Consider the following 55,994-nt stretch of genomic DNA (forward strand, 5'->3'; position numbering starts at 1 on the left):
GCGGACGCTCGTCACCTGGCCGTATCGCCTCTATCTGCTCAAGCGCTACGCGGGAGTGCGGGTGGGTGAGTACATCTTCAACACGGTCATGCTGTTGCTCGCGGTGGCCGCTCCGCTTGGTCTCCTCGCGCTCGCGTCGCTGACACCGTGGCGTGATACGAGCCCGGCGATGTGGACGTTCGCCGTGCCCATGGCGGTCGTGATGGTCGCCGCCTACTACGGCGTCCTGTGGTTGATTTGCGGTCGACAGAATCGCAAAGTCATTCGCCGAACGTTCGCGCGCGCTCGTCGATGATCATGCGCAGCGCCATGCGAGTGTGTCGCTTCTCGTCGAACGGCCCCGTCCGCTCGAGCGGATAGAGTGAGGAGCTGGGCTCTGCGGCCGGTCAGCTGAATGCGGTCGTATTCCCCACGAGACAGCGCGAGCTTGACGGAGAGAGACATCAGATGGCGAGCAGCGACCCCTGGGCGGACAAGAATCTGATCTTCGTCGGTGGGATGCACCGCAGCGGGACGACGATTCTCGCCGACATCCTGAGCAGCGCCGATGATGCCGCCGGGCTCGACGGCTCCGGCGCCCACATGGGCGAGGGGCAGTTCTTGCAGGATGTCTATCCCGTGGACAACTCCTTCGGCGGGGTCACGCGCTGGGCCTTCGACCCGCGAACGCATATGACAGAAGTCGATGCTCAGCCCGACATGGCGCGCCGTCTTTGGGACGCGTGGTCTCCCTGGTGGGGAGATGACGCCCAGTTCCTCGTCGAGAAGTCGCCGCTCAACATCGTGCGTACGCGCTTCCTCGCGGAGGTGTTTCCGCAGGCGAAGTTCGTCATCGTCACGCGCCACCCGATCGCCCAGTCTCTCGCGGTGCACAAGTGGGCGCGCACGGTGCGCGAACGCGCGGGTGACCAGTTCAGTCGTCTGGTCGAGCTGTGGTTGGCCGCGCACCGCACGGCGCAGCGCGACATCGACAGGCTCGACAACGTGCGCGTCGTTCGCTTCGAGCACCTCGTCACTCAGCCTAGAGGCGAGCTCGACCGGCTTTCAGAGTTCCTCGGAGTTCGCCTCGGCGATGAGGCGGTAAGCCGCCTGGATGCAGGCGTGCTCGAACACTATGCGACGATCTGGGACAGGGCGCGACGGGGGAGGGGAATGCGGTACCCAGGGCGCGGCCTCAGGACCCTGCGTCGTCGGGCCATCTCGACGGTCACTTTTCCGTACGAGGCTCGTCTCATCGAGAAGCAGGCGGAAGCTGTCGCGCAGTTCGGGTACGACATCCACGACCTCAGGAGCGCGCGCACTTGGGCTGACGCGACGTCGACGAACGGGACGCGCCAGTGAGGCCTACGGTGAGGATGCTCCGTCCGCCGGCTGGGGCGGTCGCCGAGGGCGGGATTCTTCGTTTCTCCCGACTCATCGCCGAAGGGATGACGGAGACCGAGCTCGTCGATGTCGTGACGTCGGACATGGATATGCCTGTCGACCCGAAGCAGACCGAAAGCGTCGTCATGCAGTACGGCGCCGGGTTGCAGTTCGGGTCGAAGGAGTACGTCGCGGCGGTCAAGGCGTTGCCAGCTTCGGCGACGGTGACCGTCATGCTGCACGATCTCGGGGGTGCGGCCTATCCCGGCCCTCTGCAGACGACTGTCCGCATCGCGCGTGGGGCGATCCGCAGACTCCTTGGCCGGGGCGGATCGGTTGCGACGCCGTGGCACCGGCGACGAGCATGGTGCCTCTTGCAGAAGGTCGCAACGACCTTCGTGGTCTGCTACCCGCATGAGAGGGACCGGCTCTCGCCACGCCTCCAAGAGCGTTGTGTCGTCGTCGACCACCCCACGCCGCCCCGAGCGGCGCTGCCGGATCGCGCCGCGGCTCGTATGGAGCTCGACGTGGCCGACGCCCACGTGGTCACGCTGCTGGGCTTCTTGAGCCCGCGAAAGGGAGTCCGCGAAGCGTTGGACCTCATCGGCGCGCTCGGCGACGATGCCGTCCTGGTGCTCGCGGGAGCGCCGGTGGTGGAGTTCGCAGAAGAACTGGACCGGATGATCGCGTCCACGAGGGGGCGCGTCATCCACACAGGCTGGTTGGAGACCGCAGAGCAGCGCAAGTGGATCGCGGCAACAGACGTGGCGATCGCGCCCTTCCGAGATGCCTCGGCGTCTGGCTCGATGTTGGAGTGGCTCGTGCAGGGCATCCCGGTCGTCACGTCAGCGACGCCCCTCGCCGAGCAGCTGCGTCAGCGGACGGACGGGCTGCTCACAACCTACGACGACGAGGAAGGTCTTCAACGCAGTGTTCGCGCTGCGCTGAGCGGCGCTGACGAGCATCGGAGAGCGAAGCCCCTCGACGTCCCTGCGGCTCGAGTCGGCGAACGCGTCATCGCCGAAGCGGTGCGCAATCGGGGCGACCTGCACGAGCGAATCTTCCTCGTCGGATGCCCGCGATCGGGCACCACGCTTCTGCAGAGCATGCTTGCTGCGCACCCGGGGTTGGTGAGCTTCCCGGAAACCCACGCGTTCCGCAACCGAGCGCGGGCGAACGATGCGGAAGCGGTCAAGGCGTTCTCCGCGGCGCTTTCCGATGAGGTCCGCGCTGTGATCGAACCGGAGCTGGACGCGGTCGACAGCGCTTACGTCCCCCCGCAGACTCTGGTTCATGCGGGGGATCTGACCGTGATGCGCACCGCTGCCGATGGCTGGCTCGAGAAGACTCCGGATCATCTTCTGTTTGCTGAGCAGATCGCGAGCCAGGTTCCCGGAAGCAGGTTCGTCCACATCGTCCGTGATCCGGTCGATGTCGTGAGTTCGCTCCGACGTCTGAGCACTGAGCATCCGACGGACTGGACACGCAAGTTTCAGGATCTCGATGCCGGAATCAACCGCTGGACGCGCAGCGGACGGGCGCACAAGAAGTGGGTCGGCGACCCGGCGCACTTCTTCGTCTCGTACGAGACCCTCGTCGCATCGCCTGAATCCGTCTTGCGTACGCTCTGCTCCTGGTTGGAACTCGAGTACGACCCGGAGATGACGAGCGGGTTCGCGCGGAGCGCCGAGTCGCTCATCGCCGGCCACGAGCCGTGGAAAGCGAAGAACACCCGAGAACTCACCGCTGAGCGGAAGTCGGTCCTCACGGACGCCGAGGAAGAGGCCGTGCGGCAGGCGTGCCACCCGCTGTGGCGTGAGATCCTCGTCGCGACTCCTTCTCTGTCAAAGTGAGCCGGGGACGCTCTCGTCGTCGACGTCGAATGCCGTGGTGAGGTCGTCCAGCGAGTACCCCAGGGCGTTGACGCGATCCTCGAAACGCGCCTTGAGACGACTTCCGTGATGGAGCAGCAGGAGGCTCGCGATGATCTCGCGCGACTTTCGAAGGTCGGGGGCTGCTGACATCGTCTTTCGTCCGGCCCAGCGCGTCTCATAGACGCGCGCTCGGTCCGGATCATAGGCGCGGAACGGAGCGAGATCGAGATCGATTCCGAGCGCGTCCCGGAGCGTCTGCCCGACGGCGAGCGGATCCTTCGTGATGTCTTCGTATCGGATCACGGTTGCGTCTTCGAGCTGCGGGAGATCCCGTTGCAGTGCTTCGTGCGCCCTTAGCCAGTTCTCGATGAGCAGGTCGAACCGCAAGCCGAGCTTCTCTTTCTGGGACGGCGCCCACTTCATCACTGCCAGCGCCTGAGTGATCGGGTGGCGAGTGATGATGACGAAGGAGCTGCGCGGGAAAACGGCCTGGAGGTAGCGCGTCTTCGTGATGTTCAGAGGCGTCTTCTCGACGAGCATCTCTGCTGACAGGTCCCAGTATGGTGACCAGCTGCTCCAGAGCGCCGCCAGGTCGGTTGCCGTGGCATCCGACTCGGTGAGATATGCGTGCTTGTCCAGAGCCCACCGCGTGACGCCGCCCATCTCGTATCCGGGCCTGTACACCGTCTGAAGGAACTGCCCCTCGTCCATGACGACGTTCGTGTTCGTCAGCCCGGAGACGCCCGGTGATCGTGAGATCGCCGAGGCCAACAGCGTGGTGCCGCTGCGGTGCATGCCGCCCACGAAGGTGAAGCGGTGATCGGACCAAGGAAGCTCGCGGTTCATTGCGCTCCACGGAAGGGAAGGCGCGTGCGTGGCTGCACCACGGCACGCGGGAGGGACTCTGGCACTTTATCGCGCCGCTGGCCGCTGTCCGCCTCGGGGGTGATGCGCTCATCCAGTAGAGTGTCAGGGTTGTCCTGGTGCGGAATTCATGCGTCGGGCGCCTCGCACGCACATGCTCTACCCCAGCTGGGAGGTCTGAGGTGGTGACACCCAGCGCGTTCATCGTCGGCGTCAACAAGAGCGGCACGACGGCTGTCTTCAACGCCTTGAGTCGGCAGCCGAACGTCTGCGCGTCGACGACGAAGGAGACGCACTTCTTCGACCCCCTGAAGTACGGGGACGCGCTTCCTGCGCTCGCCGAGTACGAGAAGTTCTTCGAGCCTCGTCTGTCTGACGACGTCGTGATCGAGGCGACTCCTGGGTACTTCTACGGTGGCCGGGTGCTTGCAGAGAAGCTCCGCGAGGTGTCACCCGAGGGCAAGGCCGCGATCATTCTGCGTGAGCCCGGAGCACGCGCGTTCTCCTGGTATCGCTTCGCCCGCACCCGTCTGCTGCTGCCGCAGAACATCACGTTCGACGAGTACCTCGATCGTTGTGAGCCGCTCGGGCTGAGTCCCGAGCAGGACAAGGACCAGGTCGGCTGGCGCGGTCTCAGCGGAGGCGCCTACGCGCATTGGCTGCCCTCGTGGCAGAGTGTCTTCGGCGAGGACCTGCTCGTCATGTACAGCGACGACTTCCGGGCGCGGCCCGAAGAGGCGCTCGTGCGTATCGGCGCCCACTTGGGCATCGACGTCGTCGAGGCCGAGGACCGCCAGAGCAATGTGTCGGTCGACATCAGCAACGCGAAGCTTCAGCGCGTCGCTCTCGCTCTCAACCGCGCCGGCGAGAGAATCTGGCGAAGGCACCCTCGACTCAAGGACCGGCTGCTCGACGTGTACTACCGGCTCAACTCGCGCAAGCAGCAGGAGCGCATGAGCGATGATGCCCGTCGCCGCCTCGATGCGCACTTCGCAGCCTCGCTCGCCGAGTTGCGCGAGATGCTTCCCGATGTTCCCGAGACCTGGGGGCGCGCAGCATGACGCGTCCGCCTGACTTCATCCTCGCCGGCGCTCAGCGCGCAGGGTCGACCGCGCTGGCAGAGGCGCTCGCGGAGCACCCCGATGTCTCGATCACCGACCCCAAGGAGCCGAGCTACTTTGCGACGCTCTTCGGCTCACTGGACTATTCGGGGCCCGGCGACCCGTGGTTCGCATCGCAGAACGTCGCAGACTGGGACGCCTACCTCGAATTGTGCGATTCGGGTGCAGCGGTGTCCGGCGAAGCGTCCGTCATGTACCTCGCCATCCCGGGGACAGCGGCTGCGATCCGCGAGCGCCTGCCGGACGTGAAGATCGTGATGGTGCTGCGCGACCCATTGATCCGGGCGCGCTCAGCTCATGCGTATCTTCGCGTCAAAGGGCGAGAGACAGAGAAGAGCTTTGCCACGGCCCTCGCGCACGAGCACCGCCGCCGCGAGACCGGCTACGGTCCGATGTGGTGGTTCGAAGGCGCGAGCGACTACGCACCGGGGCTCGAAGAATACATCGCGGCATTCGGGCGCGAGCAGGTCTTCGTCACGACGAACGAAGAGCTGAAAGCCGATCCGGCACGAGTGCTCGCTGACGTCAGCGCGTTCCTCGGAGTCTCGGAGTCGAGTGCGCCGGTCGAGTACCTGTCGTCGAACGCGATCAACTCGGGTGGTGTGCCGAAAAGCGAGCTGCTCACACGGATCCTGTATCCCCCGGACAGCGTGCGCCGGTTCATCCGCGGCCTGGCACCCGAGAAGCTGCGTGACATCGTGCGTTCCGCACGGAAGAAGTCGACGACGCAGGCGACTCCCCACGAGGACGAGCTCAGCGCGGAGGTCATCGCGAGGTTCCATGAGAGCGCGCGTCGGACGGGCGATGTGCTCGGGCGTGACATGAGCGATGTGTGGCCGTCGGCGAGGGGCGAAAATGCGGAGTGACGTGACCCTCTTCGTCGCGAGTACCGGTGGGCACCTGAGTGAACTGATCCAGCTTGCCTCCCGCATCGAGGTGGTTCCCGCGAAGCGAGTGTGGGTCACATTCGATACCCCGCAGAGTCGATCGATGCTCGAGGGCGAGAACGTGGAGTTCGTGTCGTTCATGGCACCGCGAGAGTGGGGCGCTCTCGCAAGAAATTTCGGCCCGGCCCTTCGGATTCTACGCAGGCATCGACCAACGCGGGTGTTCAGTACCGGATCCGGCATCGCATTGTCGTTTCTGCCGCTCGCACGGGTGCTCGGTGCGAAACCGACATATATTGAGTCGGCTGCGCGGACTGAGGGCCCAAGTGCGACGGGCAAGATTCTCGCGAAGTTCCCCGGCATCAAGACGTATTGCCAGTACACGCACTGGGCGCGAGGCGCGTGGGAGTTCGGGTACTCAGTATTCGACGACTTCCCTGAGAAGGACGGCGAACCGTCCGACGGAGTCGAGCGCCCGCGTGTGTTCGTGCAGGTCGGCACGCTTGACTATCCGTTCGGGAGGCTTGTCGAACGTGTCGCGTCGCAGCTCCCGCCCGACGCAGAGGTGACGTGGCAGCTCGGCGCGACGCCAGCGCCGGCGGGTCTTCCCGGGCGCCACTTCGACTTCGCTCCGGCCGCCGAGCTGGCAGATGCGATTGAGCGCGCGACCGTCGTGATCTCTCATGCTGGCTGCGGCAGTGCGCTGATGTCTCTCAATCACGGCGTGCGGCCTGTGCTCGTGCCGCGGTGGTCTGCGAACGGTGAGCACGTCGATGACCACCAGGTCGAACTCGCATCAGAGCTCGCGGAACGGGGAGTTGCCACCTACTCCGAGGTCGAGGACATGGACACACGGATACTGAGGGCGGACCACCGGTTCACAAGGCGCCAGGACAGGCACGGGGACGTCACATGACGAGGGTCATTCAGCTTGGAAACTTCGGCGACGACGGCGGCGGCATCTCATCGGTGCTGCGAGAGTTCGAATCGTGGGAATGGCCGACGAGTCGTCACACCTTCGTCGACACGTACGCGACGGATCCACGTCTCTGGGGGGCGCGCAGACTCCTCGCCGCCGCTTCGACGCTCGTCCGACGCAGGAAATCGTTTGACGTCGCGCACATCCATCTGTCGGAAAAGGGATCTTTCGTGCGAGAGGGGCTCCTCGTCCGTCTTGCTCAGGCGCTCGGGCTCCGTGTCGTGGTCACCATGCACGGGGCGACATTCGTCGAGTTCGCCAATCAATACTCCTGGCTGGCTCGTGGCGTGCTGAAGCACGCGAATGCGATCGCGTGTCTGACTGATCCGACAGTCAATGAGCTTCAGGCGCTGGGCGTCACAAACGTCACACTCATCCCGAACGCCGTCTCTGCCGATCAGCTCACCGCCGACGAGACGCCGATGGCCGACAGAATGATCACGGTCTTCGTCGGCGAGGTGTCACGGCGCAAGGGCGTCGATGTGCTCCTCGACGCCTGGAGGAGCGTCTCCGCGACCTATCCCGGCGCACGACTCGAGGTGTACGGCGGTCCGGTCGACGTCGATGTCCCGAGCGGCGGCGCAATCGCGACGCATGGTCGTCGGCCGCGCGACGAGGTGCGTCAGGCAGTCCGATCGGCTCGCCTGCTCGTTCTGCCCAGTCGAGCAGAGGCCTTCCCGATGGCGATTCTCGAGGCGATGGCGGCAGGAATCCCGGTCGTCGCGACCGACGTCGGACAGGTGCGAGACATGATCGACGACGATGAGCTCGTCGTGCCGGCGGAGGACGCGGAGCAGCTCGCCCAGGCGATGGCATCGCTGTACGCTGACGGCGCGCGTGCAGAGGCGGCGGCCGTCCGGAACGAGGCACGGTACGCCCGTCTGTTTTCGCCTCGCGTCGTCGCGGAGAAGTACGAGGTGCTCTACGCGGCGGGAGCGGCGCATGTATGAGGTTCTGAATCGGACCACCGACGAGGGTGCGACATTCGATGTGTCGATCGTCCTCCCTGTCTTCAATGCCGAGGGGGAGGCGCTTGCAGAACGGCTTGCCGCGTTGGTCGACGGTGCAGGCACGAACATCGAGCTGATCGTCGTCGATGACGCATCTCGTGATGACACACGAGCGCAGCTGCTTGCGCAGCTCGACGGTGTGCCGAACACCACAGTTCTCGGTGCGATCGAGAACGGCGGGGTCGCCGCGGCGCGGAACGTGGCTGTGACGCACGCCGCCGGCGAGTACCTGTGGTTCGTCGACTGGGACGATGAGTGGTTCCCGCACACGCTCTCGCGACTACTCGAAGTCGCGCGTGAGGAAGATGCCGACGTGGTGGTCTGCCAGGCCGATGCGATCGAAGCCGGACGCGTGCGTCGCATCGACGGGCTCGAAGAAGCGGTCACGCTGGGTGGTGCGGAGGCGTTCGATCTGCTCTTGCAGGGACGGATCGCCGGGTATCTCTGGTCGAAGCTGATTCGGCGCGAGTTGCTCCGCGCGGATCCGTTCCCGTTGCTGTCGTATCAGTCAGATCTCGGCGGGTTCGCTCCGGCGCTCGCGCGCGCATCGCGGGTCGTGAATCTGCCAGAGGTGCTATATCACCACCTCATCCGTGATGGATCGATCAGCCATTCCTCGACGACTGATGTCACGTGCAAGCTGGAGTGTCGAGACATCCTGACTCGCACTGTCGATGGACTCCCGCCGAGTCAGCGACGGGAGCGATTGCTCCGTCGATTCGTCTTCCGTCGTGTCTATCTCGGGGCAGTCAACATGGCCGTTCGTCTCGCGAAAGTTCCCTCGGACGCCGCCGACGTGATCACCGTGATCCGCGAGGAATACTCTTGGGAAGAGCTGCGGCGTCATTCGAGAATCGATGCGTCCACTGCTTCTCGTTTGGCGCTCGTGAAGGCGATGGGCCCGCGGTTCGCGTCGCTCTCGGGACTAGCGCGAAGGCTCTTGAGACGAACGAGCACGAGCCAGAAGCCGGAACCGCAGAGGCAGCCTGAGAGGGTACGCGTTCTTCACGTCGCACCTCCGTCAGATGAGACGACGTCTTTCGTGGATCTGATCACGGTCGGTGCCGCGACCGATGGCGTCGTGCACCGGACTTTCGCATGGGGCCCGGCCTTGCGCCTTGACTTCGATGTCCTTCATATCCACTGGCCCGAACGCATGATCCGCGGACGCACGGTTCTCCACCGCATCGGAAAACGGTGGGCGACGCGACTTCTTCTCCTTCGTATGAGTCGGGGCAAGTTGCCGATTGTACGCACGCTGCACAACATCGCTCCTCACGAGAGTGGCCCGCGCGGTGAAGACTTGCTCCTTCGAAGGGTCGACGAGGCGACGACGACATTCGTGGCACTGAATCGACGAACTCCGGTTCCCGACTCCCGCGCGGCGACATCGATGGTGATTCCCCACCCGCACTACCGCGGGTTCCACCCCACGGATCCGAATGAGAAACCGATAGCGGGCCGACTTCTCTACTTCGGCCTCATCCGGGACTACAAGGGCATCGACGCACTTATTGACGCCTTTGGCGACCTCAACAGCAACGATGTCTCTCTGCGGATCTTGGGAGCGCCTACTCCTCGCTGGCGGGATGTCATCGAACGAGCCAGCACGTCCGACCCTCGCATCTCGGCGCATCTCGAGTATGTCTCCGATGTCGTCCTCGCCGAGGAAATCCGCCAGGCGCAGGCGGTCGTCTTTCCTTACCGGACGATGCACAATTCGGGCGCGACGTTCGCGGCTCTCTCGCAAGGGCGAGCCGTTCTCGTCCCGAGTAACGACGTCAACGCGGATCTCGCGGCCGAGGTCGGAGAATCCTGGGTCGTGACTTTCGACGGCGAGGTCGTCGCTGACGACCTGCGAACGCTCCTCAGCAACGGCGGGGTGTCACAAGGTCATGAGGCACCTTCGTTGAATGCCCGGGATCCTCATACGGTGTCGCGCAGCTACGTGGACGCTTACCGGGAGGCACTGGCGCGGGTGAGCTGAGTACGGGCATTTTCCGTGGGATCGGCAGAACGGCGATGGGCATCGATGACGCCGGGCGAATACATGAAGCGCTACTTCTTGATGATGCCCCGCAGGTTCCGACCGGATTCAGATCATCCGGGGGCGTATTGCCTGCCTGCCACACCGCGGAACATGGCGAAGAGATCGCACGGACGTATCATCGCCGTCGCGTCAGACAGATGTCTGTAGCGGGAGCCAAGCCTAGAAGGTGTATTTCTACGCCTCGGTCGGTCGTATCGAGCCACACGTCAGATCGGTAACCCTCAGGGGGCGATGTTCGGCAACCGAACGCTGATCGACGGGGATGAGGCCATGGGCGCCGCCTGTTGTCCGGTGGCTGCGGAGCCGCCAGCCCGTCAGACGCGAACGACACCCTCCGCGGAGGTGGGTCAGTCGGTCATCAACCGGTGCGAGCTGGACACCAGGTGCACGTTCCGCACCGTCATACGTCGTACCCCAGCGCGGCGAGATCGATTCCGAGAAGCTCGGAGGTACGGCGATTGCTGTCGGCATAGAAACTGCCGACATGCTCCCGGACGGTCCGAGTCTGGCGGGCGGCAAGGCGGGTATTGAGCGAGACAGGAGTCATACGTCGGAAAGTCGGACCTACGCGCCAGAACACCTGGTTCAGCGAGTGGAAGCCGAGAAGTCCGCGCTCGTTGAGCTCCGTGCGAGTCAGGAGGGAGTTCGCGACGCGCCGAGTTCCCTGTAACGTCATCGGGCGTCTCCGATTTCTCCCCTTTGGGGCATCCGGAAGTGTGCTCAGGTCGGAAGCTCCAGAGAAGCTGGCGACCCGCTGCGCGAATCCGAGTGGGTCCGACTTCATCTGCTCGAAGGGCAGTACAAGGAGGTTCTCCGGGCCGAAGACCTCGCGATAGAACGTGATCAAAGTATCGAAGCGGAGAATACTGAGGCGGAACTCGGGTTTGCGCCCGAGATAAGGCTTGTGTCCACGGAGGAAACGATTGAGCGACTGATGCCCGCCATCAGAGATGTATTGGCTGTACATCGACTCAAGATGGGACGTCTGCTCCCGGATCACGAGGAGGACGCGGGGGGTCGTGAATGTGTGGGCGAGGCGGTGGGCGATTACGGTACGGTCGAAACTCCCTCCCGGAGGGTAGCCCGAAAGACGCTCGTGGGAGAGAACAGGGACCAGCCCTCTTTCGTCGGCGGCAGAGATCTCCGCCGCGAACGCGGTCCGCGCATGCTGCAAGTCGTAGTCGAGGTCGGGGGTGCGAGCAAGGAGGTCGAGTGCCTCCGGCATCCCCATCGTGTGGGCGAGATCGTGATACCCAGCCTCCTCTCGACGGAAGAGTGCTGCTTGCAACCATGTCGTCCCGGTCTTGTGCAGACCAACATGGATTAGCGGAGACGTCATGAATTCCTCAGGGACTGGGGCACCGCGGCGCCGGTGTAGAGGGGGAGTCGGCACGAGCCGGGGTCACACCAAGACTTCACGTTAGCAAGCGAAGGAAGTTCGTTGCATCGGGACCGGTCGGGCTCGTCGAGTGGGCTGAGCATGCAGCGACACGGCGATCACGCGTGTGAGAGATGATCTTGCGAATCACCAAGGCCCCGCCCCGCGGAGGCGTCTGGAGGCGATGCGGCCGGTAGGTACGTGATGCTCGTCAAAGCGATGAGGACGCCGAGCCCTGCCGCAGCGAAGCCATCGAACAATCGGGGGCTGGCAGCCGAGTCGATGAGGACGACGACGAGGAACGCCAACGCCGCGAGGTGCCAGGTCGTCGTCCGACGACGCCAAGCGGTCGGGATCAGACGGAATGCGAGTGCGCCCAAAGCGAGGGCCATACCGGCCGCGCCGATGAATCCGGACTCGCCGATCACCGTCGCCCACGAGAGGTCGGTGGCGAACATCGCGTTGCCATCGATGAAGCCGTACTGCTCGGACAGGCCGTACTGCTCCCAGAGCGGGCTGTAAGCGCTGCGCGATGCTTCGGAAGCGAATGACCCGAATCCACCGCCGAAGAGGAAGCGATCCAGGGAGATCTGCATACTCGCCATAAGTAGGGCGGAGCGAGGGGAGCCATCGGCGCCCATGACGGATGAGAATCGCGACGCGATGAGGTCCCATCCGATCAGCGCGACGATTCCGGCAACAGCTGCGACAGTCGCTGGAGCGATGATGCGAGTGATCCGGCGACCGCCGACGAAGAATCGGACCGCGAGCACAGCGATGATTCCAATCAGCGACTTCACGCGCAGGGTGGCTGCTGCGAGTGCGCCGGCAGCGTACCCGATCGCGCGCGACCATCGACTGACCGGCCCGTTGATAAGCATTGCGACGACGAACATGCAGAAAGTCGCTGATTGGGCGGGGTGGCCGAATATGCCTTTGAGGCTTGAGAATCCGAGCCGAGCGGATGCACGCGAACCGCCGAAGATTTGATGCACGACACCGGGCGCGAAGAACTCGACTATCGAAACTGCGGCGTGCGCGAGGAACACAACCGAGATCGCTGTCGTGAGGGGGCGCACAACGCCGCGGTGCCACCGCAGGCTGACGATGATGAGCACCGTGACGGGGAGCTTGATCGCCAGCCAGGTACCGGTGATCGCGCCGGGCGGGTTCGTCCATGTCACAAGCTGGCTGATCACGCCCGACGCTGCGAAGACGCCGAAGCCGATCCAAGCCAGTCGCGGTATGGCGCGCAACGCGTTCTGCGACCCGCGTAGGCGGACGCCTTGTAGGGACGTGCGGGCACCGCGACGCTTTCGCCTCCACAATCGTACGAGGTACGTCAACGTGAAAGGCAGAGCGAGCGCGAGAACGGCGTCGTCGAGGTACGTAATGAACGCAGTGAACGGCACCTCGAAGAACGCGAGGATTCCGCGGAAGGAGCGGTCGAGAAGAGCCGTCAGCAGGACCACGATCGCGACGCTCGCAGAGCGGCGGAGGCACGCGAGAACGTAGAACACTGCGAGCGCGGAGAGCGCGAGCACAGCGAGCACCGTGGCAGTTATCCGCGGGGCGACGGCGAGGCCGACGATCGCGGTGGCGGCGAGGGCAGCTCCCGTGGCGAGCAACCACGTCTTCACACTGAAGCGTGACACTGGTGCAAGTGCCCTTCTCTGCATGGATGTTATCGAGGTGGCGCACAACGAGATCGCGAGTGCCCGTAAGTTTTCCACCGTATCGCGCAGTTTCCGCGTGAAACCTCCATCGTGGAGACGATAAGGTATCGGTTCCCGTGAAAGATCATTGATCTTGCGCGACCGAGACCGTTTCCAGATCGTATCTGTCACAACCGGCGCGAATCAGACCGTCTGGGCAGACAATCTTCGTGCATCACCAGATGAGCTCGTGGGGCGACAGCTTGCGGGCGCACGCTGGGGTCAGAGTGAGCCTCTGCTCCGTCTGTGCGGGCGCTCTTCGATGACCTGTCTCAGCACCGTATCGATCATCCCCGCCGTCGCGTCCCAGTCATAAGCCCGCGTCGGCGGACCCACGCGGACCGGCGACGACAGGGCTTCGCGGATCGCCTGCGCCCACCCCTCGGCCTCATCCGCGCGATCGATCGCCCAGCCGCGATCGCCGACCGTCTCGGCGACGGCTGTGCACCCGCGCCAGAAGATCACGGGCGTCCCGGTCATGAGGCTCTCGAGCGGCGGCAGTCCGAAGCCCTCGATCTTCGAGGGCATCACCGTGGCCGCGGCTCCGCGATACTGCGCGGCGAGTTCGCCGTCGCTCAGCCCGGACAGAAGCTCGATGCGATCGGAGATCCCACGCTCCGCGAACTGCCCGCGCGCCTCGTCGTGCTCCGCCGACGGGATGAGCATCCGCAGCCGCGCCTCGGGCACGAACCGCAGGGCGTCGAGCACGACGCCGAGGTTCTTGTGCGCGCGCAGGTTGCCGACGTACATCAGGTACGGATCCGAGGCGTCCGCCGGCGCGACATTCGAACGGAACGCCGGGGAGGATCCGAGCCCCGCGTTGACGACCTCGACGCGGTCGTCGCCGAGCCAGTCGCGGATCGCGTCTCGCGACGTCTCCGACACGGTCAGCACGACGCCCGACCTTTTCACGATCGGCTTCACGACAGCGTTGTAGTACGCGACGTACTTTGCCCGCTCGGGCCACGGCGTCTCGAGGTGGATCAGATCATGCACCGTGAGCACCTGGCGCTGAGCGCGCAGGAACCCGTTGTATCCGGGAGAGTAGATGAGCCCCTTCGGCACGCGCGCGAGCGCGCTGATGGGCGACGCGGGGGAGCCGTCGAGCGCGAGCGGGTGCCAGGGCACCGTGAGTCGCTCCGTCACCTCGCGCGCATACCGACCGATGCCGTGACGCCCCTGCCAGCGCGTGTCGATCCAGATCATGATGCGGTCTCCTTGAGGATCCGTCGGTGCACGGGCGCGGGCAGCGCGAACAGCGCCCGAGCCGGTGTGCGCATCGCGGCGAGGTGCACGAGAACGGCGACGGCCGCGACGCCGAGCGTGATGACGAGCGGGCCCACCCACCGCGCGGCCGCGTGCTGCTGCAGGATCGGCACCCACCAGTTCGGGAAGAGCACCATCGCCTCGAGCAGGACGCCGTGCATCACGTAGATCGGCAGGGTGCGTCGCCCCACCCACGCGAGACCGGGCCCCGCGAGCGGGACACGCGCGATATAGATGAAGGCCGCCAGCACGACGAGCGCGCCAGCCGTATCGCGGGGTGCCGACAGGACATGTTCGACAGACGCGTTCCCGCCGAACACGACGATGCCTTGCAACAGGGCGAAGGCGGCGAGCGCGGCCGTCAGTACGCGGGCAGTGTGCTCCTCGAGCACCCGCCGCAGCCACGCGGATCCGTAGACGCCGACCGCGAAGAAGAACGCGTACCGGCACACATTGCGGTACTGGTCGGACCCCTCGAGCACCGGCAGCGAGAAGCTCGCGATCGAGAGCACTCCGAGCGCGACGAGCAGGAGCGCGGGATCCACGCGTCGCAGGGTCGTCAGGAGCGCCGTCCACACGGCGAGGGCGAGCACGTACCAGAGCACCGTGCGGGGGAGGAAGAGCTGATTCGCGAACGCCTGCCACGCCTGCAGCGTCGTGCCCATGCCGAGCGGCCCCGTCCAGAGGAACGAGCCCACCGTCACAGCGAAGACCGTGAAGATCAGCAGCCACACGACGTACAGCCACGTCGACAGTGCGACCGATGCGCGTACGGTGCGATCGCGCCATCCGTGGCGGATCCGCCGCGACAGCAGGAGGCCGCTCAGCATCGACAGCGCCGACATGCGGAACGGGCCGAGCTCGTCGACGAGCCAGCGCCACGGACCGATGTCGACGCCGAACGCCTGCACGGTGATGACCGTGTGCATCAGCACGACCGCCAGCACGCAGAAGGCGCGCGCGGCATCGATCCAGACGAGGCGGGACGTCATGCGCCGGTGTGCCGTGCGACGAAGTCGCGGATCCTGCCGTCGAAGACGTCCTGGCCGAACTGCGTGGCACGGTTGCGGCAGTCGGACGGCGAGCACCTCGCGGCTTTCTCGACGGCCGCCCGCAGGTCGGCGTCGTCCGCCCAGTCCTGGACGTGCGCACCGGTGAGGCCGTCGACGACCGACTCGACGGCGCCGCCGACCGCGTTCACGAGCACCGGCGTGCCCGCGGCCATGGCCTCGACGGGGATGATGCCGAAATCCTCGATCGGGGCGAACACGAGCGCCGTCGCCCGGCGCAGAATCGCCGAGAGGAGCGGATCCGACGGGTTGAGCACGAACGTGACGCGGCCCGGGTGCATGCGCTCGGCGTTCGCGCGCAGACGATCTTCGTCGTCTCCACCGCCCGCGAGCACGACCGGCAGTCCCGAGACGCGGCCGGCGTCGATCGCGGCGTCGAGGCGCTTGTACGGCACGAAGCGCGAGAAGCCGAGCAGGAACTCGTCGGGCAGCGCCGCGAGCGCCGACTCCTCGCGCGCGGTCAGCAGCGGCTCCGCGAGGATCCGGTCGACGTCGACGTTCGGATAGATGACTTCGGCGTCGCGCTCCCACGTGTCCGCGATGCGCTGCGCGATGAATCGGCTGTTCGCCGCGATCGCGACCGGCTCCTGCGCGCGCTTTCGGTCGAGCGGCTTGAGGGCGCGCGACGCGAGGCGGGCAGGCAGGCTGTCGCCGCGTCCGTCGAGCTCGGGCACCCAGATGTAGCGCGCGGGCGTGTGGGCGTAGACGAGCTTCGGGGCGTCGCGAGCGGGACCGCCGAAGCGCGCATGGTGTGCGAACAGATGCGTGCTCGTGAGGATCCAGTCGGCCTCGCGCGCGGGCAGGTGACGCCAGACCGCGGGCATGAACGGCAGCGCGAGGGCTTTGCGGCCGCGGAGCGGCGTGCGCGCCAGGAGCGTCTCGTGGACCGGATCGAAGCGGTCCGAGTCGTTCCAGAGGCACCACCGTTCGGCGTCGGGGAATGCTCGAGCGATCGCCTCGAACACGTTCTCCGAGCCGCCCGCGGGCGCGAGCCACTCGTGCACGATGATGCCGTCAGTCACCGTGACATCCTCTCGCACGCGAGATGGGAAGCGTCAGCAGCCGGGCGACTTCCGCGTGACGGGAACGTCCTTGATCATCGGGGTGTGCGCGACGGCCAGGGGTCCGTACGCCTGATCCTCCGCGCCCTCGAAGGTCACCTCGACCTCGTGGCTGGTCGCGGGCTGGTTCTCGATGAGGATCCTCACGGCGGCGCGGCCCTGATCGTTCGTCCCCGCGTGCGGTGTGTACTCCTCGCCGTCGACGGTCGCCGACACGAATGTGCTGCCGACGGGGCCGTAGAAGACGAGGTTCGTCGACTTCACGCCCTTCGGGAAGTAGCGCCCGGTCGAGACGTACTGGGGGAGCTCCGCGACCTGGCCCGGCTTGAGGTTGTAGTCGTAGGTCGCCGTCGCCGTGAACGTCGGCGCGCCGTCGGCTGTGCAGACGTCAGTCGTCGCGTCCACGCTCATCTTCGTGTAGTAGTCGAGCTTGCCCTCGGTGTTGTCGTTGACGAACACGCCCATCGTCGTGTTCCGCGCGTTGCTGTCGTCCCACAGCGGGCCTTCGAAGAGCGAGTTCTTCACCGCATCGGCCTCCGTCGGATCCGTCGGAGCATAGAGGATCCGCCCCTCCTGGAATCCCTTGGCGAGCTGGGGCGCAAGAGCGGGCAGGCCACCCTTCGCGTCGGTGATCGAGTTGAAGATCGAGGCCGCCGCGAGCCCGAAGAACTCGTCCTGCTGGCGCCCGGACTCCTCGGAGCCGCCGGGATAGCGCCAGTAGACCTTGCTCACGAGCTGGTTGACGACGTTGCCCGCCTTCAGAGTCTCGCCGGTCGGGAGCTGGACGGGTCCCGTGGCCTTCATCAGGTAGCTGAGCATCACGGGATCGATCGCGAGGACGGCGTCGCCCGGGTCGCCGAGCGTCTCGGACCAGAACGCGCGTGCGAGGCTCGCGGTCTGGGCGAAGTCGGGCGTCATCGTCGTGTCCTGAATGAACTTGCCGACCTTGTCGCCGTAGAGGGCCTCGGTCCAGGGATCGAGGGGCTGGATGACTTCGTCGCGACGCGTGTTGATGTTGAAGCGATTGGCCTGCTCCGTGATCTCCATCTGCCCGTTGTCGACCGTCAGCATCAGGATGTTGCCCGGGTTGCCTCCGAGCGTGCGCATCTCGGCGCTGTTCTGCACGAGCACCATGTAGTTGCGCGGCTCGTCCGCGCCGAGCATCGTCGGCAGCTGCGGCGAGAGCACGGCGAGGCGGCGCAGGACCTGCGACATGGTGTCGAGCCCGTCGGTGACGGTCGTGACGGGTTTCCGCAGCGGGCCGAGGAGTTCGTCGGGGTCGATGCCCTGGGCGACGACCTCGACGTTGACGCGTTCGGCTGTCGGTGCGATCTCCTCGATCACCGTGCCGAGCTCGGCGACGGCGTCGACATTCAGCGCGCCGTTCGTGGGGCCGATCGACGACAGGTCGAACGCGACGAGCGGAGCCGCGACGTCGGAGACGAGATCATCGGCCGCACCCGCGAGCACACGGACGGCGCGCATGTCATCGCCCACGAACGGCAGGACCTCGGTGGCCCGCCAGAGCGGGTGGCTGGTCGCGATCCGCGCGGCCTGCGTGGATCCGCTCATGTCGTCGACGCTCTGCGTGACGGCCTGCTGGTCGCCCATGCTGGCGGCGAGTTCCTTCGACTGCGGCACGAGCGACTCGAACGACGTCTTCGCGACGACCAGGCTCACCGCCATGACGATGAGGCAGAACCCGAGGACGCCCGCGACGGACCACGCGACGACCTTCTTGCTCGGACGACGACGCCACCAGGGGGGCGCGGCGTCGGGTTCGGCGCCGGTCTGGTCGTGCTCCCGCGTCAGCATTAGCACATTGTATGTGCGGCGACGCCGATTCACCTGACCAGCGAGGGTGTGCCAGCTGGCCGGCGATGGTGAGCCGCCTGACTGGTGTTGATGAGCCAGCCGAGCGGAAGGCCCCGGCCTCGATGCGGCCAGAGATCGCGCGCGAGCCTCATCCGCGGAATGCCGCTGGGGTATGCTTCAGGCGGCCGACGAGCGGCGATATATACGGGGAGGCTGGCGGTTGACGACCGAGACGACGACGGGGTCGAAGGGTGAGGCGTCTGTGAACGGACTCGTTCACACCGTGGCCACCGGCGCCGCCCGAGCTTCGACCGCCGAGTTCCCCGTCGTGGTTCGCACCCCGACCGACGGGATCCCCATCGTGCACTCCGCCCCGAAGGGAACCGTCAACTGGCGGGAGAAGTACGCCCGGTTCCTGCGTCTCACCGACTTCGTCGTCATCGTCGGCGTGGTGTTCGGCACGCAGATCGGCTGGCTCGGCTTCCACAAGCAGATCGCGATGCCGGTGCCGACGTGGCCGGGCATCTCGTCCTACACCGTGCTGTCGTGCCTGATCGTCCTCCTGTGGTTGCTCGCCCTGGCCGTCGCCGACACGAGATCCGACCGCGTCGTCGGCATCGGCGCCGCCGAGTATCAGCGCGTCTTCAACAGCAGCGTCATGCTGTTCGGGCTGCTGGCGATCGCCGCCTTCCTGCTCCGCGTCGAGGCCTCGCGCGGATACCTCCTGCTGGCGCTGCCCGCCGGCGTGCTGCTGCTCGTCTTCGGTCGATACATGTGGCGCGTGTGGCTGCGCCGCCAGCGTGCGAAGGGGCAGTACAGCGCACGCGTGCTCCTCGTCGGCACGGAGGAGTCGGTGGCGCACACGGCGAACGAGCTGAGGCGCTCCAAGGGCGCCGGATACGTCGTCGCGGGCGCGTGCATCCCGACCGGTCGCGTCAAAGGCGAGCTGCGCGAATCCGACATCCCCGTCATGGGCGACGTGGCGTCGATCGAGGACGCCCTCCGCGTCACGGCGGCCGACACCGTCATCATCGCGAGCACCGACCAGCTCGACCCCATGCAGGTCAAGCAGATCTCCTGGTCTCTGGAGGCGGGCCGGCAGCATCTCGTCCTCGCCCCGAGCATCACCGACATCGCGGGCCCGCGCATCCATACGCGTCCGGTCTCGGGACTGCCCCTCATGCACGTCGAGACGCCGCGATTCTCTCCCGCGCAGCGCTTCGTCAAGCGCATGATGGATCTGTTCGGCGCCCTCTTCCTCTTCATCTGCCTGAGTCCCGTGGTGGTCACGCTCGCCCTCATCGTGCTCATCTCCTCGGGGCGCCCGGTCATCTACAAGCAGAACCGCATCGGTCGCCACGGTCGCGAGTTCCGCATGTGGAAGTTCCGATCGATGGTGCCCGGCGCGGAGGCGAGGCTCACCTCGCTGCTTGACGCACAGGATCACGGCAACGCCGTGCAGTTCAAGATGAGGAACGACCCGCGCGTGACGCCGATCGGCCGCGTCATGCGCAAGTACTCGCTCGACGAGCTCCCGCAGCTGTTCAACGTGCTCGGCGGGTCCATGAGCCTCGTGGGGCCGCGCCCGCCGATCCAGCGCGAAGTTGAGCAGTACGACGACCACGTGCACCGCCGCTTCCTCGTGAAGCCGGGCATCACGGGACTGTGGCAGGTCTCCGGACGGTCGACGCTGTCGTGGGACGACAGCGTGCGCCTCGATCTCTCCTATGTCGAGAACTGGAGCGTCATGGGCGACGTCGTCATCCTGTTCAAGACGTTCAAGGCCGCACTCGCGCCGGGCGACACCACGGGATGACGGTCGCCGCGCGCGCGGGCGCCTCGCCCCGCCGCGCGAAGTGGCCCCGCCGGTACGCGGGGCGCCTCGCGCTGACCGACGCGCTCGTCATCGCCATCACCTTCGCGGCATACGCCCTCATCGTCCGACCGGGGCACCGCGGCGGCTTCGTCTGGTGGCAGGGCGTGAGCGAGATCCCGTACTGGGCGGTGCTCGTCGTCGTCGGGGGCGTGTGGTTCCTCGGCCTCGGCATCGCCGACAGCCGAGACCAGCACATCGTCGGTCACGGCAGCCAGGAGTACCGCCGCATCATCAACTCCTCGATCGGCGTCTTCTGCGTCGTCGTGACGGTCGCGTTCCTGCTGCAGATGGAGCTCGCCCGCACGATCGTCGTGTTCGCGATGCCGCTCGGCACGATCCTGCTCCTCGTCAGCCGATGGATGTGGCGGCAGTGGTTGCGCGGTCGGCAGCGCGGCGGCCAGTACACGCTCCGCGCGGTCGCGCTCGGCGAGCGGTCGAAGATCGAGCACATCGTCGATGCGATGCGGCGCGAGGGCGGATCCGGCATCGAGGTCATCGGGGCGATCACCGACCGGCGCGACGGCGGCGAGGCCCTCGAGGGCGGGATCCAGGTGTACGGCACGTACGCGAACGCGGCCGAGGCGATCGGATCCAGCGGGGCCGACACCGTCATCTTCGTGGGGTCGGATGATCTCGACCCGGTGATGGTGCGCAACCTCAGCTGGGAACTCACGGCGCGCGACATCCAGTGGGCCGTCGCGCCTGCGATCACCGACGTCGCGGGCCCACGGATCCACACTCGCCCCGTCGCCGGGCTGCCGCTCGTCATGATCGACTTCCCGCGGCTCGAGGGCGTCAACCGCGTCATCAAGCGCACGTTCGATGTCGTCGGATCGGCGCTCATGCTCCTCGTCCTGTCGCCCGTGTTCCTCGCGGCGGCGATCGCCGTGCGGGCGAGCGGACCCGGGCGGATCCTCTTCGCCCAGGAGCGCATCGGCCGCAGCGGGGAGCAGTTCCGCATGTACAAGTTCCGGTCGATGGTCGCCGATGCCGACGACCACCTGCAGAGCCTGCTCGATTTGCAGGGCACGACCGAGGCGCCGCTCTTCAAGGTCAACGATGATCCGCGGATCACCCCCGTCGGACGCTTCCTGCGCAAGCACTCGATCGACGAGCTGCCGCAGCTCGTCAACGTCCTGCGCGGCGACATGAGCCTCGTGGGGCCGCGCCCGCAGCGTGCCGAGGAGGTCGCGCTGTACGACGACGCGGCGCACCGGCGCCTGCTCGTCAAGCTCGGTATGAGCGGCCTGTGGCAGGTGTCGGGCCGCAGCGCGCTCGACTGGGAGGACGCCCTCCGGCTCGACCTCTACTACGTCGAGAACTGGTCGCTGACGCAGGACATCGTGATCCTCTTCCGCACGATCCGCGCGGTCGTGGCGCCGGGGGCGACGGCGCACTGACGGGCGGTGAGCGGCGTCGGCAGACAACTGTTCGGGACGGCTTAGCGTTAGAGTTATCTAAAACGATAACTCAGGGAGGTGGAGCATGACGCTCACGGCATCCCTTCGACGTGCGCGGATCCGCTCCGGCGAGACGCTGCGGGACGTCGCTCGCCGCGCGGGCGTCGCGGCACCCAACCTGTCGACGATCGAGCGAGGCAGACGCGATCCCACGAGTGCCACCGTGCAGAGGGTCGCCCAGGCGCTGGGGGTATCGTTCGTCCCCGTCGCAAGTCGAGGGAGAGCTTCGGCAGCCGAGGCTCTGCCGCTGATCGCCGCGGCGCACGAGCGTGGCGAGCATCGCCTCGCGTACCGATCGTTCATCCAGCTCGCCGACGACCTCGCCGTTGCCGATGCGGTGACTCGTGTGCTGCTTTCTGCAGAGCCGCCGGAGCCGTCGGAGACCCGCTGGGACGACGCCGTCGCCGCCCTCGTCGAATACCGGCTGGTGAGCCTCCACGCACCCGTCCCGGCCTGGGTCCGCGAGAACACCGGTGATGCCGAGCACCCCTGGGAGCCGCAGCGAGCTGAGGTCCCGCTGCCGTTCCCTGTGGATGAGGCCGAAGTCGCCGAACCCTTCCAGCGCCGCGGAGTGATGATCGAGGCGAACGAGCTGGACAGCGCGTGACCGGCCCGCGCGGAGTCCTCGACCGTGACGAGGTGGTCGCCGGGCTCAAGGATCTGGTCGATCGGTTGCGCGACGAAGGTCAGCCGTGCACGATCCAGATCGTCGGCGGCGCGGCGATCGCGCTCACGGTCGACCAGGAGCGGCCGCCGACGAGAGACGTCGACATGATCGTCACGCCGCCCGAGGCAATCCGGCGGATCGCCGCGGACGTCGGCTTCGATCGTGGCTGGCCCGAGGGGTGGCTCGATGGGGCGGTATCGATCTTCTTGCCGAGCCAATTCGGGCGTGGCACGGAGTGGGTCACGATCCACCAGGACGGCGACGTCCTCATCCAGGTCGCAAGTCCCGCAATGCTGCTCGCGATGAAGCTGATGGCCGTAGCCAGGCGCCCGCGCCGAGACGCAGATGACGTCGCGACGCTCCTGGCGGTCAACGAGATCTGCACTGCGGACGAAGCAGACGAGCTGTTCGGCGAGTTCTTCCCCGGCGACGAAATGACGCCGAAGGCGTACGAGGTCGTCGAAGCGCTTCTCGCGCAGGGGGTGCGCCACGTGCGCACGCCGGGAACGCCGGTGCTCGGCGAGGCGTGAAGGCTGGCGTTCCCTGCCTGCTCGCGCAGCAGATCGACGGGGCGTGAACCGGGTCTGTCGGGCGGATCGCTTCGTTTGTCAGAGGTTCGGGTTCGACTGAGGCATGGACAACTTCCGCGAACTCCGAGAGCAGGTGGCCGTGCTCGGCGGCCTGCTCGACGAGGGCGCTGGCGAGCTCGCCGACGCGATGCGCACACTCGGCGACGAGCAGCTGGTGCGCGCGCTCGAGGCCGCGGCCCGCGCCGTGCGATCCCTGGGCAGGATCGAGGCGGTCGGAGCCGGCATCCTGGCCGAGCGCTCGACGCGCGAGTCGGGGCACGACGGGCTGGCGCAGACGCGCGGCCACCGTACATCCGCCGAGTTCGTGCAGGCGATCACGGGAGCGTCGAGGGCCGACGCCCGTCAGCGGATCCGTGTGGGGCAGTCGGTGCTCGACGCGGCAGACGAGAGCGTCGCTCCCAGAGGGCCGGGCGAGGCGCGCGCCGCGGCGTGGCACGCACCGCTCGCCGAGGCGCTGATGCGCGGGCGGCTCTCGCCGGCGCAGAGCGACGCGATCCGACGCGGACTCGGAGAGCCGCCCACCGCCGAAGGCGGCGCGGCCAACGAGGGCTCCCGCGGTGACTGGTCCGCGGCGGCCGAGCAGCTCGCCGACGAGGCCGCGCACCGCACAGTCGAGGAGCTGCGTTCCGAGGCGCGCCTGATTCGCGATCGACTCGACCCCGACGGTGCCGAGCGACGATTCCTCGCGCGACACGAAGCGCGGGCGTTTCGCTCGTGGACCGACGACGAGGGGCGCAGCCGTGCATCGATCTGCTTCGACGACGACGGCCACGCGCTGGTCCGCTCGATCTTCGATGCGGCGCTGCGGCCGCGGCGGGGCGGGCCGCGTTTCGTCGACGACACCGAGCGCGAGGCGGCGACGGCGCTCGCAGACGACCCGCGGACGAACGACCAGCTGTCGTATGACCTTCTCGTCGACCTGCTGCGCGCGGGAGCGTTCGCCGACGCGAAGGTCGTGCACGGCACGCGTCGAGCCGGCGTGCGCGTGGTGTCCGTGATCGACACGGGTGCGCGCGGCGCGCGCTCTCCGGGCGGCGCAGATGCTGACTCGACGGGCGGCGCGGGTGGCGCGGTCAGCGGTGTCGGTGCGGGCCCGGGCGGCTACACCGAAGACGGGCTCGTGTCGCTCCCTCGGCGCGACATCGACCGGCGCATCTGCGATACGGCGGCGCTGCCCGTGGAGGTCTCGACCCGGGGCGATCCGCTGAACGTCGGGCGCGAGCGCCGCCTCTTCACACCCGCACAGCGCGTCGCACTCGCTGTGCGCGACGGCGGGTGCCGCTGGAGCGGCTGCGACCGCCCGGCTTCCTACTGCGAGGCGCACCACATCGACGCCTACTCGCAGGACGGGCGCACCGATATCGACCGCGGCATCCTGCTGTGTCGGTTCCACCACATGCAGCTGCATCACTCCGCCTGGCAGATCACGCGCGACGGCAGGTCCGACTTCGTGCTTCACGATCCGGGCGGCCGCTCGATCACCCTTGCCCCGCGACTCGCCCTCACCTACGCGTTCGCGGGCGTCGACCCACCGCCCCGACGATTCCGCCCCGCCGCATAGGCGGGGTGCGGGGCGAGCAGCGGTCGCGAGGAGCTCCATGGGGCCGGGCCGCGGGCTGCGGGGCGAGGCGTCAGAGAAGATCAGTCCGTCGCCGGGTACGACCCGACCGCGGCGTCACGCTTCGTCGAGTGCTGGTCCCGCGAGTCATGCGACCGCGTCATCCACTGAGCACCTGCCCGACCGTATGAGCGCGTACGACAGGCGATCGTTCTCCTGGCTCCTGCGGAAATGTATGACTACATGTAGATATTTGTCGTCATGGCGGCGTGAAAAGGTGATCAAGGATGTTCCGCGCTCCGTGCGCATCCTCGACGAGATCGATCGCGGCGCGTGTGATCGTTGCGCTCACACGGCTCGACGGGCTCGATGACCCATCGGTTCGCTACAGGGTGCGCCCCGGACCGCTTCGACGGCTCTGGAGACTCCGAGTCGGAGCTGATCGGGTGATTCTCGACATCCGACGACACGAGCTCGTGGTTCTCGCGATCGATGTGGGCAACCGAACGAGCAACGACGACCGAACTCACTCCGCGAGATATGCGGCGAGTGACTCCTCGTGATCGGCGGGGGAGAAGCCCGTCTGCTCGAGCTTGGTGAGGTCGAGCACACTGTTCGCGGGACGCGGGGCCACCGGTCCCGCGGCGCCGGCGAAGTAGTCCGCCGTCGAGACGGCGGACACCCGGTCGGGCGCGTGGCCGGTCAGCTCGAACACCCGCCGCGCGATCTCGTGCCACGAGCGTGGCTCACCCGACCCCGTGAGGTGATAGATGCCGAACGGGGCATGCGTCTGGAGCAGGTGGCGGATCCCGCGCGCGAGCTCGCTCGTGAACGTCAGGCGGCCGACCTGATCGTCGACGACCGACGGATCCACGCCGCGCTCCGCGAGCTGCGCCATGGTCCGCACGAAGTTCTTTCCCTCGCCGATGACCCACGACGTCCGCACGATGTAGTGCCGAGGCGCGGTCGCGGCGGCGACGTCGCCCGCCGCCTTCGTCTGGCCGTAGACGCTCGTCGGGCAGACGTCGTCCGTCTCGACGTACGGGCGCGGGGCGGATCCATCGAACACGTAGTCGCTCGACACGTGCACGAGCGTGATGCCGTTCTCCGCCGCGATGCGCGCGAGGCGTGCCGTCCCCGTCGCGTTCGCGGCCCACGCGGATGCCCGATCGGTCTCCGCCCCGTCGACCGCCGTGTATGCGCCCGCGTTGATGATGACGCCGTAGTCGCGCCAGCGCCGCGCGCCCGAGATGTCGCCGGTCAGATCGAGGTCGTCGCGCGTCGCGAACTCGACGTGCGCGGGGGCGACGGATCCGGGGGCCGCGTACGCCTCCCGCAGCGCGCGACCCAGCTGGCCGTTCGCGCCGATCACGAGCGTCTTCTTCGGCGGCACGGGCGTCACCTCGGCGAGCCGCGGGTGCGCGCGATCCTTGTCGCTCCGCTCGGCGTCCTCGAGGGCGATCGGCCAGTCGATCGCCGCCGTCTCATCGGCGAGGTTGAGGAACGCGTACGAGGCGTCGGGCGACCAGTGGTCGTTGACCAGGTACGTGTACGCGGTGCTCGGCTCGAGCGTCTGGAACGCATTCCCGACCCCACGTGGCACGAAGATCGCCGTCGACGGATCGATCTCGGCCGTGAACACCTGGCCGAACCCCGAGCCCTCGCGCAGGTCGACCCACGCGCCGAAGATGCGCCCCGTCGCCACGGAGACCCACTTGTCCCACGGTTCGGCGTGGATCCCGCGGGTCGTGCCGACCTTCTCGTTGAACGAGATGTTGTTCTGCACGGGCCCGAAGTCGGGAAGGCCGAGGGCGGTCATCTTCTCGCGCTGCCAGTTCTCCTTGAACCAGCCGCGGGCATCGCCGTGCACATCGAGCTCGGCGAGCAGCAGCCCCTCGATGGGGGTCTCGTGGAGCCGCATCACTGCCCCTTCGACGCGTAGAACGCCTCGACGCCGTCCTTGGCGCCCACCCACCAGCTCTCATTGTCGCGATACCAGCGGATCGTCGCCTCGAGCCCGGCACGGAAGTCCGAGAACTGCGGTCGCCACCCGAGCTCCGTGCGCAGCCGCGTCGAGTCGATCGCGTACCGCATGTCGTGCCCGGCCCGGTCGGCGACGTGATCGTAGGCATCGCGAGGCTCGCCCATGAGGCCGAGGATCGCCTCGACGACGTCCCTGTTGCTCTCTTCGCCGTCGGCGCCGATGAGGTACGTCTCGCCGACCTCGCCCTTCTCGAGGATCGTCAGAACGGCCGATGAATGGTCGTCCGCGTGGATCCAGTCGCGCACGTTCTCGCCTGCGCCGTAGAGCTTCGGACGGATGCCTCGGATCACGTTCGTGATCTGGCGCGGGATGAACTTCTCGACGTGCTGGTACGGCCCGTAGTTGTTCGAGCAGTTAGAGATCGTCGCGCGCACGCCGAACGACCGCACCCACGCCCGCACGAGCAGGTCGCTCGCGGCCTTCGTCGACGAGTACGGCGACGAGGGGTTGTAGGGCGTGCGCTCCGTGAAGCGCTCGGGGTCGTCGAGCTCGAGATCGCCGTAGACCTCGTCGGTCGAGATGTGATGCAGCCGCACGTCGTGACGGCGCGCGGCCTCGAGCAGCGTGTACGTGCCGACGACGTTGGTGTCGAGGAACGGGCGCGGGTCGTCGAGGGAGTTGTCGTTGTGCGACTCGGCGGCGTAGTGCACCACCGTGTCGACGCGGCCGAACAGGTCGTCGACGAGCGCGGCATCCGCGATATCGCCCACGACGAGCTCGACGCGGTCCTCCGGGAGACCCGCGAGCGATGCGCGGTTGCCCGCATACGTCAGCTTGTCGAGCACCGTCACGTGGTGGTCCGTGTGCTCCACGACGTGGTGCACGAAGTTGGATCCGATGAAGCCGGCGCCGCCGGTCACGAGCATGCGCGCCATCAGCGGCCCCTCTCCAGCAGGTCGAGCAGGTACCGTCCGTAGCCCGACTTCACGAGCTTCTCCGCGCGCACGCGCAGACCGTCGTCGTCGATGAAGCCGCGCCGCCACGCGATCTCCTCGGGGGCGCCGATCTTCTGCCCCGTACGGTGCTCCATCGTGCGGACGAAGTCGCCCGCACCGATCATGTCGTCGAACGTGCCCGTGTCGAGCCACGCGGTCCCGCGGGGCAGCACGTCGACCTGCAGGGATCCGCGCTCGAGGTACGCGCGGTTGACGTCCGTGATCTCGTACTCGCCCCGGGCCGAGGGGGCGAGCGCGCGCGCGATCTCGATGACGTCGTTGTCGTAGAAGTAGAGCCCGGGAACGGAGTAGTTGCTCTTCGGGTGCGCCGGCTTCTCCTCGAGGGAGAGCGCCTGCCCGTGGTCGTCGAACTCGACGACGCCGTAGGCGGAGGGATCCGCGACCCAGTACGCGAAGATCGCGCCGCCCTGCACGTCGGTGAAGCGCGTCAGCTGACGGCCGAGACCGGGGCCGTAGAGCAGGTTGTCGCCCAGCACGAGCGCCACCGAGTCGTCGCCGATGAAGTCGGCGCCGATCGTGAAGGCCTGCGCGAGCCCGTCGGGGGAGGGCTGCTGCGCGAACGTGATCGACACGCCGAACTGCGACCCGTCGCCCAGCAGCCGCTCGAACGACGCGGCGTCGTGCGGTGTCGTGATGACGAGGATCTCGCGGATCCCGGCCAGCATGAGCGTCGACAGCGGGTAGTAGATCATCGGCTTGTCGTACACCGGAACGAGCTGCTTCGAGACGCCGAGCGTGATCGGATGCAGCCGCGTGCCGCTGCCGCCCGCCAGAATGATGCCCTTCACGAGAACCCATCGTGTCACGCGGTGGCCCCGCCCGTCGGCAGATAGCATCGCTGAGGTTCGACGCGTCGGAAGGATCCCCATGGAGCAGGCACCCGCTGACGGCGACCGGGTGCACGGATCCGAGACGCTCTGGCAGCGCGTGCGGTGGCCGCTGCTGTCGGTCGTCGTGACCGTCGCGCTCGCGCTCGGCCGGCTCGCCGTCAACCCGCGGTTCTACTTCACGGACGACACGGAGCGCGGATCCTTCGGACAGTGGTGGGCGCTCGGCGAGCACCTCACGCAGGGGCAGCTGCCGATCCTCGACCCGTCCGCGTGGCAGGGCGGCAACTACTTCGCCGAGGGGCAGTGGGGGATCCTCAGCCCCGTCACGTGGCTCATCGGGCTCACGGCCTACATCGCACCCGACGCCGCCGTGCACGTCACGAGCTGGAAGGTGCTGTTCCTCGCGATCTTCGCGATCGGCATGTTCCTCCTCGCCCGCGACTTCGGGGCGTCGCGTCCGTGGGCCGCGCTCGCCGGGGTGCTCGCACCGGCCGCGGGCTTCACCGTCTACATGGACGCGGCGAGCTGGTCGACGGGCCTGTTCGACGCCTGCCTGCTGCCGCTGATGTGGTGGACGCTGCGCCGCGCCGTCGAGCGCGGCCGCTCGCCGATCCCGTTTCTCCTCACGAGCTTCACCCTCATCACGTTCGGCTACGTGTTCGGCGTCATCGTGCTCGTGGTGCTGCTCGTCGAGACGCTCGTCCGCCAGATCGCGAACCGCGACGGCGTCCGCGTCGTGCGCACGCTCGCCGCGAGCGCGTGGGGCGCGCTGTGGACGATCGTCATCTACTTGCCGGCGATCGTCACGTCGCCCGTCACGAAGCGCGGCGCGGAGCCCTTCGCGAACGAGCACTTCCTCAACGCCGACGTCGCCGACCTCTTCTCCGCCGGATCCCCGTTCACCACCGCGTCGATCGAGTCGTTCTGGGGGCCGACGACGCAGGGCCCTCTCGTCTACATCGCGTGGCTCGTGCCGCTCGCACCCCTGTTCCTCCCGATCCCGCGCGACGCCGTGCGGCGTCTGATCCCCGTGTGGGTCCTCGGTGCCACGATGCTCGCGTTCATCCTCGCGCCCAGCGAGATGGGGCCGATCCGCTGGCCGCTGCGCATGATGCCGTACGTCGCGATCGCCGTCATCCTCGTGCTCGTCGTGGCCGCGACCCGCGCGTTCCCCGAGCGGATCACCCGGGGGCGCGTCGGAGCGGCCGCCGGACTCATCGCGGCGTTCGGCTATGTCAGCTGGGTGGGCGAGATGTGGTCGTGGAAGGCGCTCGCGCTGGGCGTCGCCGTGCAGCTCGCGGCGCTCGCGGGCTTCTGGGTCGCCTCGCGCCCGCCGAAGGACGTCGCGTACGTGGCGGGCCGGCCGGCGCCATGGGAGCGCCGCACGGCCGTGGTCGTGCTCGCGTCGATGCTCGTGACGATGCTCGTCGGGGGCGCGCAGGCGCTGCAGTTCCGCGAGTCGCCCATGCCCTCCGTCAACGCGCCGACGTCGACGGAGGAGCTGGAGGGCGTGCTCGAGGGAGCGCCGGGCGACGCGATCATCGTCGGCAACTACTACACGGGCCAGTCGACGCCGGAGAGCTGGGACGAGCGCCTCATGGGAAACCTCTGGTACCTCAGCGACACCCCGATGGCGAGCGTCTACACGGTGCTGCCGTTCGCGGCCTACGCCGACGACCTCTGCAGCGACCTGCGCGGACTCACCTGCGGCGATGCTCTCGACACCCTGTGGAGCGTGGACCCCGAGACGGGCGAGCGGGTCTCCGACCTCATGAGCATCTCGACGATCATCGCCGCGAAGGACTCGTTCGACGAGCAGCCGGATCCGCCCGAGGGCTGGCACCTCGCGCGGGACGGATACTGGAACTGGTTCTTCGAGCGCGATGAGGAGCTCCCGACCGCCGGAGGCGTGACGTGGCAGGGCGACGGCACGGAGGTCATCGTCGAGGAGCAGACGCAGACGTCCGTGACGTTCGCCGTCGAATCGGTCGGATCCGATCCTCGCGTCGTCCTGAGCCGCCTCCCGTTCCCCGGCTACGAGGTCACGGGCGCGGAGCTCGCGGATCCGATCCGCGGCTACCTGCTGACGGTCGACGTCTCCGGCGCCCAGCCGGGCGACGAGGTGACGGTGAGCTTCCTGCCCCCGCCCTACCCCGTGCTGGTGGCGTCGTTCATCCTCGCCTGGCTCGTGGCGCTCGCGTGGCTGATCGCGCGGGTACGAGTGCGTCGCCGGACGCGCTGAGCCCCCCTCCTCGACGGCACGCCCGGGTGACGTGCCCGTTCAGCGAAGCGTGTACCGCTGTCGATGGCGCTGGCATCGGGCTTGGCGGGAGGTCCGCTCTGCGGGCCGGGGGACTGCGTCATCGACAGCGGTGCACGCGCAGCGGGGCCCCGCGACGCACTAAGGCTCGACAGGCCCCGCTTCCGCCACCGCGAACGCGTAGAGCGGTCGCCCCTGGACCTCCTCGTAGATGCGGCCGATGTACTGGCCGAGCACGCCGAGCATGAGCATCTGGATCCCGCCGAGGAGGAACATCCCGGCGGCGAGGAAGGTCCAGCCCTCGACGACCGAGTCGGGGTTGACGAGGCGCGAGATTGCCAGGTAGACGGTCCAGACGCCGGCGCCCACGGCGAGGATCATGCCGATCGCGCTGATGAGCCGCAGCGGGAAGGAGCTGAACCCGAGGATCCCGTCGGCGGCCAGCTTCATCATCTTGCTGAGCGGGTAGCCCGTGGTTCCGGCGTGGCGGGCGTCGCGGTCGAACGGCACGGGCTCCTGGCGGAAGCCGATCGCCGCGACCATTCCGCGCAGGAAGCGGTGGCGCTCGGGATATCGCCGCAGCTGCTCGACGACGCGGCGATCCATGAGGCGGAAGTCGCCGGTGTCGCGGGGGATCTCGATGCGCGCGAGCTTCGAGAGCGTCCAGTAGAACCCGCCGGCGGTGAGGCGCTTGAAGAAGCCGTCGTCGCGGGTGCGGCGCACGGCGTAGGCCACGTCGACGCCGCGCTCCCACGCGGCGATGAGGTCGTGGCAGACCTCGGGCGGATCCTGCAGGTCGCTGTCCATGACGATGACGGCGTCGGCATCTGCGACGTCGATGCCGGCGGTGACGGCGATCTGGTGGCCCTCGTTGCGGGCGAGGGCGTACACGGACACGCGGTCGTCCTGCGCGCGCAGGGCGCGGAGGAGGGCGAGGGATCCGTCGCGGCTGCCGTCGTCGACGAAGACGAACTCGCAGGCGTACCGCTCCTCGAGCGCGGCGGCCACCCGCGTGATCCGCTCGAAGAGGACGGGGATGTTGTCCTCCTCGTTGAAGATCGGTAGGACGAAGGCGATGCGCTTGCGGTCGGTCATGAGCGACCTCCCTTCCGAGGGGCGAGCGCCATGGCGCGGTAGACGAGGCGGCGCATGCGCGCCATGCGGCGGGCGCGATTCACTCCCGTGCGCACATCGTCGGGCGTGACGCGGTCGACGGCGTCGGACGTGTGCGCGAACAGGTCGGCCATCTCTGCCGCTTGGCGGTCGGCGAGGGCGACCGACCACTGGCCGGAGCTGACGCGGAACGTCGAGGCCACGCCGTCGTCGCGCACGAAGTGCCCGTGGCGCAGCACCGCGATGTACGTCGCGACGTCGATGCCGTACGACCAGTCGCCCTGCCAGCCGCCGGCCGCCACCAGGGCGTCGCGCCGCATCGTGACGGCGCCGGGCTCGCCGAACGGGTTCGTGCCGCTGCGCACGGCCTGACGCACGGCGTCCTCGCCGCGCATGCGCGCGTCCAGCCCCTGCAGCCCGCGGCGCGGGGCGATCGTCCGGCCGCGGTCGTCGATGATCCGCCGACGCCCGGCCACGAGCACGGCGGCCGGGTTCTGCGCGAGCAGCGCGACCTGACGCGCGAGCGATCCGGGAAGGACCGTGTCGTCGCCCGGCAGCAGCTTGAGGTACTCGCTGCGCGCTTCGTGCGTGACGGCCGCCCAGTTCGCCGCCGCGCCGCCGCCTGCGGGCGTGTGCAGGAGCCGCACACGGGGATCTGCGGCGAACCGCTCGGCGACGGCGTAGGTGTCGTCGGCGGAGGAGTGGTCGGCCACGATGAGCTCGAGGTCGACGTCGTGCTGCGAGAGCACGGACGTCATCGTCTCGGCGAGGGTGTCGGCCTGCTCGTACGCGGGGACCACGACGGACAGCGTCGGCTCAGCGTCGGACATCACTCCTCCTCCTTCTTGCGGCGGAACGAGAACCGGCTGTGGCCGAACCAGCTGATCACGACGTACACCACAGTGAACATCAATTGCGCGACGATGCGGTTCCAGTCGAGGCCGAGCGTCAGCGCCGGCACGACGACGAGGTTGAGCGGGAAGATCACCACGTAGACGAGCTGGAAGCGCACGAAGTCGAGCAGCAGGTGGCCCCGGACCCGGAACACGAGGTGGCGGTAGAGGAAGAACGCGCTGAGCGACGAGGTGATCTGCGCGCAAGTGATCACGGCGAACTCGGCCCAGGTGGCGTCCGGCCAGACCGCGTCGAACAGCTCCGAGAAGAGGATGAACCACACGAAGCCGACGCCGGTGTTGATGCCGCCCACAACGAGGAACGCGAAGCGGCGGTCGCGGAAGAGCTTGAGCAGCGGCCCATCGGGGCCGACCATTCCACCGGTCTGCGGGGCCTTCGCCGGCTCGTCGTCTGTCACGCGGATCCTCTTCTGACGGGGCCGTCACGCGGCCGTTCCCCTCGGCGGGCTTCGGTGCCAGACTAGTTCCCGCGCGGTCAGACGCCGTGCGAAGGCGACGCGAGCGGAGGGGCACGATGGGATTCGACGACCTGGTGAACAAGGGCAAGGACGCCTACGAGCAGAACAAGGACAGGGTCGACGACGCACTGCGCAGCGAGAAGGCCGAGGAGATCAGCGACTCGATCCTCGACAAGGGCGAGGCCCTCGCGAAGAAGGTCGCCCCCGACTCGGCCGACAGCAAGATCGACGAGGTGCGCGCGAAGCTCGACGGCAAGATCGGCGACCAGTAGCCGCAGCCGTTCTCGAGACGCCCTTCCGCCCCGCGCGGGAGGGCGTTCTTCGCGCCCGCTCGGGAGGTTGCTGAGAGACTCCCCGACGAACGCCGGGATCCGCGGAATCACGGGGCTGTCACCGCGACACGCCCGGGTTGCGCAGAGGGCTGGCCGCCTGGCAGAATAGACCAGTTCCACATTTCGGTGCCTTGCGCCCTGCGCACGCACCGAATCACTGCACTGGCAGTGCACAGGCGGCGTCTTGAACGCGACGGTCTGGGCCGCGGGCAGAGGAGCGACTCACACCCCCACACCTTCACGGGCTCGTCCTGTGTCTTCGTGGGGCTGACATGTGAACAAGGCGCGGCGTCCTGCGCGGCGGATCCTCGGGTCCGTTCGAGCGGCGGCGAGCAGTGCCGACCCGAAGGGTGTCCGGAGGGTACGTGCGTCCAATGCCCTCGAGGTAAGACGCGAGAAGAGAGTGAGCAGACAAATGGCGGGACAGAAGATCCGCATTCGCCTGAAGTCGTATGACCATGAGGTCATCGACACGTCGGCGCGCAAGATCGTCGACACCGTGACCCGCGCGGGTGCGCAGGTCGTGGGCCCGGTGCCCCTCCCGACGGAGAAGAACGTCGTGGCGGTCATCCGTTCGCCCCACAAGTACAAGGACAGCCGCGAGCACTTCGAGAAGCGCACGCACAAGCGCCTCATCGACATCGTGGACCCGACGCCGAAGGCCGTCGACTCGCTCATGCGACTCGACCTTCCGGCTGACGTCAACATCGAGATCAAGCTCTGAGGTGCGTCGTGGCTGATATCAACAACAAGGTTTCGAAGGGCATGCTCGGCAAGAAGCTCGGCATGACCCAGGTCTGGAACGAGGACGGCAAGCAGATCCCCGTCACGGTGATCGAGCTCGCTCCCAACGTCGTCACGCAGATCCGCACGCCCGAGAAGGACGGCTACAACGCCGTGCAGATCGCGGCCGGCGAGATCGACCCCCGCAAGGTCACCCAGCCCCTCACCGGTCACTTCCAGGCCGCGGGCGTCACGCCCCGCCGTCAGGTCACCGAGATCCGCACCGCGGATGCCGCTGACTACACGGCCGGCCAGGAGATCAAGGCCGAGGAGACGTTCGAGGCCGGCGAGCTCATCGACGTCGTCGGCACGAGCAAGGGCAAGGGCTTCGCGGGCGTCATGAAGCGCCACAACTTCGCTGGTGTCGGCGCATCGCACGGTGCGCACCGCAACCACCGCAAGCCCGGTTCGATCGGCGCCTCGGCGACCCCGAGCCGCGTCTTCAAGGGCACGCGCATGGCCGGCCGCATGGGCGGCGAGCGCGTGACCGTTCTCAACCTCACGGTGCACGCCGTCGACGCCGAGAAGGGTCTGCTGCTCGTCAAGGGCGCCGTCCCCGGCGCGAAGGGCCGCGTCGTGTTCGTCCGCAACGCAGTGAAGGGGGCCTGAGTTAGATGACTGACTCCACTCTCGCTCTCGACGTCCTGAACACGGACGGCAAGAAGGCCGGCTCGGTCGACCTGCCCGCCTCGGTGTTCGACGTCAAGACGAACGTTCCGCTGATCCACCAGGTCGTCACCGCGCAGCTCGCGGCGGCTCGCCAGGGCACCCACTCGACCAAGCGTCGCGGTGAGGTCTCGGGCACCGGTGCCAAGCCCTTCAAGCAGAAGGGCACCGGCCGCGCGCGCCAGGGCTCGATCCGTCAGCCCGAGCACCGCGGTGGTGGCATCGTCCACGGACCGAAGCCCCGCGACTACTCGCAGCGCACCCCCAAGAAGATGATCGCCGCAGCCCTCGCGGGCCTGCTCAGCGACCGCCTTCGCGGAGAGCGCCTGCACGTCGTCGAGTCGTTCGGCGTCGAGACGCCGTCGACGAAGGCCGCATCCGGCTTCCTCGCGAAGTTCACCGCGGGCAAGAAGACGCTCGTCGTCCTCGACCGCGATGACGAGATGGGCTTCCTCAGCGTCCGCAACCTCGGCAACGTGCACGTGCTCGTCGCCGACCAGCTCAACGCATACGACGTCGTCCGCAGCGACGATGTCGTCTTCACCAAGGCGGCCATCGACGCGTTCATCGCGATGAAGGCCGGCGCCAAGGAGGTCTCGGCATGACCGCGATCAACAAGGACCCGCGCGAGATCATCATCGCGCCGGTCGTCTCGGAGAAGAGCTACGGCCTGATCGACGAGGGCAAGTACACGTTCCTCGTGGACCCCCGCGCCAACAAGACCGAGATCAAGCTGGCCATCGAGAAGATCTTCGGTGTGAAGGTCGCTTCGGTGAACACGCTGAACCGCTCGGGCAAGTCCCGCCGTACCCGCTTCGGCACTGGCAAGCGCAAGGACACCAAGCGCGCCATCGTGACGCTCAAGTCGGGATCCATCGACATCTTCACGGCTGTCGCCTGATAGCTGGGAAGGACAAGGAACGAATATGGCTATTCGCAACTACAAGCCCACGACCCCCGGTCGCCGCGGCTCGTCGGTGGCCGACTTCGCCGAGATCACGCGTTCGACGCCTGAGAAGTCGCTGCTCCGCCCGCTCTCCAAGACGGGTGGCCGCAACAACCAGGGCCGCATCACGACGCGTCACATCGGCGGTGGCCACAAGCGCCAGTACCGCGTGATCGACTTCCGTCGCACCGACAAGGACGGCATCGACGCGAAGGTCGCTCACATCGAGTACGACCCCAACCGCACGGCGCGCATCGCGCTGCTCCACTTCGCTGACGGCACGAAGCGCTACATCCTCGCGCCGGCGAAGCTCAAGCAGGGCGACATCGTCGAGTCGGGCGCTCAGGCCGACATCAAGCCGGGCAACAACCTCCCGATGCGCAACATCCCCACGGGTACGGTCATCCACAACGTGGAGCTCCGTCCCGGTGGCGGCGCGAAGATGGCTCGCTCGGCCGGTGCGTCGGTTCGCCTCGTGGCGAAGGACGGCCCCTACGCGCAGCTCCGTCTGCCGTCGGGCGAGGTCCGCAACGTCGACGCGCGCTGCCGCGCCACGATCGGCGAGGTCGGCAACGCCGAGCAGTCGAACATCAACTGGGGCAAGGCCGGTCGCAGCCGCTGGAAGGGCGTTCGCCCGACCGTCCGCGGTGTCGTGATGAACCCGATCGACCACCCCCACGGTGGTGGTGAGGGTCGCACGTCCGGTGGACGTCACCCCGTTTCCCCCTGGGGCCAGGCAGAGGGCCGCACCCGCCACGCCAACAAGGAAAGCGACAAGTACATCGTGCGTCGTCGCACCTCGGGCAAGAAGCGCAAGTAGGAGTTCAAGAAGATGCCACGCAGTCTGAAGAAGGGCCCCTTCGTCGACGAGCACCTGCTTCGCAAGGTTGTCTCGCAGAACGAGGCGGGAACGAAGAACGTGATCAAGACCTGGTCGCGCCGCTCGATGATCGTCCCGGCCATGCTGGGTCACACGATCGCCGTCCACGACGGTCGCAAGCACATCCCTGTGTTCGTGTCCGAGTCCATGGTCGGCCACAAGCTGGGCGAGTTCGCGCCCACCCGCACCTTCCGCGGCCACGTGAAGGATGACAAGAAGGGCCGTCGCCGCTGACGCGGCGACGCAAGAGGAGAGAGAAATGGTGGAGTCCATCGCACGCGTGCGACACATCCGCGTGACCCCTCAGAAGGCTCGTCGTGTCGTCGCTCTCATCAAGGGAAAGCCGGCCGACGAGGCCCTCGCGATCCTGAAGTTCGCCGCGCAGGGTGCTTCCGAGCCGATCTACAAGCTCGTCGAGTCCGCGAAGGCCAACGCGCAGGTGAAGGCCGACAAGTCGGGTGAGTACCTGAACGAGCAGGACCTGTTCGTGAAGAACGCCTTCGTCGACGAGGGGACCACGCTCAAGCGCTTCCGTCCCCGCGCTCAGGGTCGCGCCGACCAGATCAAGAAGCGCACGAGCCACATCACGGTCGTGCTCTCCACGCCTGAGACCGCCGCCGCGGTCGCCGGCAGCAAGAAGAAGGCGAGCAAGTAATGGGACAGAAGATCAACCCTTACGGCTTCCGCCTCGGTATCACGACCGACCACACGTCGCGTTGGTTCGCCGACTCGACGAAGCCGGGTCAGCGCTACGCCGACTACGTCGCCGAGGACATCCGGATCCGTCACCTGCTGCAGAAGAACCTCGACCGTGCCGGCGTCAGCCGCATCGATCTCGAGCGCACGCGTGACCGCGTCCGCGTCGACATCCACACGGCACGCCCCGGCATCGTCATCGGTCGCCGCGGTGCGGAGGCCGAGCGCATCCGCTCGGAGCTCGAGAAGCTCACGAGCAAGCAGATCCAGCTGAACATCCTCGAGGTCAAGAACCCCGAGGCCGACGCGCAGCTGGTCGCGCAGGGTGTCGCCGAGCAGCTCGCTGCTCGCGTGGCGTTCCGTCGCGCGATGCGCAAGGGTCTGCAGGGCGCCATGCGCGCCGGCGCCAAGGGTGTTCGCATCCAGGTCTCGGGCCGCCTCGGCGGCGCCGAGATGAGCCGCACCGAGTTCTACCGCGAGGGTCGTGTGCCGCTGCACACGCTTCGCGCGAACATCGACTACGGCTTCTACGAGGCGAAGACCACCTTCGGCCGCATCGGCGTGAAGGTCTGGGTCTACAAGGGCGACCTCACGAACAAGGAACTCGCTCGCGAGGAGGCTTCGAAGAAGCCGGCGCGCGACCGTGGCGGCCGTCGCGGCCCGCGTCGTGGAGACGACGCCGCGAAGAAGGCCCCGGAAGGAGCAACGGCGTAATGCTGATTCCCCGCAAGGTCAAGTACCGCAAGCAGCACCACCCGAAGCGTTCGGGCCAGGCCACCGGCGGCACCACGATCTCGTTCGGTGAGTACGGGATCCAGGCGCTCACGCCCGCGTACGTGACGAACCGTCAGATCGAGGCAGCTCGTATCGCCATGACGCGTCACATCAAGCGCGGCGGCAAGGTGTGGATCAACATCTACCCCGACCGTCCGCTGACGAAGAAGCCCGCCGAAGTCCGCATGGGCTCGGGTAAGGGCTCGCCGGAGTGGTGGGTCGCCAACGTCAAGCCGGGTCGCGTCCTCTTCGAGGTCGCCGGTGTGAGCGAAGAGCTCGCCAAGGGTGCTCTGACCCGAGCAATGCACAAGCTGCCTCTCAAGGCACGCATCATCAAGCGCGAGGAGGGCGACGCGTAATGGCGATCGGCACCAAGGAGCTCGCCACAACCGAGCTCGACACGTTCGAAGACCAGCGCCTCGTCGAGGAGCTGCGCAAGGCCAAGGAAGAGCTGTTCAACCTGCGCTTCCAGTCGGCTACCGGCCAGCTTGAGAGCCACGGTCGCATCCGCGCCGTGAAGCGCGACATCGCGCGTCTCTACACGGTCATCCGCGAGCGCGAGCTCGGGATCCGTGCGACGCCGGCCCCTGTCGAGAAGAAGGCCAAGAAGAGCAAGGCGAAGAAGGCCGACGACACGGCCGCTGCCGAGGGAGAGGCTGAGTGATGGCCACTGACAAGAAGGCTGAGGAGGCCGTCGAGCGCGGCTACCGCAAGTCCGCCCGCGGCTACGTCGTGAGCGACAAGATGGACAAGACCATCGTCGTCGAGGTCGAGGACCGCGTGAAGCACCCGCTCTACGGCAAGGTCCTCCGCCGCACGAACAAGCTCAAGGTCCACGACGAGCAGAACACCGCCGGAATCGGCGACCTGGTCGTGATCAACGAGACCCGTCCGTACAGCGCCACGAAGCGCTGGCGCCTGGTCGAGATCGTCGAAAAGGCCAAGTAAGCCCTCGGGCTTGCGTGAAGGAGTAACCAGTGATTCAGAACGAATCCCGCCTGAAGGTCGCCGACAACACCGGCGCGAAGGAGCTGCTGACGATTCGCGTGCTCGGTGGTTCCAACCGCCGCTACGCGGGTGTCGGCGACACCATCGTGGCCACGGTCAAGGACGCGATCCCCGGCGGCAACGTGAAGAAGGGCGACGTCGTCAAGGCGGTCGTCGTCCGAACCGTGAAGCAGACGCGCCGTCCTGACGGCTCGTACATCAAGTTCGACGAGAACGCCGCCGTCATCCTGAAGAACGACGGGGAGCCCCGCGGCACCCGCATCTTCGGACCGGTCGGTCGTGAGCTTCGTGACCGCAAGTTCATGAAGATCGTCTCGCTCGCCCCGGAGGTGCTGTAACACATGGCCAAGATCAAGAAGGGCGACCTCGTCCAGGTGATCACCGGAGCCACGCAGGAGCGCGGCGGAGACCGCGGCAAGCAGGGCACGGTCCTCGAGGTCCTCGGCAATCGCGTGATCGTCGAGGGCGTCAACTACATCACCAAGCACAACCGCGTCGGACAGACGCAGCGCGGCACCAAGACCGGTGGAATCGAGACCTTCGAGGCCCCGATCCACGTGTCGAACGTCGCGATCGTCGACCCCGAGACGAAGAAGCCGACTCGCGTCGGCTACCGCGTCGAGGAGCAGGTCAAGGACGGCGTCAAGAAGACCGTGCGCGTGCGCATCGCCAAGGGCTCGGGCGAGGACATCCCCGACCCCAAGGGAAAGTAAGGGTTAGCAAATGAGCACGGACACCGCCGCGCAGTCTGGCAAAATCCAGCCGCGCCTGAAGCAGGTCTACCGCAACGACATCCGTCAGAAGATGCAGGACGAGTTCGGCTACGAGAACGTCATGCAGGTCCCCGGCCTGGTCAAGGTCGTGGTCAACACGGGTGTCGGCGAGGCCGCACGCGACAGCAAGGTGATCGACGGCGCGGTGAAGGACCTCACGGCCATCACCGGTCAGAAGCCCGTCGTCACCAAGGCGAAGAAGTCGATCGCGCAGTTCAAGCTGCGCGAGGGCCAGGCCATCGGCGCGCACGTCACCCTCCGTGGCGACCGCTCGTGGGAGTTCCTGGACCGTCTCATCTCGCTCGCTCTTCCGCGCATCCGCGACTTCCGCGGTCTGTCGCCGAAGCAGTTCGACGGCAACGGCAACTACACCTTCGGTGTGACCGAGCAGTCGATCTTCCACGAGATCGATCAGGACAAGATCGACCGCGTGCGCGGCTTCGACATCACGATCGTCACGACCGCGAAGAACGATGCGGAGGGCCGCGCGCTCCTCACGCACTTCGGCTTCCCGTTCGTGAAGGACGCCTGAGCGGACATCCGCCCACTCAGGGAAACAGCTGAGGATGCCGGGCTCGGTTTGGCCGGGCCCGGCATCCTGGCTGACAATTGAACATTGTCTATCCACGTCGTGGTAGGTCGTCTGTCGCGTAACGGCAGCCGAAACCTCATGAACAAAGGAAATCTCACATGACCATGACAGACCCGGTCGCAGATCTGCTGACCCGTCTGCGCAACGCGAACTCGGCGCACCACGACCAGGTGTCGCTGCCGTCGAGCAAGCTGAAGACGCACATCGCCGACATCCTCAAGCGCGAGGGCTACATCGCAGGGTGGGAAGAGACCGACGCGCGCGTCGGCAAGACCCTCACCCTGACGCTGAAGTACGGCTCCAACCGCGAGCGCTCGCTTCAGGGCCTCAAGCGTGTGTCGAAGCCCGGACTCCGCGTGTACGCGAAGTCGAACGAGCTCCCCAAGGTGCTCGGTGGCCTCGGCGTCGCAATCCTGTCCACCTCCAGCGGTCTTCTCACCGACCGTCAGGCCGAGCAGAAGGGCGTGGGCGGAGAAGTTCTCGCCTACGTGTGGTGATCGACGATGTCGCGTATCGGAAAACTTCCCATTGACATTCCCGCGGGCGTCGAGGTGAAGATCGACGGTCAGTCGGTCTTCGTCAAGGGCCCGAAGGGCGAGCTCAGCTTCGAGTTCGCCGCGCCCATCGAGGCCAAGGTCGAGGATGGCCAGGTCATCGTCAGCCGTCCCGACGAGGAGCGCGAGTCGCGTGCACTGCACGGCCTGACCCGCACCCTCATCAACAACGACATCATCGGCGTGACCCAGGGTTACTCCAAGGATCTCGAGATCGTCGGCACTGGTTACCGCGCGCAGCAGAAGGGCTCGAACGTCGAGCTCGCTCTCGGCTTCTCGCACCCCGTGCTCATCGAGCCGCCGGCCGGCATCACCTACAAGGTCGAGGGCAACAACAAGCTGACCGTCAGCGGCCTCTCCAAGCAGGCCGTCGGCGAGGCAGCTGCCAAAATCCGCAAGATCCGTCCGCCGGAGCCCTACAAGGGCAAGGGTGTGCGTTACGCCGGCGAGCAGGTCCGCCGCAAGGCCGGAAAGGCTGGTAAGTAATCATGGCTGTGAAGTCGAAGACTGCAGCGCGTTCGCGCCGCCACACTCGCCTTCGCAAGAAGGTCGTGGGCACCGCGCAGCGTCCCCGTCTCGTCGTGACGCGCTCCGCTCGTCACGTGTTCGTCCAGATCATCGACGACGCTCAGGGCCACACGCTCGCGTCGGCGTCGACCCTCGAGACCGAGCTCCGCTCGCTCGGGGCTGACAAGACCGCCAAGGCACGCAAGGTCGGCGAGCTTCTCGCCGAGCGCGCGAAGGCCGCTGGCATCGAGGCCGTCGTGTTCGACCGCGGCGGCAACCGCTACGCAGGTCGCGTCGCGGCCATCGCGGATGGCGCGCGCGAGGGAGGGCTGAGCCTGTGAGTGACAACAAGGAGACCGAAGTGACCACCGAAGCCGGTCAGAAGGCGCCCGAGAAGGCGCAGACCGAGCAGCGCCAGGATCGTCGCGGCAACGACCGCGGCGGCCGTGGAGGCCGTGGCGACCGTCGTGGCAACGACCGCGGTCGCGGCAACGACAGCCAGTTCCTGGAGCGCGTCGTCACGATCAACCGCGTCGCCAAGGTCGTCAAGGGTGGTCGTCGCTTCAGCTTCACCGCTCTCGTCGTCGTCGGCGACGGTGCGGGTCTCGTGGGCGTCGGCTACGGCAAGGCTCGCGAGGTTCCCCTCGCGATCTCGAAGGGCGTCGAGGAGGCGAAGCGCAACTTCTTCCGCGTTCCTCGTGCCGGCCAGTCGATCCCGCACCCCGTGCAGGGTGAGGCCGCAGCCGGTGTCGTCATGCTCCGCCCGGCGTCCGCGGGTACCGGTGTCATCGCCGGTGGTCCCGTCCGCGCCGTGCTCGAGTGCGCCGGCATCCACGACGTGCTGTCGAAGTCGCTCGGCTCGTCGAACACGATCAACATCGTGCACGCGACGGTCGCGGCTCTGAAGCAGCTCGAGGAGCCTCGTGCGGTCGCCGCGCGTCGCGGTCTCGAGTTCGACCAGGTCGCGCCCGCCCGTCTGGTTCGTGCGGAGGCAGAGGCCGCCGCTGCTGCGAAGGTAGGTTCCTGATGGCTGCGCGTCTGAAGGTTACGCAGATCAAGTCCAAGGTGAGCGAGAAGCAGAACCAGCGTCACACGCTGCGGAGCCTCGGTCTCAAGCGCATCGGTGACGCGGTCGTCCGCCCCGACGACGCTCAGACCCGCGGTTACGTCCGTGCCGTCGCTCACCTCGTGAAGGTTGAGGAGATCGACTGATGGCTGAGAACAACGAGCGCCCCGGCGTGCTCAAGGCTCACCACCTGCGTCCCGTCCCCGGCGCCAACACCGCGAAGACCCGCAAGGGTCGCGGTGAGGGCTCGAAGGGCAAGACGGCGGGTCGAGGCACCAAGGGAACGCGCGCGCGCAACACCGTGCGCGTCGGCTTCGAGGGTGGCCAGATGCCGCTGCACATGCGCACCCCGAAGCTGCGCGGGTTCAAGAACCCGTTCCGCACCGAGTACCAGGTCGTGAACCTGGACAAGCTGGCCGAGGCCTTCCCCGAGGGCGGCGACATCACTGTCGACGACATCGTGGCCAAGGGCCTCGTGCGCAAGAACCAGCTGGTCAAGGTTCTGGGCGACGGCGAGATCTCGGTCGCGCTGAACGTCCAGGCCGACAAGGTCTCGGCGTCGGCCAAGGCCAAGATCGAGGCCGCAGGCGGTTCCATCAAGTAACGCACTCGCGTGCGTTCTGCCGAAAGGACCGGGAGCGACGAGCTCCCGGTCCTTTTCGGTTAGTCTTGAGGCTGGTGTGCGCTCCTGCGCGTTCATCGTCCTGTTTGGGAGGCAGTTTCTTGTTCAGCGCCATCGCGCGGATCTTCCGCACGCCTGACCTTCGCCGGAAGATCGGCTTCACGCTCGGCATCATCGCCATCTACCGCTTCGGCGCGCATGTCCCGGCGCCGTTCGTGAGCTATCCGAACGTGCAGGCCTGCCTCCAGGAGAACGAGGGCGGCGACGGACTGCTGTCGCTCGTCAACCTCTTCTCGGGCGGCGCGCTCCTGCAGCTCTCGATCTTCGCCCTCGGCGTCATGCCGTACATCACGGCGACGATCATCACGCAGCTGCTCCGCGTCGTCATCCCGCACTTCGAGGCGCTCCACAAGGAGGGCCAGGCGGGCCAGGCGAAGCTCACGCAGTACACGCGCTACCTCACGATCGCGCTGGCGCTGCTGCAGTCGACGACGCTCGTCACGGTCGCCCGCTCGGGTCAGCTGTTCGGCGTCACCGACATCCCCGCCTGCAACAACCTCCTGACGGACAGCGGCTGGCTCGCGCAGGCCATGATCGTCATCACGCTGACGGCCGGTACGGGCCTCGTGATGTGGATGGCCGAGCTCGTCACCGAGCACGGCGTCGGCAACGGCATGTCGCTGCTCATCTTCACGTCGATCGCCGCGACGTTCCCCGGTGCGCTCGGCGCCATCCTCGCCGCGCGCGGACTCGAGGTCTTCCTCCTCGTCCTCGCGATCGGCCTCGTCATCGTCGCGCTCGTCGTCTTCGTCGAGCAGTCTCAGCGCCGCGTCCCCGTGCAGTACGCGAAGCGCATGGTCGGCCGTCGCACGTACGGCGGCACCAACACGTACATCCCGATCAAGGTCAACATGGCCGGCGTCGTGCCCGTCATCTTCGCCTCGTCGCTGCTCTACATCCCGGCTCTGATCGCGCAGTTCAACACCCCGACCGACGGATCCGCGCCGCCCGAGTGGGTGCAGTGGATCGGCCAGTACTTCACGACGGGCGATCAGCCCGTCTACATGGCGGTCTACTTCCTGCTGATCATCGGGTTCACGTACTTCTACGTCGCGATCACCTTCAACCCGGTCGACGTCGCCGACAACATGAAGAAGTACGGCGGATTCGTTCCCGGCGTCCGCGCCGGTCGGCCCACGGCCGAGTACCTCGACTACGTGCTCACGCGCATCACGTTCCCCGGTTCGATCTACCTGGGCCTCATCGCGCTGATCCCGCTCATCGCGCTGGCGACGGTGCAGGCGAACCAGAACTTCCCGTTCGGCGGCGCCTCGATCCTCATCATCGTCGGTGTGGGTCTCGAGACCGTCAAGCAGATCGACGCGCAGCTCCAGCAGCGCCACTACGAAGGGCTCCTCCGATGACGACACGTCTCCTGATCGTCGGGCCGCAGGGCTCGGGCAAGGGCACGCAGGGCGTGCGCATCGCGGAGGGCTTCGGCATCCCCGTCGTCTCGACGGGCGACATCTTCCGCGCGAACATCAAGAACGAGACCGAGCTCGGCAAGAAGGTCCAGGCGATCACCGACGCCGGTGACCTGGTGCCCGACGAGGTCACGAGCGAGATCGTGCGCGACCGCCTCGGGGAAGACGACGCGCAGCAGGGCTTCCTGCTCGACGGCTACCCGCGCAACCGCGCGCAGGTGGCGCACCTCGACGAGTTCCTGTCGGCGCGCGACGAGAAGCTCGACGCCGTGATCCTCCTCGACGTGCCGCGCGACGAGTCGATCTCCCGCATCCTCCAGCGGGCGACCGAGCAGGGCCGCAGCGACGACACCGAAGAGGCCGTGGCGAAGCGCCTGTCGATCTACGAGAGCGAGACCGCGCCGATCATCGACACGTATGCCGAGCGCGGCATCGTCGACCGCATCGACGGCGTGGGCTCGCTCGACGAGATCACCGCGCGCATCGTGTCCGCACTCGAGGCCCGCGGCCTCGTGCGCGTCGCCGTCTGACGGATCCGCCTGGTGGGCATGTTCCGTCGCTCGATCTACAAGAAGCCCGCGCAGCTTCGCGGCATGATCGAACCCGGCGCCATCACGGCCGCGGCGCTCGATGCCGTCGCCGAGGCGATCCGGCCGGGCATCACGACGCTCGAGCTCGATCGCATCGCGGAGCAGGCGATCACTCAGAGCGGGGCCCACTCGAACTTCCAGCTCGTCCCGGGCTACCGCCACACCGTCTGCGTCTCCGTCAACGACGAGGTCGTGCACGGGATCCCCGGTGAGCGTGTGCTCGAGGCCGGCGACATCGTGTCGGTCGACTGCGGCGCCGAGACGCCCGAAGGATGGAACGGCGACTCCGCGCGCACGTTCATCGTCCCGGGCGAGCACGCGGATCCCGAGCTCGTCGCGCAGCGCCAGGAGCTCAGCGACGTGACGCGCGCCTCGATGTGGGCCGGCATCGCGGCCCTCGCGTCGGCGTCGCATCTCGGACAGGTGGGCGCCGTCATCCAGGATCACATCGAGGCGAATCCGCTGCCCTCGACGGGTCAGCCCGCCGGCATCCTGCGCGACTACGTCGGCCACGGCATCGGCAAGAGGATGCACGAGGAGCCGACGCTCTTCCACTATGCGACGCCGGGGCGCGGCGCCGAGATCAAGCCCGGACTGTGCATCTGCGTCGAGCCGATGATGACGGCCGGCAGCGAAGAGGTCGTCGTCGAGGACGACGACTGGACGATCTCGACGGTCGACGGATCCAGCGGCGCACACTGGGAACATAGCGTCGCCGTGCATGCTGATGGCATCTGGGTCCTGACGGCTCCCGACGGGGGAGCAGAGGGCCTGGCGCCCTTCGGCGTGACGCCGACCCCCATTCCCTGACACCCCTCACCGAAAGTCACCGCACATGATGATGGCAGCAGCAGCAGGCAAGAACCGGAGCGTCTTCGCGATCGTGATCTCGGTCGTCGTGATCGTCGCGGTCGCCGGCGTCGGAGCCCTGGTGTTCTGGATGAACCAGACGGCGAAGGAGCCCGCCGCGTCGCCCGCGGCGGCTTCGATCAACGAGGAGACCGGCGCGATCGCGATCGGCGACGGGGAGAACACGGTCGCCGAGTACATCGACTTCATGTGCCCGTTCTGCCAGCAGGCGTTCGAATCGTACAGCGACACGACCACCGAGCTGGTCGAGAGCGGTGACATCACGCTCGAGATCCACCCGATCTCGATCCTCGACCGTGCCTCGCAGGATACGCAGTTCTCGACGCGCTCGGCGAGCGCGGCCTACTGCGTCGCGGAGGACAACGGCGACGCCGTCTACCCGTTCGTCGACCTGATGTTCCGGAATCAGCCGAGCGAGGGCTCGTCGGGCCTCGACGACGCGCAGATCATCGAGTACGCCGAGCAGGCGGGAGCGACGGGCGCGGCCGACTGCATCGAGGCGGGCGAGTACATGGACTACGTCACGGAGATGACGGAGGAGACGCCGATCGCCGAGGGCGGGCAGGGCATCTCGACGCCCACGGTCGTCGTCAACGGCGAGGTCATCGCGGTCACGATGGATCCGGAGACGGACATCGTCGCGAACCTCCAGTAACGTCACCGCACGCATCGCGTGCGTTTCCTGAGGGCCCCGTTCTGCTTCGGCAGGCGGGGCCCTCGGCGTGTTACCGAAATGTGAAGATTCTCGCTTGGGGGAGACATCCCTGTGACAGCGGGGCAGAAACGCGTCCGCATCCGGTAGGAATGAATGTGAGGTGCAACTGTACATTGCACGGTCCTACATCACACGGCTAGAGTCCCGCGTATGCAATGGGGCACACAGAAAGCAGGTTCACGCGCGATGACCACGAAGACGAACACCAGGGCGGGCGTTCTCGCTCTCGGGATGGCGGGCGTGCTGGCGCTGGCCGGCTGCAGCGGCAGCGCCGCGACCGGCCCCGAGTCGAGCGACGAGCCGCAGAGCGGCGGCACCGTCCACATGCTGCAGAACACCGACTTCTCGTACCTCGACCCGGCCCGCGGATGGGACGGCGGCGTCAACGCGTTCTACCGCCTGATGTACCGCGGCCTCATGATGCAGACGGCGGGCGACGCCGAGGATCCGAACGCGATCGTTCCGGACCTCGCGACGTCGGCGGGTGAGCCCTCCGAAGACGGCCTCACCTGGACCTACACGCTGAAGGACGACATCTTCTTCGACAACGGCGACCCGATCACGTCGGCCGAGGTCAAGTTCGGCATCTCGCGGGCCTGGGATCCTCAGATCGGCATCGGATCCCCGTACCTCAAGAGCGTCATCGACGCCCCCGAGGGATACGAGGGGCCCTACGTGACGGGCGACCTTCCCACGATCGAGACGCCGGACGACAAGACGATCGTCTTCCACCTCAAGGAGCCGTTCCGCGAGTTCGACAACGTGCTCGCGCAGGCGAACGCCGTGCCGTTCCCCGAAGGAACGGGCGGCGGCGACGAGTTCATCAACGACGTGATCGCCTCCGGGCCCTACACGCTCGAGAGCTACACGCCGGGCAGCTCGATCTCGCTCGTGCGCAACGAGTACTGGGAGCCCGAGAGCGATGACGTGCGCGAGGCCTACCCCGACGCCTGGGAGGTCGAGATCGGCATCGATCCCGCGACGATCGACGAGCGGATGGTCGCCGGCCAGGGCACCGACGGGAACGCGATCGCGAGCCGGATCCAGGGAGCCACCCTGCCGCGCCTGCAGACGCCCGAGCTGCAGGACCGGGCCATCGCGGCCGAGGCATACTGCCTCACCTACATGGGCCTGAACACGACGAAGGAGCCCTTCGACGACGTGCGCGTGCGCCAGGCGGTCAACTGGGCGCTCGATCGCTCGACCGTCCAGAACGTCTCCGGCGGCAGTCAGCTCGCCGACCCGGCGACGACGATCATCCCGCCGGCCGTCACGGGCCACAAGGACTTCGACCTGTACCCCAGCGACGACATGGCGGGCGACCCCGAGAAGGCGAAGGAGCTGCTCGCCGAGGCGGGCTACGAGGACGGCGTCTCGTTCACGCTCGACATCCGCTCCAACGACATCGCCCAGGCGCAGGCCGAGGCCGTGCAGGAGTCTCTGCTGGATGCGGGCATCGAGGTCGAGCTCAACGTCATCGACGCGGCGATCTTCTACGAGACGATCGGCACGCCCTCGCAGCAGCACAACGCCGCGATCACGGGCTGGTGCCCGGACTGGGCGTCGAGCGCCAGCACCTTCATCCCGCCGCTGTTCGACGGCGACAACATCCTCGAGAAGGGCAACTCCAACCTCGCCCAGCTCGACGAGGCCGATGTCAACTCGCGTATCGACGAGATCATGGCGATGGAGGACATCGAGGAGGCGAACGCCGCCTGGGGCGACCTGGACGAGCAGATCATGGAGCTCGCTCCGATCGCGCCCCTCGTGCTCGAGAAGAGCATCTTCGTTCCGGGCGAGAACATCGCCGGCTACTACCCGAACACCAACATGACCGACCTCACCATCATCGGTCTCAAGGATCCCTCGAAGGGCTGACATGACCACCCCCTCGACTGAGCTCGAGGCGGAGGCGCCCGGCGACGACTCTTCGCATGATCTGCGAGAGTCGTCGCCGGCTTCCGGCCGCCGCCTGCTGAAGGCCTTCGTCACGGATGTGCCGTCGATGCTGTCGACCGGCTACATCGTCGTGATGACCCTCGCCGCGATCTGCGCACCGCTCGTCGTGCAGATCAGCGGGTGGGGACCGTACGAGTTCGACCAGGACGCGATCGACCCCGACATGGGGGCGATCCCGATCGGCCCGCTCGGCGGGATCAGCGCGGAGCACTGGTTCGGCGTCGAGCCGGGCAGCGGCCGCGACATCTTCGCGCGCATCGTCTACGGCGCGCGCGTCTCGTTCACCGTCGCGCTCAGCGCCACCCTGCTCACCACGATTCTGGGCGTCGTCTTCGGCCTGCTGGCGGGATACTTCGGCGGGATCATCGACAACGTGATCTCCCGCGTCATGGAGTTCCTCATGGCGTTCCCCGCGCTCATCTTCATGATCGCGATCCTCTCGGCGCTTCCTGCCGACAACCGCGTGCTGCTGCTCGTCCTCGTGATCTCGATCTTCGGGTGGCCCTACCTCGCCCGCATCGTGCGATCGCAGACCCTCTCGCTCAAGGAGCGCGAGTTCGTCGAGTCGGCGCGCGCGTCCGGCGCGACCCACGCCCAGATCATCTTCCGCGAGGTCCTGCCGAACCTGCAGTCGACCATCGTCGTCATGGCCACGCTCGCGGTCCCCGGCTACGTCGGAACCGAGGCGGGGCTGTCGTTCCTCGGCGTCGGCGTCGTGCCGCCCACGCCCAGCTGGGGCCAGATGATCGCCGCGGCCGCTCCCTGGTACGCCGTCGATCCGATGTACTTCATCATCCCCGGCGTCTTCCTGTTCCTGCTCGTGCTGTCGTTCACGACGCTCGGCGACCGCGTGCGCGTCATCGCGCGCAGCGGGGAGGTGCGCGCATGATCCGCTTCATCGCCTCCCGCCTGTCCGGAATGGTGATCGTGCTCGCGCTGGTGACGCTGTTCACCTACGTGATCTTCTTCGTGCTCTCCCCGGATCCCGCGGTGCAGATCTGCGGCAAGCACTGCACCCCCGAGCGCATCGATCAGATCCGCACGAGCCTCGGGCTCGATCAGCCGTTCTGGGCCCAGTTCTTCACCTACGTCGGCGGCCTCTTCGCCGGACGGACGTTCATGGTCGCCGGTTCCGAGGTCGTCTGCTCGGCGCCGTGCCTCGGGTACTCGTTCCAGACGAGCCAGCTCGTGGGCGACATGATCGTGCAGCGCCTGCCGATTTCGGTGACGATCGCGCTCGGCGCGGCCGTGCTGTGGCTGCTCGGCGGCGTCTCCGCCGGCGTGATCAGCGCCGTCAAGGAGGGGAAGTTCCTCGACAGGTTCATCGCGGGGCTCACGCTCGGATCCATGTCGGTGCCGAACTACGTCGTCGCCCTGACCCTGCAGTTCCTGCTGGTCGTCGTGCTCGGGTGGCTGCCCTTCCCGCAGGCGGTGCCGTTCGCGGACGATCCGGTGCAGTGGTTCCTCAACTTCCTCATGCCCTGGATCGTGCTCGCCCTCACCTACGCGGCGGTCTACACGCGCCTCACCCGCGCCAACGTGATCGACACCCTGCAGGAGAACTTCGTGCGCACCGCGCGGGCGAAGGGCCTGAAGCCCGGTCTCGTCTGGCGCCGCCACGCGCTGCGGCCGGCGCTGACGCCCATCGTGACGATGTTCGGAATGGACATCGCCGGCCTGCTCGGCGGCGCCCTCATCACCGAGACCGTGTTCGGCATGAACGGCGTCGGCAAGCTCACGGCCGATTCGATCGCGAAGAACGATCAGCCCGTCATCATGGCGGTCACGCTGCTGTCGGCCTTCTTCGTGATCATCGGGAACTTCGTGGTCGATCTGCTCTACTCGGCGATCGATCCCCGCGTCCGGACAGGAGCACGCGCATGAACCAGCAGACGGATCCGCTGCTGACCGTCGACGGTCTCCGCGTCGCCTTCACGACGGCGCAGGGCGAATCGGCCGTCGTGAAGAACCTTAGCTTCTCGCTTCCGCGCGGAGGATCTCTCGGGATCGTCGGCGAATCGGGGTCCGGGAAGTCGATGACGAGCCTCGCGATCATGGGCCTGCTGCCCAAGGGCGGGAAGGTCTCCGGGGCGATCGACTTCGACGGGGTGCGGCTCACCGATCTTCCCGAGAAGCAGATGCGCAGAGTGCGCGGCGACCGGATCGCCATGATCTTCCAGGATCCGCTCTCCTCGCTGAACCCGTACTACCGGGTCGGCATGCAGATCGAGGAGGCCTACCGCTCGCACCGGCCCGGCGCCTCGCGCAAGGAGGCGAGGAAGGTGGCGATCGCCGCGCTCCAGCGGGTGAGGATCCGCGACGCCGAGACCCGCATCGACCACTATCCGCACCAGTTCTCGGGCGGCATGCGGCAGCGCATCATGATCGCGATGGCTCTGACGATGGAGCCCGACCTGATCATCGCCGACGAGCCCACGACCGCCCTCGATGTGACGGTGCAGGCGCAGATCCTCGATCTGCTCGCCGAGATCCGGGAGGAGACCGGCGCGAGCCTGATCCTCATCACGCACGACCTCGCGGTCGTGAGCGAGGTCACGGACGACATCATCGTGCTCCGCGAGGGCGACATGGTCGAACAGGGACCCACCGAGCAGATCTTCTGCGATCCGCAGCACGTCTACACGCGGCGGCTGCTCGACGCGGTGCCGCGCATCGACGACGAGATCGGCACGCTGCGCACGACCGACATCACGACGGTGGGAGAAGACGAATGACCGCTGCGCCGCTGTGCCGGGCAACCGGCCTCGTCAAGGAGTTCGCCACGGGGCGGCCGTCGCTTCTCGGACGGAAGAGCTCCTTCCGCGCCGTCGACGACGTCTCGCTCGAGGTGCGCGCAGGGGAGACCCTCGCGATCGTGGGCGAGTCGGGATCGGGCAAGTCCACCACGGCGCGCCTCGTGGCGCGGCTCATGGAGCCGACGGCCGGCACGGTCGAGCTCGAGGGCGAGGACGTCACCTCGTATCGGTCGAAGGACCTCCACGAGTTCCGCCGGGCCGTGCAGGTCATCTTCCAGGATCCGTTCTCCTCGCTGAACCCGCGTCACACGGTCGAGCGCCTGGTCACGGCGCCGCTCGTCTACCAGAAGCGAAAGATCCCCGGGGGAGCGAAGGCGTTCACGCGCGGTCTCATGGAGCGCGTCGGCCTCAACCCCGACCTGTCGGATCGCTACCCGTCGCAGTTCTCGGGCGGTCAGGCGCAGCGCATCGGCATCGCGCGGGCCCTCGCCGTCGGGCCCAAGCTCGTGATCTGCGACGAGGCGGTCTCAGCACTCGACGTCTCGGTGCAGGCGCAGGTCATCAACCTGCTGCGCGACCTGCAGGCCGATGAGGGCTTCGGGTACCTCTTCATCGCGCACGATCTCGCAGTCGTGCGCCAGATCGCCACGCGCGTCGCGGTCATGAGCGAGGGCCGCATCGTCGAGCAGGGCGATCGCGACGCGATCTTCGACGCGCCCCAGCACGAGTACACCCAGACGCTGCTGAAGGCCGTGCCGCGCATCGATCCCGAGTGGGATCGCCGCAGGCGCGAGGCGCAGCGTCGCCGTGAGGAACAGGAGAGGTCCGCGTGACCACGACGTACATGCTTCCGGGGATCCGCGTGCGCGAGCAGCGCGTGACGGTCCCGCTCGACTGGTCGGCGGACGGCGGCGAGACGATCGACCTGTTCGTGCGCGAGCTCGTGGATCCCGACCGCGACCGCGCCGACCTCCCCCTGCTCACCTACCTGCAGGGCGGCCCGGGCGGCGCGAACCCGCGGCCCCTCAGTCGCGGCGGGTGGATCGACGAGGCGCTGCGCGACTACCGCATCGTCTTCGTCGACCAGCGCGGCACGGGCGCGAGCACGCCCCTCGACGCGCAGGTCGTCGCCGAGCGCGGCGACGGGCGCGCGGGCGCCGACTACCTCGCCCTGTTCCGCGCCGACTCGATCGTTCGCGACCTCGAGCACGTGCGGCGCACGCTGTACGACGGCCGGCGGTGGTCGACGCTCGCGCAGAGCTACGGCGGGTGGATCACGCTCACCTACCTGTCGTTCGCGCCCGAGGCGCTGGCCGCCAGCTACATCTGCGGAGGCGTTCCGGGAACGCCTCCGCGGGCGAGCGAGGTGTACCGGCGGACGTTCGGTCGCGTCGCCGCTAAGACGGCCGAGCTGTATCGCCGCTACCCCGACGACGAGGCGCGCGTCGCCGAGATCGCCGACGCCCTGTCGTCGGACGACGTCCTGCTGCCCGACGGCGACGTCCTCACCGTGCGCCGGTTCCAGTCTCTGGGCATCGACATGGGCATGAAGCCGGGCCATGAGCGCCTGCACTGGCTGATCGAGAAGGCGTTCGTGCGCCCGGGGCGCTTCTCCGAAGCGTTCCTCCTCGACGTGCTGGTGCAGTCGTCGAACGCGACGAGCCCGCTGTTCTGGACCCTCCAGGAGACGCTGTACGGGGATCCCGCGAGCGGCGCCACCGGCTGGGCCGCGCAGGCGGAGCGCGACCGGCGGCCCGAGTTCGACGAGGACCGACGCCCGCTGATGTTCACGGGCGAGATGGCGTTCCCGTGGATGTTCGACGAGATCCGGCTCCTGCGCGGCTTCGCGCCGGCGGTGCACGAGCTCGCCGCGCGCACCGACTGGAGCCCCCTCTACGACCTGGGGCGCCTGGCCTCGAACGAGGTGCCTGTCGCGGCCGCGGTGTACTTCGACGACATGTACGTCGACGCCGAGCTGCAGCTCGACACCCTCTCGCGTCTCGGGAACTCCGAGCGCTGGGTCACGAACGAGTACGAACACGATGGAATCGGATCCGGACGCACGTTCTCGCGCCTGCGCGAGATCGTCCGCGACCGGGGAGGAGAACGCGCGTGACCGCACGACCGCCCTACGCAGGGACCCGATACCCGAAGCTCGCCGAGATCCCGGCCTTCACGGAGTGGATCGCCGGCGGCTGGGAGGACCGACAGGTCGCCCCGACCATCCCCGAGGGATCCGCCACGGCCGCCGCCGCGCACCGCGACCGCCTGAGCGCCCGCTTCCCCGGGCAGACGCTGGTCGCGGCCGCAGGGACCGCCCCGACGCGCAACGACGACAGCGTGTACGGCTTCCGCGCCGACAGCAGCTTCGTCTGGCTCACGAGCTGCCAAGTCGAGGACGCGGTGCTCGTGATGTGGGCGCGCGACGGCGGGCACGACGCCGTCCTCTACATGCCGGCGCCGTTCCGTCCGGGCGACGCGGGCTTCTTCTCGAACGCCCTGCACGGCGAGCTCTGGGTGGGGCCCTCGGCCGGACTCGCGGAGTGGGCTGACGCCCTCGGCGTCGACGTGCGCCCGCTGGCCGACCTCGAATCCGCGGCCGGGGGAGACGCCCTGGCGACGCGCGCGGCGGCGCCTCTCCTCGCGGGCGTCGAGTCCTCGTCGGAGCTCGAGCGCGAGCTGTCGAAGCTGCGGATGATCAAGGACGCGTGGGAGATCGAGCAGCTGCGCGGCGCCGTCGACGCGACGGTGAGCGGCTTCGCGGCGACCGCGGCGGAGATCCCCCGCGCGATCGCTGAGGGCACCGGCGAGCGCTGGCTGCAGGGCACGTTCGACCGGCACGCGCGCACGTACGGCAACGGACCCGGGTACTCGACCATCGTCGGCTCGGGGGCGCACGCGCCGGTGCTGCACTGGGTGCGCTGCGATGGGCCCGTCGTGGAGGACGCGGCGCTCCTGCTCGACATGGGCGTCGAGGCCCGCTCGCTGTACACGGCTGACGTCACGCGCACGCTCCCCGCGAGCGGATCCTTCAGCGCGGCGCAGCGGGAGGCGCACGACCTCGTCGAGAAGGCCCACCGCGCCGGCCTCGCCCAGATCCGCCCCGGCACCGAGTACCTCGACTTCCACTTCGCGGCGATGGAGGTCGTCGCGCAGGGGCTGAGCGACTGGGGGCTGCTGCCCGTCTCGGTCGACGAGGCGCTGTCGCCGAGCGGCCAGCACCACCGCCGCTATCTCGCCTGCGGCATCGGGCACCACCTGGGCCTCGATGTGCACGACTGCAGCCAGTCGCACTACGAGGACTACATGGGCGCGCAGCTCGAGCCCGGCGTGGTGATGACCGTCGAGCCCGGCCTGTACTTCCACGCGCACGACGAGACGGTGCCGCCTGAGCTCCGCGGCGTCGGCGTGCGCCTCGAGGACGATGTGCTCGTGACCGAGACCGGATCCGATGTGCTGTCCGATGCGCTCCCGATCGACGCCGACGGCATCGAACGCTGGACGCGCGCGCAGCGGGGCGACGCGTGACGGCGGCGGCGCCCGCGCTCGAGCCGTTCCCGCTCGGAGACGTCGCCCTCGGCGAGGGCAACGTGGCGATCCGCGCGCGCGACGCGATGCTGCACCTGGCGCGCGCGTACCCCGCCGACCGGATCCTCGCCGTGTTCCGCCGCAACGCGGGGCTCGACACGCACGGCGCCGAACCCCCGGGGGCCTGGGAGGGCTACGGCCACCCGAGCGAGGACGCGTGGGGCGAGGCGGACTATCCGGGCAGCGAGAACGCGCAGACGGCGAACCTGCTGCGGGGCCACTACGCGGGCCACTTCCTGTCGATGCTGGCGCTCGCCGCGGCGAGCGAGGACGACGATCAGCTGCGCGCCAAGGTCGACGCGATCGTCGAGGGCCTCGGCGAGGTGCAGAAGGCGCTCGCCGCGACGGGGCGGTATTCGCACCCCGGATTCCTCGCGGCCTACGGCGAGTGGCAGTTCTCGCGCCTGGAGGGATTCGCGCCGTACGGCGAGATCTGGGCGCCCTACTACACCTGTCACAAGATCATGGCGGGCCTGCTCGACGCCTACGAGCAGACCGGCAGCACCCGTGCGCTCGAGATCGTCACGGCGATGGGGTGGTGGGTCACCGCGCGGCTGGCGCGGCTCGACCACGACCACATCCAGAAGATGTGGTCGCTCTACATCGCGGGCGAGTACGGCGGGATGAACGAGACCCTCGCGCGCCTCAGCGTCGC

60 protein-coding genes (2 of these 60 only partly in view) are annotated in these 55,994 nt (G+C 67.6%); 47 read left to right on the top strand and 13 right to left on the bottom strand.

Annotation, left to right across the window (positions count from 1 at the left end; all coding sequences use genetic code 11):
* The 3 genes from KOL93_RS02660 to KOL93_RS02670 form a co-directional block, all read left to right on the top strand.
* Positions 1–295, top strand: partial view of a lipopolysaccharide biosynthesis protein gene (locus KOL93_RS02660; protein ID WP_221583745.1) — the 3' portion only. 1,220 nt of this gene lie to the left of the window's left edge; 295 of the gene's 1,515 nt are visible here — the last part of the coding sequence; its start codon lies off the left edge, out of view; it ends in the stop codon at positions 293–295.
* A gap of 152 nt (positions 296–447) precedes the next feature.
* Positions 448–1,341 (top strand): sulfotransferase family protein, encoded by an 894-nt coding sequence (locus KOL93_RS02665; protein WP_221583746.1) that lies wholly within the window; start codon positions 448–450, stop codon positions 1,339–1,341.
* A gap of 113 nt (positions 1,342–1,454) precedes the next feature.
* Positions 1,455–3,215: a sulfotransferase gene (locus tag KOL93_RS02670; protein WP_221583747.1), complete on the top strand. Its 1,761-nt coding sequence runs from the start codon at positions 1,455–1,457 to the stop codon at positions 3,213–3,215.
* Here KOL93_RS02670 and KOL93_RS02675 read toward each other — a convergent pair.
* The gene (locus KOL93_RS02675) at positions 3,207–4,082 is read right to left on the bottom strand and encodes a sulfotransferase family protein (protein WP_221583748.1); all 876 of its coding nucleotides are present in this window, start codon (positions 4,080–4,082) and stop codon (positions 3,207–3,209) included. The two genes, KOL93_RS02670 and KOL93_RS02675, sit on opposite strands and share 9 nt — an antisense overlap.
* Before the next feature lie 200 nt (positions 4,083–4,282).
* On the opposite strand from KOL93_RS02675, the gene KOL93_RS02680 reads away from it, so the two are divergent.
* Genes KOL93_RS02680 through KOL93_RS02700 form a run of 5 tightly spaced genes read left to right on the top strand, consistent with a single transcriptional unit; the run spans position 4,283 to position 10,084 of the window.
* Positions 4,283–5,161 (top strand): sulfotransferase domain-containing protein, encoded by an 879-nt coding sequence (locus KOL93_RS02680; RefSeq protein ID WP_221583749.1) that lies wholly within the window; start codon positions 4,283–4,285, stop codon positions 5,159–5,161.
* A complete protein-coding gene (locus KOL93_RS02685) occupies positions 5,158–6,087 on the top strand; it encodes a sulfotransferase domain-containing protein (RefSeq protein ID WP_221583750.1) in 930 nt (309 codons plus the stop codon). The genes KOL93_RS02680 and KOL93_RS02685 overlap by 4 nt, the downstream gene beginning before the upstream one ends.
* 1 nt (position 6,088) lies before the next feature.
* Positions 6,089–7,024, top strand: a complete 936-nt coding sequence (locus tag KOL93_RS02690; RefSeq protein WP_221583751.1) for a glycosyltransferase — start codon at positions 6,089–6,091, stop codon at positions 7,022–7,024.
* The gene (locus tag KOL93_RS02695) at positions 7,021–8,037 is read left to right on the top strand and encodes a glycosyltransferase family 4 protein (RefSeq protein ID WP_221583752.1); all 1,017 of its coding nucleotides are present in this window, start codon (positions 7,021–7,023) and stop codon (positions 8,035–8,037) included. The genes KOL93_RS02690 and KOL93_RS02695 overlap by 4 nt, the downstream gene beginning before the upstream one ends.
* Positions 8,030–10,084, top strand: a complete 2,055-nt coding sequence (locus tag KOL93_RS02700) for a glycosyltransferase (protein ID WP_221583753.1) — start codon at positions 8,030–8,032, stop codon at positions 10,082–10,084. The genes KOL93_RS02695 and KOL93_RS02700 overlap by 8 nt, the downstream gene beginning before the upstream one ends.
* Positions 10,085–10,547: 463 nt before the next feature.
* Here KOL93_RS02700 and KOL93_RS02705 read toward each other — a convergent pair whose 3' ends face one another.
* From KOL93_RS02705 to KOL93_RS02730, 6 genes are all read right to left on the bottom strand, one after another.
* A complete protein-coding gene (locus KOL93_RS02705; protein ID WP_221583754.1) occupies positions 10,548–11,486 on the bottom strand; it encodes a sulfotransferase domain-containing protein in 939 nt (312 codons plus the stop codon).
* Between the two features lie 158 nt (positions 11,487–11,644).
* Positions 11,645–13,165 (bottom strand): hypothetical protein, encoded by a 1,521-nt coding sequence (locus KOL93_RS02710; RefSeq protein WP_221583755.1) that lies wholly within the window; start codon positions 13,163–13,165, stop codon positions 11,645–11,647.
* 297 nt (positions 13,166–13,462) lie between these two features.
* Positions 13,463–14,446 (bottom strand): glycosyltransferase family 4 protein, encoded by a 984-nt coding sequence (locus KOL93_RS02715; RefSeq protein ID WP_221583756.1) that lies wholly within the window; start codon positions 14,444–14,446, stop codon positions 13,463–13,465.
* Positions 14,443–15,498, bottom strand: coding sequence for an acyltransferase family protein (locus KOL93_RS02720; protein WP_221583757.1), 1,056 nt, complete (start codon positions 15,496–15,498; stop codon positions 14,443–14,445). The genes KOL93_RS02715 and KOL93_RS02720 overlap by 4 nt, the downstream gene beginning before the upstream one ends.
* On the bottom strand, positions 15,495–16,598 hold the full coding sequence (locus tag KOL93_RS16305) for a glycosyltransferase (RefSeq protein ID WP_221583758.1): 1,104 nt from the start codon (positions 16,596–16,598) through the stop codon (positions 15,495–15,497). The genes KOL93_RS02720 and KOL93_RS16305 overlap by 4 nt, the downstream gene beginning before the upstream one ends.
* 33 nt (positions 16,599–16,631) lie before the next feature.
* Positions 16,632–18,452 (bottom strand): DUF4012 domain-containing protein, encoded by a 1,821-nt coding sequence (locus KOL93_RS02730; protein ID WP_221583759.1) that lies wholly within the window; start codon positions 18,450–18,452, stop codon positions 16,632–16,634.
* Between the two features lie 220 nt (positions 18,453–18,672).
* Here KOL93_RS02730 and KOL93_RS02735 point away from each other — a divergent pair, with 220 nt between their 5' ends.
* From KOL93_RS02735 to KOL93_RS02755, 5 genes are all read left to right on the top strand, one after another.
* The gene (locus tag KOL93_RS02735; protein WP_260405837.1) at positions 18,673–20,268 is read left to right on the top strand and encodes a sugar transferase; all 1,596 of its coding nucleotides are present in this window, start codon (positions 18,673–18,675) and stop codon (positions 20,266–20,268) included.
* Positions 20,265–21,728 carry a sugar transferase gene (locus tag KOL93_RS02740; protein ID WP_221583761.1) on the top strand — a complete coding sequence of 488 codons (1,464 nt, stop codon included), beginning with the start codon at positions 20,265–20,267 and terminating at the stop codon, positions 21,726–21,728. Before KOL93_RS02735 ends, KOL93_RS02740 begins: the two co-directional genes overlap by 4 nt.
* An 85-nt stretch (positions 21,729–21,813) precedes the next feature.
* Positions 21,814–22,395, top strand: a complete 582-nt coding sequence (locus KOL93_RS02745) for a helix-turn-helix domain-containing protein (protein WP_221583762.1) — start codon at positions 21,814–21,816, stop codon at positions 22,393–22,395.
* On the top strand, positions 22,392–22,985 hold the full coding sequence (locus KOL93_RS02750) for a nucleotidyl transferase AbiEii/AbiGii toxin family protein (RefSeq protein ID WP_221583763.1): 594 nt from the start codon (positions 22,392–22,394) through the stop codon (positions 22,983–22,985). Before KOL93_RS02745 ends, KOL93_RS02750 begins: the two co-directional genes overlap by 4 nt.
* A 103-nt stretch (positions 22,986–23,088) precedes the next feature.
* Positions 23,089–24,606 (top strand): HNH endonuclease signature motif containing protein, encoded by a 1,518-nt coding sequence (locus KOL93_RS02755; protein ID WP_221583764.1) that lies wholly within the window; start codon positions 23,089–23,091, stop codon positions 24,604–24,606.
* Positions 24,607–25,129: 523 nt separating this feature from the next.
* Here the strand turns inward: KOL93_RS02755 and rfbD are convergent.
* The 3 genes from rfbD to rfbA are packed head-to-tail and all read right to left on the bottom strand — an operon-like array spanning position 25,130 to position 28,391.
* Entirely contained in the window at positions 25,130–26,524 is a 1,395-nt protein-coding gene (rfbD, locus tag KOL93_RS02760) for a dTDP-4-dehydrorhamnose reductase (RefSeq protein WP_221583765.1), read from the bottom strand.
* Entirely contained in the window at positions 26,524–27,522 is a 999-nt protein-coding gene (gene rfbB / locus KOL93_RS02765) for a dTDP-glucose 4,6-dehydratase (protein WP_221583766.1), read from the bottom strand. The genes rfbD and rfbB overlap by 1 nt, the downstream gene beginning before the upstream one ends.
* Positions 27,522–28,391: a glucose-1-phosphate thymidylyltransferase RfbA gene (gene rfbA, locus KOL93_RS02770; RefSeq protein WP_221583881.1), complete on the bottom strand. Its 870-nt coding sequence runs from the start codon at positions 28,389–28,391 to the stop codon at positions 27,522–27,524. Before rfbA ends, rfbB begins: the two co-directional genes overlap by 1 nt.
* 79 nt (positions 28,392–28,470) lie before the next feature.
* Between rfbA and KOL93_RS02775 the strand changes: the two genes are divergently transcribed.
* Positions 28,471–30,675 (top strand): glycosyltransferase family protein, encoded by a 2,205-nt coding sequence (locus tag KOL93_RS02775; protein WP_221583767.1) that lies wholly within the window; start codon positions 28,471–28,473, stop codon positions 30,673–30,675.
* 159 nt (positions 30,676–30,834) lie between these two features.
* Here the strand turns inward: KOL93_RS02775 and KOL93_RS02780 are convergent, their stop codons facing one another.
* From KOL93_RS02780 to KOL93_RS02790, 3 genes are read right to left on the bottom strand one after another with little or no spacing between them, the layout of a single operon-like run.
* A complete protein-coding gene (locus tag KOL93_RS02780) occupies positions 30,835–31,788 on the bottom strand; it encodes a glycosyltransferase family 2 protein (protein ID WP_221583768.1) in 954 nt (317 codons plus the stop codon).
* Entirely contained in the window at positions 31,785–32,636 is an 852-nt protein-coding gene (locus KOL93_RS02785) for a glycosyltransferase family 2 protein (RefSeq protein ID WP_221583769.1), read from the bottom strand. Before KOL93_RS02785 ends, KOL93_RS02780 begins: the two co-directional genes overlap by 4 nt.
* Positions 32,636–33,118, bottom strand: a complete 483-nt coding sequence (locus KOL93_RS02790) for a GtrA family protein (protein WP_221583770.1) — start codon at positions 33,116–33,118, stop codon at positions 32,636–32,638. Before KOL93_RS02790 ends, KOL93_RS02785 begins: the two co-directional genes overlap by 1 nt.
* A gap of 116 nt (positions 33,119–33,234) precedes the next feature.
* Between KOL93_RS02790 and KOL93_RS02795 the strand changes: the two genes are divergently transcribed.
* The 33 genes from KOL93_RS02795 to KOL93_RS02955 form a co-directional block, all read left to right on the top strand.
* Positions 33,235–33,450 carry a hypothetical protein gene (locus KOL93_RS02795; RefSeq protein WP_221583771.1) on the top strand — a complete coding sequence of 72 codons (216 nt, stop codon included), beginning with the start codon at positions 33,235–33,237 and terminating at the stop codon, positions 33,448–33,450.
* Positions 33,451–33,925: 475 nt separating this feature from the next.
* Positions 33,926–34,234, top strand: coding sequence for a 30S ribosomal protein S10 (gene rpsJ, locus KOL93_RS02800; RefSeq protein WP_110589670.1), 309 nt, complete (start codon positions 33,926–33,928; stop codon positions 34,232–34,234).
* Between the two features lie 8 nt (positions 34,235–34,242).
* On the top strand, positions 34,243–34,902 hold the full coding sequence (gene rplC / locus KOL93_RS02805; protein ID WP_221583772.1) for a 50S ribosomal protein L3: 660 nt from the start codon (positions 34,243–34,245) through the stop codon (positions 34,900–34,902).
* 5 nt (positions 34,903–34,907) lie between these two features.
* Positions 34,908–35,564 carry a 50S ribosomal protein L4 gene (rplD, locus tag KOL93_RS02810; RefSeq protein ID WP_221583773.1) on the top strand — a complete coding sequence of 219 codons (657 nt, stop codon included), beginning with the start codon at positions 34,908–34,910 and terminating at the stop codon, positions 35,562–35,564.
* Complete coding sequence (gene rplW, locus KOL93_RS02815; RefSeq protein ID WP_221583774.1) at positions 35,561–35,860, top strand: 50S ribosomal protein L23; 300 nt, start codon at positions 35,561–35,563, stop codon at positions 35,858–35,860. Before rplD ends, rplW begins: the two co-directional genes overlap by 4 nt.
* 25 nt (positions 35,861–35,885) lie before the next feature.
* Entirely contained in the window at positions 35,886–36,725 is an 840-nt protein-coding gene (rplB, locus tag KOL93_RS02820; RefSeq protein WP_221583775.1) for a 50S ribosomal protein L2, read from the top strand.
* A gap of 12 nt (positions 36,726–36,737) precedes the next feature.
* The gene (gene rpsS / locus KOL93_RS02825; RefSeq protein ID WP_221583776.1) at positions 36,738–37,019 is read left to right on the top strand and encodes a 30S ribosomal protein S19; all 282 of its coding nucleotides are present in this window, start codon (positions 36,738–36,740) and stop codon (positions 37,017–37,019) included.
* Positions 37,020–37,044: 25 nt separating this feature from the next.
* Positions 37,045–37,440: a 50S ribosomal protein L22 gene (gene rplV / locus KOL93_RS02830; protein WP_221583777.1), complete on the top strand. Its 396-nt coding sequence runs from the start codon at positions 37,045–37,047 to the stop codon at positions 37,438–37,440.
* Positions 37,440–38,195 carry a 30S ribosomal protein S3 gene (rpsC, locus tag KOL93_RS02835; protein ID WP_221583778.1) on the top strand — a complete coding sequence of 252 codons (756 nt, stop codon included), beginning with the start codon at positions 37,440–37,442 and terminating at the stop codon, positions 38,193–38,195. The genes rplV and rpsC overlap by 1 nt, the downstream gene beginning before the upstream one ends.
* Positions 38,195–38,614: a 50S ribosomal protein L16 gene (gene rplP, locus KOL93_RS02840; RefSeq protein WP_221583779.1), complete on the top strand. Its 420-nt coding sequence runs from the start codon at positions 38,195–38,197 to the stop codon at positions 38,612–38,614. Before rpsC ends, rplP begins: the two co-directional genes overlap by 1 nt.
* A complete protein-coding gene (gene rpmC / locus KOL93_RS02845; RefSeq protein WP_221583780.1) occupies positions 38,614–38,919 on the top strand; it encodes a 50S ribosomal protein L29 in 306 nt (101 codons plus the stop codon). Before rplP ends, rpmC begins: the two co-directional genes overlap by 1 nt.
* Complete coding sequence (rpsQ, locus tag KOL93_RS02850; protein WP_221583781.1) at positions 38,919–39,203, top strand: 30S ribosomal protein S17; 285 nt, start codon at positions 38,919–38,921, stop codon at positions 39,201–39,203. The genes rpmC and rpsQ overlap by 1 nt, the downstream gene beginning before the upstream one ends.
* 29 nt (positions 39,204–39,232) lie before the next feature.
* Positions 39,233–39,601, top strand: a complete 369-nt coding sequence (rplN, locus tag KOL93_RS02855) for a 50S ribosomal protein L14 (RefSeq protein ID WP_221583782.1) — start codon at positions 39,233–39,235, stop codon at positions 39,599–39,601.
* 3 nt (positions 39,602–39,604) lie between these two features.
* Entirely contained in the window at positions 39,605–39,976 is a 372-nt protein-coding gene (gene rplX / locus KOL93_RS02860) for a 50S ribosomal protein L24 (RefSeq protein WP_221583783.1), read from the top strand.
* Between the two features lie 10 nt (positions 39,977–39,986).
* Positions 39,987–40,568, top strand: a complete 582-nt coding sequence (rplE, locus tag KOL93_RS02865) for a 50S ribosomal protein L5 (RefSeq protein ID WP_221583784.1) — start codon at positions 39,987–39,989, stop codon at positions 40,566–40,568.
* A gap of 158 nt (positions 40,569–40,726) precedes the next feature.
* Positions 40,727–41,125 carry a 30S ribosomal protein S8 gene (gene rpsH, locus KOL93_RS02870; protein WP_221583785.1) on the top strand — a complete coding sequence of 133 codons (399 nt, stop codon included), beginning with the start codon at positions 40,727–40,729 and terminating at the stop codon, positions 41,123–41,125.
* 6 nt (positions 41,126–41,131) lie between these two features.
* Positions 41,132–41,668, top strand: coding sequence for a 50S ribosomal protein L6 (gene rplF / locus KOL93_RS02875; RefSeq protein ID WP_221583786.1), 537 nt, complete (start codon positions 41,132–41,134; stop codon positions 41,666–41,668).
* A gap of 2 nt (positions 41,669–41,670) precedes the next feature.
* Complete coding sequence (gene rplR, locus KOL93_RS02880) at positions 41,671–42,030, top strand: 50S ribosomal protein L18 (protein WP_221583787.1); 360 nt, start codon at positions 41,671–41,673, stop codon at positions 42,028–42,030.
* The gene (gene rpsE / locus KOL93_RS02885; RefSeq protein WP_221583788.1) at positions 42,027–42,716 is read left to right on the top strand and encodes a 30S ribosomal protein S5; all 690 of its coding nucleotides are present in this window, start codon (positions 42,027–42,029) and stop codon (positions 42,714–42,716) included. Before rplR ends, rpsE begins: the two co-directional genes overlap by 4 nt.
* Positions 42,716–42,901: a 50S ribosomal protein L30 gene (gene rpmD / locus KOL93_RS02890; protein WP_029151044.1), complete on the top strand. Its 186-nt coding sequence runs from the start codon at positions 42,716–42,718 to the stop codon at positions 42,899–42,901. Before rpsE ends, rpmD begins: the two co-directional genes overlap by 1 nt.
* A complete protein-coding gene (gene rplO, locus KOL93_RS02895; RefSeq protein ID WP_374107102.1) occupies positions 42,898–43,359 on the top strand; it encodes a 50S ribosomal protein L15 in 462 nt (153 codons plus the stop codon). Before rpmD ends, rplO begins: the two co-directional genes overlap by 4 nt.
* A 119-nt stretch (positions 43,360–43,478) precedes the next feature.
* Positions 43,479–44,801: a preprotein translocase subunit SecY gene (secY, locus tag KOL93_RS02900; protein WP_221583790.1), complete on the top strand. Its 1,323-nt coding sequence runs from the start codon at positions 43,479–43,481 to the stop codon at positions 44,799–44,801.
* Positions 44,798–45,391 (top strand): adenylate kinase, encoded by a 594-nt coding sequence (locus KOL93_RS02905; RefSeq protein WP_221583791.1) that lies wholly within the window; start codon positions 44,798–44,800, stop codon positions 45,389–45,391. Before secY ends, KOL93_RS02905 begins: the two co-directional genes overlap by 4 nt.
* 18 nt (positions 45,392–45,409) lie before the next feature.
* Positions 45,410–46,261, top strand: a complete 852-nt coding sequence (gene map / locus KOL93_RS02910) for a type I methionyl aminopeptidase (RefSeq protein WP_221583882.1) — start codon at positions 45,410–45,412, stop codon at positions 46,259–46,261.
* A gap of 25 nt (positions 46,262–46,286) precedes the next feature.
* Positions 46,287–46,976 carry a DsbA family protein gene (locus KOL93_RS02915; RefSeq protein WP_260405838.1) on the top strand — a complete coding sequence of 230 codons (690 nt, stop codon included), beginning with the start codon at positions 46,287–46,289 and terminating at the stop codon, positions 46,974–46,976.
* A 246-nt stretch (positions 46,977–47,222) separates the two neighbouring features.
* The gene (locus KOL93_RS02920) at positions 47,223–48,914 is read left to right on the top strand and encodes an ABC transporter substrate-binding protein (RefSeq protein ID WP_221583792.1); all 1,692 of its coding nucleotides are present in this window, start codon (positions 47,223–47,225) and stop codon (positions 48,912–48,914) included.
* A 1-nt stretch (position 48,915) separates the two neighbouring features.
* A complete protein-coding gene (locus tag KOL93_RS02925) occupies positions 48,916–49,884 on the top strand; it encodes an ABC transporter permease (protein ID WP_221583793.1) in 969 nt (322 codons plus the stop codon).
* Complete coding sequence (locus KOL93_RS02930; RefSeq protein ID WP_221583794.1) at positions 49,881–50,879, top strand: ABC transporter permease; 999 nt, start codon at positions 49,881–49,883, stop codon at positions 50,877–50,879. Before KOL93_RS02925 ends, KOL93_RS02930 begins: the two co-directional genes overlap by 4 nt.
* Positions 50,876–51,730, top strand: a complete 855-nt coding sequence (locus tag KOL93_RS02935; RefSeq protein WP_221583795.1) for an ABC transporter ATP-binding protein — start codon at positions 50,876–50,878, stop codon at positions 51,728–51,730. The genes KOL93_RS02930 and KOL93_RS02935 overlap by 4 nt, the downstream gene beginning before the upstream one ends.
* Positions 51,727–52,584 (top strand): ATP-binding cassette domain-containing protein, encoded by an 858-nt coding sequence (locus KOL93_RS02940; RefSeq protein WP_221583796.1) that lies wholly within the window; start codon positions 51,727–51,729, stop codon positions 52,582–52,584. Before KOL93_RS02935 ends, KOL93_RS02940 begins: the two co-directional genes overlap by 4 nt.
* Positions 52,581–53,867 carry an alpha/beta fold hydrolase gene (locus KOL93_RS02945; RefSeq protein WP_308291520.1) on the top strand — a complete coding sequence of 429 codons (1,287 nt, stop codon included), beginning with the start codon at positions 52,581–52,583 and terminating at the stop codon, positions 53,865–53,867. The genes KOL93_RS02940 and KOL93_RS02945 overlap by 4 nt, the downstream gene beginning before the upstream one ends.
* The gene (locus KOL93_RS02950; protein WP_221583797.1) at positions 53,864–55,279 is read left to right on the top strand and encodes an aminopeptidase P family protein; all 1,416 of its coding nucleotides are present in this window, start codon (positions 53,864–53,866) and stop codon (positions 55,277–55,279) included. Before KOL93_RS02945 ends, KOL93_RS02950 begins: the two co-directional genes overlap by 4 nt.
* A protein-coding gene (locus KOL93_RS02955; protein WP_308291521.1) for a beta-L-arabinofuranosidase domain-containing protein crosses the window boundary here: on the top strand, positions 55,276–55,994 show its 5' end (the start). 2,032 nt of this gene lie beyond the right edge of the window; only the first 719 of its 2,751 coding nucleotides appear in the window; its start codon is at positions 55,276–55,278; its stop codon lies off the right edge, out of view. The genes KOL93_RS02950 and KOL93_RS02955 overlap by 4 nt, the downstream gene beginning before the upstream one ends.

The sequence above is a fragment of the Microbacterium salitolerans genome, assembly GCF_019720895.1.
Taxonomy (GTDB): Bacteria; Actinomycetota; Actinomycetes; order Actinomycetales; family Microbacteriaceae; genus Microbacterium.

What these genes read in the sequence shown, in the direction of transcription:
- KOL93_RS02665 (WP_221583746.1), top strand. Translation starts at nt 448, where the DNA reads ATGGCGAGCAGCGACCCCTGGGCGGACAAGAATCTGATCTTCGTCGGT.
- KOL93_RS02675 (WP_221583748.1), bottom strand. Translation starts at nt 4,082, where the DNA reads ATGAACCGCGAGCTTCCTTGGTCCGATCACCGCTTCACCTTCGTGGGC.
- KOL93_RS02685 (WP_221583750.1), top strand. Translation starts at nt 5,158, where the DNA reads ATGACGCGTCCGCCTGACTTCATCCTCGCCGGCGCTCAGCGCGCAGGG.
- KOL93_RS02695 (WP_221583752.1), top strand. Translation starts at nt 7,021, where the DNA reads ATGACGAGGGTCATTCAGCTTGGAAACTTCGGCGACGACGGCGGCGGC.
- KOL93_RS02700 (WP_221583753.1), top strand. Translation starts at nt 8,030, where the DNA reads ATGTATGAGGTTCTGAATCGGACCACCGACGAGGGTGCGACATTCGAT.
- KOL93_RS02705 (WP_221583754.1), bottom strand. Translation starts at nt 11,486, where the DNA reads ATGACGTCTCCGCTAATCCATGTTGGTCTGCACAAGACCGGGACGACA.
- KOL93_RS02715 (WP_221583756.1), bottom strand. Translation starts at nt 14,446, where the DNA reads ATGATCTGGATCGACACGCGCTGGCAGGGGCGTCACGGCATCGGTCGG.
- KOL93_RS02720 (WP_221583757.1), bottom strand. Translation starts at nt 15,498, where the DNA reads ATGACGTCCCGCCTCGTCTGGATCGATGCCGCGCGCGCCTTCTGCGTG.
- KOL93_RS02730 (WP_221583759.1), bottom strand. Translation starts at nt 18,452, where the DNA reads ATGCTGACGCGGGAGCACGACCAGACCGGCGCCGAACCCGACGCCGCG.
- KOL93_RS02740 (WP_221583761.1), top strand. Translation starts at nt 20,265, where the DNA reads ATGACGGTCGCCGCGCGCGCGGGCGCCTCGCCCCGCCGCGCGAAGTGG.
- KOL93_RS02745 (WP_221583762.1), top strand. Translation starts at nt 21,814, where the DNA reads ATGACGCTCACGGCATCCCTTCGACGTGCGCGGATCCGCTCCGGCGAG.
- KOL93_RS02755 (WP_221583764.1), top strand. Translation starts at nt 23,089, where the DNA reads ATGGACAACTTCCGCGAACTCCGAGAGCAGGTGGCCGTGCTCGGCGGC.
- rfbD (WP_221583765.1), bottom strand. Translation starts at nt 26,524, where the DNA reads ATGCGGCTCCACGAGACCCCCATCGAGGGGCTGCTGCTCGCCGAGCTC.
- rfbB (WP_221583766.1), bottom strand. Translation starts at nt 27,522, where the DNA reads ATGGCGCGCATGCTCGTGACCGGCGGCGCCGGCTTCATCGGATCCAAC.
- KOL93_RS02775 (WP_221583767.1), top strand. Translation starts at nt 28,471, where the DNA reads ATGGAGCAGGCACCCGCTGACGGCGACCGGGTGCACGGATCCGAGACG.
- KOL93_RS02780 (WP_221583768.1), bottom strand. Translation starts at nt 31,788, where the DNA reads ATGACCGACCGCAAGCGCATCGCCTTCGTCCTACCGATCTTCAACGAG.
- KOL93_RS02785 (WP_221583769.1), bottom strand. Translation starts at nt 32,636, where the DNA reads ATGTCCGACGCTGAGCCGACGCTGTCCGTCGTGGTCCCCGCGTACGAG.
- KOL93_RS02795 (WP_221583771.1), top strand. Translation starts at nt 33,235, where the DNA reads ATGGGATTCGACGACCTGGTGAACAAGGGCAAGGACGCCTACGAGCAG.
- rpsJ (WP_110589670.1), top strand. Translation starts at nt 33,926, where the DNA reads ATGGCGGGACAGAAGATCCGCATTCGCCTGAAGTCGTATGACCATGAG.
- rplD (WP_221583773.1), top strand. Translation starts at nt 34,908, where the DNA reads ATGACTGACTCCACTCTCGCTCTCGACGTCCTGAACACGGACGGCAAG.
- rplW (WP_221583774.1), top strand. Translation starts at nt 35,561, where the DNA reads ATGACCGCGATCAACAAGGACCCGCGCGAGATCATCATCGCGCCGGTC.
- rplB (WP_221583775.1), top strand. Translation starts at nt 35,886, where the DNA reads ATGGCTATTCGCAACTACAAGCCCACGACCCCCGGTCGCCGCGGCTCG.
- rpsS (WP_221583776.1), top strand. Translation starts at nt 36,738, where the DNA reads ATGCCACGCAGTCTGAAGAAGGGCCCCTTCGTCGACGAGCACCTGCTT.
- rplV (WP_221583777.1), top strand. Translation starts at nt 37,045, where the DNA reads ATGGTGGAGTCCATCGCACGCGTGCGACACATCCGCGTGACCCCTCAG.
- rpsC (WP_221583778.1), top strand. Translation starts at nt 37,440, where the DNA reads ATGGGACAGAAGATCAACCCTTACGGCTTCCGCCTCGGTATCACGACC.
- rplP (WP_221583779.1), top strand. Translation starts at nt 38,195, where the DNA reads ATGCTGATTCCCCGCAAGGTCAAGTACCGCAAGCAGCACCACCCGAAG.
- rpmC (WP_221583780.1), top strand. Translation starts at nt 38,614, where the DNA reads ATGGCGATCGGCACCAAGGAGCTCGCCACAACCGAGCTCGACACGTTC.
- rpsQ (WP_221583781.1), top strand. Translation starts at nt 38,919, where the DNA reads ATGGCCACTGACAAGAAGGCTGAGGAGGCCGTCGAGCGCGGCTACCGC.
- rplX (WP_221583783.1), top strand. Translation starts at nt 39,605, where the DNA reads ATGGCCAAGATCAAGAAGGGCGACCTCGTCCAGGTGATCACCGGAGCC.
- rplE (WP_221583784.1), top strand. Translation starts at nt 39,987, where the DNA reads ATGAGCACGGACACCGCCGCGCAGTCTGGCAAAATCCAGCCGCGCCTG.
- rpsH (WP_221583785.1), top strand. Translation starts at nt 40,727, where the DNA reads ATGACCATGACAGACCCGGTCGCAGATCTGCTGACCCGTCTGCGCAAC.
- rplF (WP_221583786.1), top strand. Translation starts at nt 41,132, where the DNA reads ATGTCGCGTATCGGAAAACTTCCCATTGACATTCCCGCGGGCGTCGAG.
- rplR (WP_221583787.1), top strand. Translation starts at nt 41,671, where the DNA reads ATGGCTGTGAAGTCGAAGACTGCAGCGCGTTCGCGCCGCCACACTCGC.
- rpmD (WP_029151044.1), top strand. Translation starts at nt 42,716, where the DNA reads ATGGCTGCGCGTCTGAAGGTTACGCAGATCAAGTCCAAGGTGAGCGAG.
- KOL93_RS02905 (WP_221583791.1), top strand. Translation starts at nt 44,798, where the DNA reads ATGACGACACGTCTCCTGATCGTCGGGCCGCAGGGCTCGGGCAAGGGC.
- map (WP_221583882.1), top strand. Translation starts at nt 45,410, where the DNA reads ATGTTCCGTCGCTCGATCTACAAGAAGCCCGCGCAGCTTCGCGGCATG.
- KOL93_RS02915 (WP_260405838.1), top strand. Translation starts at nt 46,287, where the DNA reads ATGATGATGGCAGCAGCAGCAGGCAAGAACCGGAGCGTCTTCGCGATC.
- KOL93_RS02920 (WP_221583792.1), top strand. Translation starts at nt 47,223, where the DNA reads ATGACCACGAAGACGAACACCAGGGCGGGCGTTCTCGCTCTCGGGATG.
- KOL93_RS02925 (WP_221583793.1), top strand. Translation starts at nt 48,916, where the DNA reads ATGACCACCCCCTCGACTGAGCTCGAGGCGGAGGCGCCCGGCGACGAC.
- KOL93_RS02930 (WP_221583794.1), top strand. Translation starts at nt 49,881, where the DNA reads ATGATCCGCTTCATCGCCTCCCGCCTGTCCGGAATGGTGATCGTGCTC.
- KOL93_RS02935 (WP_221583795.1), top strand. Translation starts at nt 50,876, where the DNA reads ATGAACCAGCAGACGGATCCGCTGCTGACCGTCGACGGTCTCCGCGTC.
- KOL93_RS02940 (WP_221583796.1), top strand. Translation starts at nt 51,727, where the DNA reads ATGACCGCTGCGCCGCTGTGCCGGGCAACCGGCCTCGTCAAGGAGTTC.